The following is a 57671-nucleotide window of genomic DNA, read 5'->3' as shown; positions in this document are numbered from 1 at the left end:
CGGCAGGGCGCGAGGGCGATCGCCGATGTGATGACCGGTCCGACGGACCGCTTTCCGGTCGCCGGATACGGGACGACCGCCATGTTCGCCGAACGCAACCCCGAGATCGTGGCCGCCTTCCAGCGGGCGATCACCGCGGGCCAGCAGATCGCGGCGAGCGGCCGCGAGGTGATCACGAAGATCCTCCCCGTTTACACCAGGATCAGCCCCCAGGACGCCGAGCGGGTCACGCTGGGCGGCTATCCGGTGACGCTTGATCCTGCGAGGCTGGAGCGGGTCGCCGCACTGCTGCGGGAGTACGGCTACACCGACCGGCCGGTCGACATCGGGCCGATGCTCCGGCTGCTGCCGGCGGGGACGCCGAAAGCGACACCGGCCGGGCACCGGGCGGGAGTGACACCCACCGGACGCTGAGGCCGGGGGCGCTCCAGGGGAGGCGGACGTCCGCCGTCCCGGCCGCCCCGCCTTGTCTGGTCCTGTGCCATCTCGTTCCGCCGAGCCCGGTACCACCCCGCTCGTGCCGGCGCGGCGGTCGCCGGGCCCCCGCCCCGTGGGGGTGCTCGCGAGGTGCCCGCACGGGATCCGGGGCGGTGGACCCGGTTAGCGCGATGCTCGAATTGCTTTTTTGGAAATCCGAAGATGGGGCTTACCGGATGATAAGTGTGTATTGTCCGGGTTGGTGGTAAATGGCAAAGTTCACACGGTGTTTCCATAATCGACATTGCCTAAATTCGTACATGACCTACTATCTGTCAATCAAAGTTCCGGCGAAGTGCGCCGTTGAACGGGTTGTGGTCCGAGGCAATCCCTCCTTCTCTGTGTCCGTAAAGAACGGTGCTTACTGGGGGGTTGACTATTAGTTGCTTCCACATCGAAAATATGCTTCTTGGCGTGTTGATTCCGCCAGACACCTGTGATTACGTCTGATCATCGAGCGATGCGGGGGCAGATTGTCAAATTGTCTGTGCGTGTAGTAATTCCCAGATGCCTGAAGCCGCACTGGGCGCGTTGCCCTCGGGGTGCCCCGCCGACATCGGGGCCTTGGTGGGCAAATGACCTGGTCAGAGGCGATCCCCCGGGAAGGGGAGTGGCGCGATAGGGGACTGCGGGGGGTCGTTTTCGCGTGCCGCCGACCGCCGCCGCGGTTTCCGAATCCGCCATTGTCCTGGCCTTCGTGTGCCTGTTCGAGACTTCCTTAGATGGGGGCGTGGCATGGATATTTCATCCGGATATACACCGCAACGGCGGCGAGAATTAGCTGGCTTCACGTTCTCGGTACGTCCCTTCCTGTGCCGAATCGCGTATCCTATCCTGCTTGTTGCGGTCGTCTCGGTGGCCGTGGTGACATTGCGTTACCATTTGGACTTCGGGCAGGTCAGCTTCTTTTTTATGGTCGGTACGGTCACCTATCTGACGGTGCTCGAAAGGGTGATTCCCTATGAACGTAACTGGCATCCGGACCGTGGCGAATGGGGCTGGTATGGTGTTTACTTCCTGCTGACCATGGTCGCCAGCGGCCTGGCGCAACTGCCGGTGATGGCCGTCGTCGGCGCCCTGGCGCTGCCCACCCCGATGATCCCGATGTGGGCGGAGGTCCCGTCCGCCCTGCTGCTCGGCTCGCTGGCCAGCTATCTGGTGCACCGCCTGGGGCACACCAACCCCTGGTTGTGGCGCCTGCACGGCGTCCACCACGTGCCGGAGAAGGTCAACGTCGCCAACAACGGTGTCAACCACATCTTCGATGTCCTGCTCGCGCAGAGCGTCGTCCAGCTGAGCCTGGCGCTGATCGGTTTCTCACAGGGGTCCGTCTTCGCGGTCGGCCTCTTCATCATCGCCCAGGGCTACTTCGTCCACGCCAACATCGACGTCCGCATCGGCTGGCTCAACTACGTCTTCGCGAGCCCCGAGCAGCACCGCCTCCACCACAGCACCGACCTGTCCGAGGCCGGTCACTACAGCTCCGACCTGTCGATCTGGGACTGGATGTTCGGCAGTTTCACCTGGCGACCGGGGCGCAGGCCGGTCATGGTCGGGCTGCAGGATCCCGCGTCGTTCCCCAAGACCGGTGCCGTCGTGTCCACCTTCCTGCACCCCTGGCGCCGTGCGTCTCCGGCACGGTCGACGGGGGCCGGCGGACAGCCCGCCTGACCGGCGGACCGGCACCTCCAGCAGACACGCCGAGCACACGCGTTCCCGCGCGCCCGGCCGGCGTGTGCGACAACGCGTCCTCACAACGCGCCCATCACCCCCCACCTCTTTCCCCTCCCATGCTCGCGCGGCAGCGCCATGACACAAGGAATCAATGGTGACGGACTTAACTAACGCTACTCTCCGTGACAAGATAGCGATCATCGGTATCGGCTGCCGATTCCCCGGCGGCGCGTCCGACCACCGCGCGTTCTGGCAGAACCTGATCGACGGCAAGGACTGCATCACCCCGACGCCGGCCGACCGATACGACGTCACGACGCTCGGCAGCCGGGACAAGGCCAAGCCGGGCAGGCTGGTCGGGGGGCGCGGTGGCTACATCGACGGCTTCGACGAGTTCGACCCGGCCTTCTTCGGCATCAGCCCGCGCGAGGCCGACCACATGGACCCGCAGCAGCGCAAGCTGCTGGAGGTGGCGTGGGAGGCGCTCGAGGACGGCGGGCAGAAGCCCGCGGAGCTGGCGGGGCTCGACGTCGGCGTGTTCGTCGGCGCCTTCACACTGGACTACAAGATCCTCCAGTTCGCCGACCTCAGCTTCGAGACACTGGCCGCGCACACCGCGACCGGCACCATGATGACGATGGTCTCCAACCGCATCTCGTACTGCTTCGACTTCCGCGGTCCCAGCGTCTCGATCGACACCGCGTGCAGTTCGTCACTGGTGGCCGTGCACCTGGCATGCCAGAGTCTCGCCCGCGGCGAGAGCAGCCTCGCGCTCGCCGGAGGAACGCTGCTGCACATGACGCCGCAGTACACCATCGCCGAGACGAAGGGCGGTTTCCTGTCCTCCGAGGGGCGCTCCCGCACCTTCGACGCCTCGGCCAACGGCTACGTGCGCGCCGAAGGCGTCGGCGTGGTCGCGCTCAAGCGTCTGGAGGACGCCCTGCGCGACGGCGACCCGATCCACGCGGTGATCGTCGGCAGCGGGGTCAACCAGGACGGCCGTACCAACGGCATCACCGTGCCGAACCCGGACGCCCAGGTCAGCCTCATCGAGCGGGTGTGCGCCGAGGCGGGCGTCGAACCCGGCAGCCTGCAGTACATGGAGGCGCACGGCACCTCGACGCCGGTCGGCGACCCGATCGAGGCCAGGGCGCTCGGCCGCGCGCTGTCGATCGGCCGCAGGCCCGGCGCCAAGTGCTACGTCGGCTCGGTCAAGACGAACATCGGGCACACCGAGTCGGCGGCCGGCATCGCCGGTCTGATCAAGACCGCCCTGGCGCTCAAGCACCGGAAGATCCCGCCGCACATCAATCTCGAACAGATCAACCCCGACATCGACCTGGCGGCGATGCCGTACGAGATTCCGACGCGGCCGACCGACTGGCCCGAGCACGAGGGGCCCGCGCGCGCCGGAGTGAACTCCTTCGGCTTCGGCGGCACCAACGCGCACGTCGTGCTGGAGGAGGCGCCGCGGCACCAGAGCGCCGATCCGGCGGCGCCCGTGAAGTCCGGATACAACATCCTGCCGCTCACCGCGCGAGACCCGGAGGCGCTTCCCGAGCTGGTCAGGGGCATCAGGGAGGAGCTCGCCCGCGACAACGGCTCGACCGTCTCGCTGTCCGACATCGGCCACACGCTGGCCCGCCGCCGTCAGCACCTGGAGTCGCGTCTGTCGGTCGTGTACTCCTCCCGCGAGTCGCTCGACGAGCGCCTCGCCGAGTACCTCCGCGGCGAGGCCGGTCCCCACGTGCTGCAGGACCAGTGGCGCGACGAGCGGCACAGCCGCCTGGTCTGGGTCTTCACCGGCATGGGGCCGCAGTGGTGGGCCATGGGGCGTCAGCTGTTCGAGAACGAACCGGTCTACCGCGAGGCGGTCGAGGAGTGCGACCGGGAGATCCACAAGCTCACCGGCTGGTCGCTGATCGAGGAGATGAACGCCGACGAGGCCGACTCCGACATGGGCGAGACCTGGCTGGCGCAGCCGGCGAACTTCGCCGTGCAGGTCGGCCTGGCGGCGATGTGGCGCGCGCATGGGGTGCGCCCCGACGCCGTGGTCGGGCACAGCACCGGTGAGGTCGCGGCGTTCTACGAGGCCGGGGTCTACACCCTGCAGGACGCGGTCAAGGTCGTCGTGCACCGCAGCCGGCTGCAGCAGAAGCTGGTCGGCACCGGCACCATGCTCGCGGTGAGCCTGACCGAGGCCGAGGCGGTGCGCCGCGTGCTGCCCTACGGCGACCGCGTCTCGATCGCCGCCGTCAACAGCCCGACCGCGATCACCCTCGCCGGGGACGAGGACGCGCTCGCGCAGCTCGCCGACGAACTGCGGGCCGAGCAGATCTTCGCCAAGTTCCTCACCGTGCGCGTGCCCTACCACAGCGCGCGCATGGAAGAGATCAAGGACGAGCTGCTGTCCTCGCTGGCCGGGCTGGAGCCGCAGGCCGCGCGGGTGCCGCTCTACCTGACCGGTCAGGAGGGACTCGCGCACGGCACCGAGCTGGACGCGGACTACTGGTGGCGCAACGTCCGTGACAGCGTCCGTTTCCGCGCCGCGATCGACCGCATCGCCGACGACGGCTACGGCCTGTTCCTGGAGATCGGCCCGCACCCCGTGCTCGGCCACTCGATCCGCGAGTGCCTCGACGCCAGGGAGATCGAGGGGACGACGCTGCCCTCGATCCGCCGTCAGGAGGACGAGACGGCGCGCTTCACCATGTCCCTGGCCGCCCTGCACAACCTGGGCGTCGACATCGCCTGGGAGGTGCTGCACCCGGGCGGCGGGCCGGTGCCGCTGCCGCGCTACCCGTGGAAGCGCGACCGCTACTGGGCGGAGCCCGGACCCGTCGAGCAGGTCAGGCTCGGCCGGCGCGACCATCCGCTGCTGGGCCGCCGCATGTCCACCGCCGAGCCCACCTGGGAGGCCAGGCTCGACACCGAGTCGATGCCGTACCTCGACGACCACCGGATCCAGGGCAACGCGCTGTTCCCGGCGGCGGGCTACCTGGAGATGGCGACGCAGGCGGTGCGGGCGATGACCGGCGGGACCGAGGCGGCCCTGGCCGACATCGAGCTGCGCAAGGCGCTGTTCCTGCCCGAAGGGGAGGCCAAGACGGTACAGCTGTCGTTCTCATCGGAGGGCGCCGCCTTCACCGTCGCCACGCCGTCGGGCAACGCCCAGGACGGCGGTGCGCAGGACAGGGTCGTGCACGCCGGAGGCGTGGTGCGCGCGGGCCAGCAGCGCAGGCTCAATCCCCCCCTCGACGCCGAGGCGATCAAGGCGCGCGGCGAACGCCACCTCGACGGCGCCGCGTGCTACGCGGCGCTGGCGGACATGGGCTACCACTACGGTCCGGCCTTCCAGGGCATCGAGGAGGTGTGGATCGGCCCCGGCGAGGCGCTCGCCCGCATCCGGCCGCCCGAGGTCATCGGCGACGACGCCGCCCGCCACCACTTCCACCCGGTGCTGCTCGACTCCTGCTTCCAGTCGCTGCTGACGCCGCTGATCCTGCACAGGAGCACCGATTCGCGGGACTCCGGCATCCGCCTGCCGCTGTCGATCGAGGAGGTGCGCGTCGGACCCGTCGGCGACAGGCCGTTCTGGGTGCACGCGACCGTCGTACGGCGCGACGGCGACGAGCTGATCGGCGACATCGCCGTGTACGGCGACGACGGCGCATCGCTCGGCCGGATCAGCGGGTTCCGCGCGGCCGACGTCGAGAAGGCGTCGACGGCGGTCGGCCGGGGCACGATCGACGGCTGGCTGGCCGAGGTGACCTGGGTCGACAGGACCTTCGAGGCGCCCGACGCGGCGGAGGGCGAAGACTCGCGGGACACGGTCGCCACGGCTCCGGCCGCGGACGCCGCCGGAGACTGGCTGATCTTCGCCGACGCCCACGGGGTCGGCGACGAGCTCGCGGAGCTGGTCACCGCGCGGGGCGGGCGCTGCCACATCGTGCGTCCCGGCCGCGACTACCGCACCAGGCGCGAGGATAGAGAGTCGACGGTCGTGCCGGGCTCCGTCGAGGACCTCCGGCGGTTGTTCGCCGACCTGGGAGCGGACGGCGCCCCGGTCGGCACCGTCGTGCACCTGTGGAACCTCGACCTGCCGCGGATCGACGCGACGGACCGGAGCCGGATCGGCGAGCACAACAGCCTCGGCACCTACTCGCTGATCGCGCTCGCCCAGTCGCCGCTGGCCGAGCAGACCGGCGGCAGGCTGTACGTCGTCACGCGCGGAACGCAGGCCGTGGCCGCGGGCGACGCGGTCGAGCCGCTGGGCGCGCCCGCCTGGGGCCTCGGCCGGGTGCTGTGGTACCAGGAGCTGCTCGCCCACCGCGGCAAGCTGATCGACCTCGACCCGGCCGGCGGCGACGCCCCGGCACGCCGGGCCGAGGCCGAGGCGCTGCTGCGCGAAGTGCTGGTGGACGACGAGGACGAGATCGCCCTGCGCGGCGAGCGCCGCTACACCAGCAGGCTCGCCCAGGCCACCGACCTCACCCGCCCGCTGCCGCTGCGGCTGCGCGCCGACGGCAGCTACCTGGTGACCGGCGCGTTCGGCGCGCTCGGCAGGCTGCTGTGCCGTACCCTCGTCGCGCGGGGCGCGCGCAGGCTCATCCTCGTGGGCCGCAGCAGGCTGCCCGAACGCGACAAGTGGCGTGACAGCGACCCGGAGACCACGACCGGCCGCAACGTGCGCTTCGTCAAGGAGCTGGAGGCGCTCGGCGCCCAGACGATCCTGGCGCCGCTCGACATCACCGACGAGGCGGCCCTGACCGCGTGGCTCGAGGACTACCGGCGCAGCGACTCGCCGCCGATCCGCGGCGTCTTCCACCTCGCGGGCCATGTCCGCGACACGCTGGTCCCGGAGATGGACCGGCAGACCTTCGACGCCGTGCACGACCCCAAGGTCGTCGGCGCCTACCTGCTCCACCACCTCCTGCGCGACGAACCCCTCGACCACTTCGTGCTGTTCGCCTCGATCGCCGCGCTGCTGACGACCGCGGGCCAGACCAACTACGCGGCGGGCAACGCCTTCCTGGACGCGCTGGCACACCACCGGCGCGCCCGTGGCCTGCCCGCGCTGAGCATCGACTGGGGGCCGTGGGCGACGGGCATGATCGAGGAGCTCGGGCTGATCGACCACTACCGCAACAGCCGGGGGATGAGCTCGCTGCCTCCGGACGCGGGCATGGCCGTGCTCGAACGCGTCATCGGCCAGGACCGGGCCCAGCTGATGGTCGCGACGGTCGTCGACTGGCCGGTCTTCATGTCCTGGTACGCCTCCCCGCCGCCGCTGGTGACCGAACTGGCCGCCGCCGCGGACGGACCCGCCTCCGCCGAGGGCGGCGGGTTCCTCGACACCTTCCGCGCCGCCGACGAGGAGGGGCGCAGGCTGCTGGTGGCCGAGCGGTTCACCGCGCTGGTCGCCGCCGTGCTGCGCGTCAAGACGGAGCAGGTCGATCCGGAGGGCAGCCTCAACGTGCTGGGGCTCGACTCCCTGCTGGCGATGGAGCTGCGCGCCCGGGTCAACACCGAGCTCAGGGTCGCGCTGCCGGTGGTCGCCCTGCTGAGCGGTACCTCCGTCGGTGAGCTGATCGCCCAGCTGTACGACGGCCTGACCGTCCTGGTGGCGGCCGACACGGGCGAGGGCGCCGACACCGCGGCGGTCGAGGTGTTCGAGGACGAGCACGAGCATCCCCTGACCCAGAACCAGAAGGCGCTGTGGTTCCTCAAGCAGCTCAACCCCGACGGGTTCGCCTACAACATCGGTGGCGCGGTCGAGGTGCGGGTCGAGCTCGACCCCGAGCTGATGTTCGACGCCGTCCGCGCCCTGATCGAGCGCCATCCCAGCCTGCGGGCCAACTTCACGCTCCAGGACGGGCACGCCTTCCAGCGGATCTCACCCGAGCTCAAGGAGGACATCGCGCTGTTCGACGTCCAGGACGTGGAATGGGACGACGTCTACCAGATGATCATCCGTGAGTACCGCAAGCCCTACGACCTCGAGCGGGACCCGCTGGTCCGTTTCCGCCTGTTCAAGCGCGGCCGCGACCGCTGGGTGATCATGAAGGCCGTTCACCACATCATCTCCGACGCCATCTCGACGTTCACCTTCATCGAGGAACTGCTGGCGATCTACGAAGGGCTGCGCCAGGGCCACCGGGTCGACCTTCCGCCGATCGCCGCGACCTACCTGGACTTCCTCAACTGGCAGAACCGGTTCCTGGCCGGCCCCGACGCGCAGCGGATGCTCGGCTACTGGCAGGACCACCTGCCCGCCGAGGTGCCGGTGCTCAGCCTGCCCATCGACAAGCCCCGCCCGGTCGTGCAGACCCACAACGGCGCCTCCGAGTTCTTCGTGCTCGACACCGAGCTCAGCGCACGCGTCCACGCGCTGGCCCGCGAGCACAACGTCACCGTGTTCATGGTGCTGCTGAGCGCCTACTACCTCCTGCTGCACCGTTACTCGGGACAGGACGACATCATCGTCGGCAGCCCGGTGACGGGCCGTACCGAGAAGGAGTTCGCCTCCGTCTACGGCTACTTCGTCAACCCGCTGCCGCTGCACGTGAACCTGGCGGGCACCCCCTCGGTGGCCGAACTGCTGGCGCAGGTGCACACCACCGTGCTCAACGGCCTGGACAACCAGGAGTACCCGTTCGTGCTGCTGGTGGAGAAGCTGGGCCTGCAGCACGACCCGAGCCGCTCGGCGGTGTTCCAGGCGATGTTCATCCTGCTCGCCCACAAGGTCGCCACCGAGAAGTACGGCTACCGCCTGGAGTACATCGAGCTGCCCGAGGAGGAGGGGCAGTTCGACCTCACGCTGTCGGCCTACGAGGACGAGGCGGAGCAGCGCTTCCACTGCGTGTTCAAGTACAACACCGACCTGTTCCTGCCCGAGACGACGCGGCGGCTGGCCTCGCACTACGTCAACCTTCTCGAGGAGCTGACCCGCGCGGCCGCCGAGCAGCCGGTCACCCGCCTGGAGCTGCTCTCCTCCTCCGAGCGCGAGCACATCCTCGACACCTGGAGCGGGGCCGACCGGCGCGCCCCCCACGACCGGCCGGTGCACGAGCTGATCGTCGAGGCCGCGGCCGCCTACCCCGACGCGATCGCCGTGTCGGCGCCGTCGGAGACGGGGGAGACCAGGCGGCTGACCTACGCCGAGCTCGACAGCCGCTCCCACGCGCTGGCGCGCAGACTGCGCGGGCTGGGCGTCCGCGACGGCGCGGTGGTCGCGCTGTGCCTGGACAAGTCCCCCGAGCTGATCGTCACCCTGCTGGCGGTGCTCAGGGCGGGCGGCGCCTACCTGCCGCTCGACCCCGAATACCCCGCCGACCGCCTGGCCTACATGGTGAGCAATGCCGGGGCCGCGCTCGTCGTCGTCGACGAGTCCAGCCGCGAGCGCCTGGCCGGGCTGACGGACGGCGTGCTGACCCTGGAGGAGCTGCACCGCGCGGCCGACACGGAGGCCGACACGGAGAGGGACGGGGACGACCTCCCGGACCTGGCCGACCCGGACGCCCCCGCCTACGTCATCTACACCTCGGGCTCGACCGGAAGGCCCAAGGCCGTGCGGGTCAGCCACCGCAACCTCGCCTCGGTCTACGCCGCCTGGCGTCAGGAGTACCGCCTCGACCACGACGTCCGCGTGCACCTGCAGATGGCGAGCTTCTCCTTCGACGTCTTCACCGGCGACCTGGTCCGCGCGCTGTGCTCGGGCGGCACCCTGGTCCTGGTCCGCCGTGAGCTGCTGTTCGACACCGCGCGCCTGTACCGGACGATGCTCGCCGAACGCGTCGACTGCGGCGAGTTCGTGCCCGCGATCGTCCGCGGTCTGATGACCTACTGCGAGCGGGAGGGCGAGCGCCTGAACTTCATGCGCCTGCTGATCGTCGGCTCGGACGCCTGGAAGGTCGAGGAGTACCAGCGCCTGCGCGGCCTGTGCGGCCCGAAGACGCGCCTGGTCAACTCTTACGGCCTCAGCGAGGCCACCATCGACAGCACCTACTTCGAAGGCCCGGCGGACGGGCTGGAGCCGAGCCAGATGGTGCCGATCGGGCGGCCGTTCCCCAACAGCGCGCTCTACATCCTCGACGAGCACGGTGAGCCGGTGCCGCCGGGCGTGCCGGGCGAGCTGTGGGTCGGCGGCGACGGTGTCGCGGCGGGCTACGCCGGCGACCCCGAGCAGACCGCGCACCGCTTCGTCACCTCGACGCTCAGCCGCGAGCCCGGCGCCGAGCCGGTGCGCCTCTACCGCACCGGAGACCTCGCCCGCTGGGACGCCCACGGCGGCGTGCGGCTTCTCGGCCGTGTCGACGCGCAGATCAAGGTCCGCGGCCACCGCATCGAGATCGGCGAGATCGAGACCCAGCTGGCGGCCTGGCCGACGCTGGCGCAGGCGGTGGTCACGGTCGGCACGGACGCGCGCGGCGACACCGCGCTGTGCGCCTACTGCGTGCCCGCGGCGGGCGCGGTCCTGGACTGGCGCGAGCTACGCAGGCACCTGGCCGGCTACCTGCCGACCTTCATGATCCCGTCCTACTTCGTCGAGCTGCCCGAGCTGCCGCTGACGCCCAACGGCAAGGTGGACGTCGCCGCGCTGCCCGCGCCGGCGACCGCGGCGGCGGAGCAGGCCTACGAGCCCCCGGTGACGCTCTACGAGATGCGCATGGCCGAGCACTGGAAGTCTCTCCTCGGCCTGGAGCAGGTCGGACTGCAGCACGACTTCTTCGAGGTCGGCGGCAGCTCGATCAAGCTGATCGAGCTCATCTACCGGCTCCAGGGGGAGTTCAACATCACCATCCCCGTCAGCCACCTGTTCAAGGTCACGACCCTGCACGGCATGGCCAAGACGGTCGAGCACATCATCACCGGCCGGCTCGCGGGCGCGCAGCCGTACCTGTGGTTCAACTCCGACCAGGAGAAGACGATCTTCTGCTTCCCGCCCGCGGGCGGCCACGGTCTGGTCTACCGGCAGTTCGCCGTCCACCTTCCGGAGTACCGGTTCGCCGCGTTCAACTACGTGGCCGGTGACGACAAGGTGGCGCGCTACGCCGACCTGATCGAGTCCGTCCAGCCGGAGGGCCCCTGCGACCTGCTCGGCTACTCGCTCGGCGGCAACCTCGCCTTCGAGGTGGCCAAGGAGCTCCAGCGGCGCGGGCGCGAGGTGCCGAACGTGGTCATCATGGACTCCTACCGCATCTCCGAGTCCTTCCAGCTGGGAGAGGAGCACCTGAAGATCTTCGAACGCGAGCTGAGCGAGCACCTGCTCAGGCACACCGGCTCGGAGATCGTCGCCGAGGAGACGCTCGGCCAGGCCAGGGAGTACATCGACTTCTGCAGCCGCACGCCGAACCTCGGTGTGGTCGCCGCCACGGTCAGCGTGATCTCCGACGAGGAGAAGGTGGCCTTCTACGCCGAGGCCGCGAGCGGCGCCTGGCACGGCAGCTCGGCCGCGCGCACCCCGGTGTTCCGCGGCTTCGGCACGCACGCCGAGATGCTCGACCAGGACTACATCGCGCTCAACGCCAACCTGGTGCGCGACATCCTGGTGGGAGGCGGCGCGCATGTCGCGTGAGGTCGACCAGACCTGGAGCACCCGTGACCGTTCGCCCGGCGGCAAGCCCCGCGTGCTGATCGTCGGCGCGGGCGTCGCGGGGATGTCCACCGGCTGCTACGCGCAGATGAGCGGGATGGACACCCTCATCCTCGAACGGCACGTCCTGCCCGGAGGCTGCTGTACGGCCTGGGCACGCGAGGGCTACATCTTCGACTACTGCATCGAATGGCTGATCGGCACCGCCCCCGGCAACGACGCCAACCAGGTGTGGCGGGAACTCGGCGCGCTCGACGGCAAGACGATCATGAACTTCGAGATGTTCAACAAGGTCACCGACGACAGTGGCCGGTCGGTGACCTTCTACAACGACCCCGACCGGCTGGAGCGGCACCTGCTGCAGCTCTCACCGGCCGACGCCCCGCTGATCCGGTCGTTCTGCCGTGACCTGCGGCGGTTCGTCGACATCGACCTGTATCCGTTCCTGAAACCGGCGCCGCTGCAGTCGGCGAGGGAGAAGATCAAGACTCTGCGCACGGTCGTCCCGGCGTTCCGCCTGTTCTGGCGCACCGCGGCGACGCAGATGCACACCTTCGCCGACAGGTTCCAGGACCCGCTGCTGCGCAAGGCGTTCCGCAACATCTTCTTCCAGGATCCCGAGAACTTCCCGGTGCTGCCGTTCCTGTTCAACATGGCCAGCGCCCACAACGGCAACGCCGGGTTCCCGCAGGGCGGGTCGCTGGGGCTGTCGCGATCGATCGAGGAGCGCTACACCTCGCTGGGCGGGGAGATCGTCTACCGGGCGCGCGCCGACCGGATCCTGGTCGAGGACGACCGCGCGGTCGGGGTCGAGCTCAGAGACGGTAGGCGCTACTACGCCGATCACGTCGTGTCGGCCTGCGACGGTCACACCACGGTCTACGGGCTGCTGGACGGCAAGTACACCGGTCCAAGAATCGACAAACTCTACGACGACATGCTGAACCGGCCGGGCATCCTGTTCCCGGCCGTCGTGTCGGCCTTCGTCGGGATCGAGGGCGACTTCGACCCCGGCGACGCGCACAGCACGACCTACCTGCTGACGGAGGAGGAGGGCGCCGAGTTGCCGGGCGCGCTGCAGAACAGCCTGGTGGTGCAGCTGCGTTCCCGCTACTCCGACGGCTTCGCGCCGCCGGGCAAGTCGGTGATCCACTGCACCTACTTCAGCGATTTCGCCTACTGGAAGACGCTGCGCGCGACCGACCGCAAGGAGTACTGGGCGCAGAAGCGCAGGGTCGCCGACTTCGTGCGGGGTTTCCTCGCGCGACGTTATCCGGGCCTCGGCGAGCGCATCGACCTGGTCGACGTGGCCTCGCCGGCGACGACCAAGCGCTACACCGGCAACTTCAACGGCAGCATTCTCGCCTGGAAGGCCTTCTCCGACGCCGACGACCTGGCGACCGAGCTGATCAACAAGGACCGCATGCGGCTACCCGGCCTGCGCAACTTCTCCATGGCGGGTCAGTGGGTCGGCATGGGCGGCCTGATCCGGGCCGCGTCGACCGGCCGTTTCGTCGTCCAGTACCTGTGCCAGGAGCTGGGACTGGAGTTCAAGGCCTGGGAGAGCCGCAACCACGAAATCTGGCACCGCGACAAGTTGGGGCATATGCCGCAACTCGACAAGCGGCCCGTGCGGTAGGCGGCCACCAGGTGAACACCAAGGAGAACAACGACGTGTCACGGTCGGACCGGACCAGAGAAACGATGATCATCATCGGCGCCGGCCTCGGTGGCCTGTCCACCGGCTGCTACGCGCAGATGAACGGATACAAGACCCAGATCTTCGAGATGCACGAGATCCCCGGCGGCTGCTGCACGGCCTGGGAGCGGGGCGACTTCACGCTCGACTGCTGCATCAGCTGGCTGCTCGGCAACGGGCCGGGCAACGAGATGCACCAGATCTGGCTCGAACTCGGCGCGCTGCAGGGCAAGCAGATGCGGCACTTCGACGTGTTCAACATCGTGCGCGGGCGGGACGGCCGGGCCGTCTACTTCTACTCCGACCCGGACCGGCTCCAGGCGCACCTGACGGACATCTCACCCGCCGACGCCAAACTGATCCGGAGCTTCTGCGACGGCCTGCGCGCCTTCAGGAAGTGTCTGGCCGTCTATCCCTTCCTCAAGCCGGTCGGCCTGATGGGGCGGCTCGAGCGCTGGCGGATGCTGGCCTCCTTCGTCCCGCACTTCAACGTCATCCGCAAGTCGATGGCCGTACTGATGACCGAATACTCGGCGAGGTTCAAGGATCCGCTGCTGCGGGAGGCGTTCAACTTCATCCTCTACGAGAAGCACGCGGCGTTCCCGGTCCTGCCGTTCTACTTCCAGCTGGCCTCGCACGCGAACCTCTCCGCGGGGGTGCCCGAGGGCGGTTCGCTCGGCCTGTCCAAGTCCATCGAGCAGCGCTACCTGCGGCTCGGCGGGAAGGTGACCTACAACGCCAAGGTCGAGGAGGTGCTGGTCGAGAACGACCGCGCGGTGGGCGTACGGCTCACCGACGGCCGCGAGTTCCGCTCCGACATCGTGGTCTCGGCCGCCGACGGGCACACCACGATGACGAAGTTCCTCAAAGGCCGCTATCTCAACGAGGCGTACCAGCGCCTGTACACCGAGACCATCGAGGAACCGGGCATGGTCTTCCCCGGCTACTTCTGCCTCTTCCTCGGCCTGCGGCGCCCCTTCCCCGAGGGGGACCCCTGCACGACGTACCTGCTCACCGACGCCGAGGCGGCCGAGCTGACCGGCATCCGCCACCCGAGCATCAACGTGCAGTTCCGCAGCATGCACTACCCCGAGCTGTCGCCCCAGGGCAGCACGGTGGTCTACGCGACCTACTTCTGCGACATCGCCCCCTGGCGCGCCCTCGTCGAGGGGCCGGAGCAGGTCACCCGCAGGCACAAGGGGGAGGAGGTGCACACCATGCCGGTACGGCGGGGGCGCGAGTACTCCGCGGCCAAACGCCGGGCCCGGCTCGCGCTCATGGACTTCCTGGAACGGCGCTTTCCGGGAATCAAGGACGAGGTCGCCGTACGCGACGTGTCGACCCCGCTCACCCAGGTCCGCTACACCGGCAACTACGACGGGACCGTGCTCGGCTGGCAGCCGTTCGTGGAGAGCGGCGAGACCCTGGAGGAACTCGTCAAGAAGCACGGGCCGGGGCTGCCGGGGCTGGAGAACTTCTACCAGTCGGGCGTGTGGGCGACGACGGGCGGCCTGATCCGCGCCGCCGCGGCGGGCCGGCACGTCATGCAGTTCGTCTGCCATGACGACCGCAAGACGTTCACGGCCAGCATCGACGACACGGCGCCGCCGCCCACCCACCTCGTCATCCCGGTGGGGCCGTCGCCCCGGCGGGCCGACGTCGTGGAGCGGCCGCTGAGGCAGACCGTCCCCAGCGGGACGGGACGTTCCTGAAAGAAGCAGGCGGGACGCCGCCGGGGACCGGTCACACCCTCCCCGGCGGCGCCTCCAGGAGGGTGGCGGCGATCTCGCGGGCCCGCTCGGCGGGGCCGGGGGAGCGCTCGCGCAGCGCGGTGACGATGGCGCCGTCCATGAGCATGACGAACCGCGGGGCGAGCGCGGCGGGATCGCGGTGTCCCGCCGCGGACAGCAGCGACTCCACATAGCCGGTCACCCGGGCCTTGTGGCCGGCGGCGACCCGGTGGGCCGGGCTGCCGGGGTCGGCCGCCTCGATCATCGTGTTGATGAACGCGCAGCCGCGGAAGTCGGCGCGGGCGAACCGTTCCGCGAGCGCGTCGAAGACCGCCAGCGGCTCGCCGCCGTGCGCGGCGACCCGTTCGGCCAGCCACTCGCGCCACCGCAGGTCGCGGCGTTCGAGCACGGCCACCACCAGGTCGTCCTTGCTCGGGAAGTGCCGGTAGAACGAGGCGCGGCCGACCTTGGAGGCGGTCAGGATCTGCTCCACGCCGACGGCTCGGACGCCCTGGGCGTAGAAGAGCTCCTCGGCGGTGTCCATCAGGCGTTCACGGGCTCGGGTCGGCACGTGACCGATTCTATCCGTCGTTGACGTAAATGGAACCGATCGGTACCGTCTTAAAACGGAACCGATCGGTACTATTTTTTTTGGAGAGAGTCATGCCTCGGCTGCCACAGCTCACCGAAGATCCGGACGGCCTGCTGGAGGAGACGCGGCGCCAGCTCGGCCGGGTGCCCAACCTGTACGCCGCGCTGGCCAACGCCCCCGCCGCGCTGCGCGGCTACCTGGCGATGCGCGACGCGCTCACCCGCGGGGTGCTGCGGGCCAGGCTGCGTGAGCAGATCGCCCTGCTGGTCGCCCAGGAGAACCACTGCACCTACTGCGTCAGCGCGCACACGATGCGCGGAGCCCTGATGGGCCTCAGCCAGGAGGAGCTCGAACGGACCCGTGACGCGCACGACGCCGACCCGCACGCCGACGCCGTACTGCGGATCACCCGGGAGGTCGTCCGCACCGGCGGCAGGGTGGGCGACGAGGACCTGGCCCTGGCCAGGAAGGCCGGGGTGACCGACGCCGAGCTCGCCGAGATCGTCGCCCACGTGGCGCTCAACACCCTGTCCAACCACTTCAACCACCTGGCCCGGCCCGACCTGGACTTCCCCGAGGTGATCGCGTGAACCGCACCTGGCGCACCGCCTCCGTCGAACTCGTCCCCGGCTACCACCTGACCGGGGCCGACGGTGAGCCGACCGGCTCCGTGGCGGCGGCGCGGGTCGCGTTCGACGGCGGCTTCGCACACGTCGAGGTGCCGGGCACCGGCCACGTCGACGTGGTCTCCGCCCCGGCGGTCCGGCTGATCACCTACCGTTCCGAGAACGACGACTCCGGAGATGGGGCCGGACGGGGAAAGGACGGCCCCGAACCATTCGGGGAGAGGCCGGGCAACAGGCGCCTTCGGTGACTTCTATGCTGACGGCGGGCGGGTGACGGCACCCGCGCCTACAGATCACCGAGGTTTCGCATGACGACAGTTCCCTCCGTTCCCTTCGACCCCGAACTTGAGCGGATGCTCGCCGCGATGCGGGGTGACGCCCCGGCGCAGCCGCCGGTGAGTCTGGAGAACCTGCCCGCCACGCGCGCGGGCTTCGAGGCCATGGCGCGTCCGGTCGCCGAGATCATCGGCGACCGCCCCGTGGACTTCGAGGAGCGGATGATCCCGGGGCAGCCAGGAGCCCCCGAACTGGCCGTGACCATCCTGCGCCCGAAGGGGCGGGTACAGGGCGCGCCCGGCCTGTACAACATGCACGGCGGCGGCCTGGTCATGGGCACCCGGCACAACGACACTCCCCGGGTGGTCGACCTCGTCGCCGAGTTCGGGTTCGTGGCGGTCAACGTGGAGTACCGCCTGGCACCGGAGAACCCGGGCACCGGTCCGGCCGAGGACTGCTACGCCGGGCTGGTCTGGATGGCCGAGCACGCCGAGGAACTGGGCCTCGACCCCGATCGGATCATCGTCATGGGCGGCAGCGCGGGCGGATGCCTCAGCGCGGCGATGGCCCTGATGGCCCGCGACCGCAAGGGGCCGAAGCCGGCCGGGCAGCTCCTGCTGGTCCCCATGCTGGACGACCGCAACGAGACGGTCTCCAGCCACCAGTACGACGGCATCGGCGTCTGGGACCGGCACATCAACGTCTTCAGCTGGCAGATGGTCCTGGGGGACAAGGTCGGCGACCCCGACGTCTCCCCGTACGCCGTGCCGTCACGGGCGACCGACCTGTCCGGCCTGGCCCCCGCCTACATCGAACTGGGCTCGGCCGAACTCCTGCGTGACGAGGCGGTCGAGTACGCCGGCCGGATCTGGGCCGCCGGAGGCGAGGCCGAGCTCCACGTGTGGAGCGGCGGCTTCCACGGCTTCGAGGTGTTCTGCCCCGACAGCAGGCTGGCGGCGTACGCCCTTGAGACCCGCCGCAGCTGGATCCGCCGGGTACTCGGCCTGTAGACGGCGTATGTGAGTGGTCCGCTCCCGGACCGGACCACTCACGACGGCGTCACCACCGGGTGGTCTAGCGGGCCGATGGAGACGAGCCGTCTGCTGTGAACTTCCTGATGGGGGGCTGTTACACAGTCGCAGGACGACCGAGAAGTTTCCCTTCTAACGTCACTGACGTGCCGGGCGCGGGGGCGCGTCGACGCGGGTCCTCGTCGGGGCTCCGGTGTGCACGAAGAACGAAGGGGAACACATGCGAAGGATCATCGTGGCCGTCGTGGCCGCGCTGCTCGGGCTCATGTCGGCGGCCTGCGGGGCAGGGGGAGTTCAGGGGGCGTCCCCCGGGGAAAACCCGGTGGCTCACGAGGCGCAGCCGGAGGCGGAGCCGGTGACCCAGGAGGTGACACCGCGGGCCGAGCAGGTCTACGTGATCAATCTGCACGGCAACGAGGAAGGGGTGGCCGATCAGCGGCCGGCGAACCTGGTCGCGTCGGAGTTCAGCACGCTCAAGGGAGTCACCTGGAGGAGCTGGGGGCCGGAGCGGGCGGTCGGCAGCGGGAAACTGAGCGGGACGTGGTGCCTGCCCGGCTGCCAGACGAACCCGTACGACGCGACGATCACCCTCAGCAAGGTCAGGAAGGTGGGGGACAAGCGTTATTTCACGAGGTTCGGCATCACCGGTGACTTTCCCGGGCCCACCAGTCCCGCCGACACGCTGAACGGGGCTCTTCCTCTGCCTTATTCGACCCCCTGAACTGCGCGTTCCTGAGCGGAGGGGTCGGCGGGTCGCATACCCTCCACACGATGATGACCGGTGTGAGGAGAACGGTCCTGCTGGGTGTGGCCGTTCTGGCGATGACTGGGTGCGGGGCGGATGGCGGTGTGCGGGTCGAGGGGTCGGCGCCGCCGTCCAAGCCGCCCCGGGGGCCCGTGTACGTGGTCGCCTATCCGGGCGATCCGCTGCGCCGACCGAGCAGGCTCGCGTTGGACGAGTTCAACAGCGTCACGGGGATTCGCTGGGAGTCCTGGGGAGGGGAGAGCGCCGTGGGAACGGGCGACCTGAGCGGCATGTGGTGCCTGCCGGGCTGTCAGGAGAAGCCGTACCGGGGGACGATCACGCTCAGTGATCTCACCTGGCACGAGCGGGCCGGATACTACGGCCGTTTCACGGTGAGCGCCGACGGGCTGCCCCCGGACAAGGCCAAGGAGCTGACCGGCGGGAAGCTCTCGGTACCGGAGCCCTGAGAGATGACCGACGTGCTTCTTGTCGAGGACGATCCGGTGATCCGTGAGGCCACGGGCATGGCCCTGGAGCTGTACGGCATGCGGGTGCGGACCGCCTCCGACGGTCTGGGCGGTCTTGCGGAGTTCCGCACCCGGCCTCCGGACGTCGCGTTGCTGGATGTCATGCTTCCGCACCTGGACGGGGTCAGCCTGGCCAGGCGGATCAGGGAGGCGGGAGGAACCCCGATCATCATGATCTCCGCCAGATCGGACGCGATCGACGTGATCAACGCTCTGGAGGCCGGAGCCGACGACTACGTCACCAAGCCGTTCGACACGGCCGTGCTCCACGCCAGGATTCGCGCCGTGCTCCGCCGCGCCGCCGTACCCGAGCAGGCGAACGCCGTGCTCGCCTTCGGCGACCTCGCGATCGACACCGAGTCCATGGAGGTACGGCTGTGCGGCGAGCGGATCGCCCTGACGCCGACCGAGCTGAAGCTCCTGCTGGAGTTCGCCGCCGAGCCCGGGATCGTGCTGTCGAGAGACACCCTGCTCCAACGTGTCTGGGACTACGCGTGGGAGGGCGACACCCGGGTCGTGGACGTTCACGTCCAACGGCTCAGAACCAAGATCGGTAATGACCGCATCGAGACCGTACGCGGCTTCGGCTACAAGCTGCGGAGGTAGGGCGTGGGCTTGCGCGCGAAGCTCAGCCTGGTCATCGCGGGGATGTCGGTGCTCGTCGCCACGGTCCTCAGCCTTCTGGTCCACAACCGTACGGCCGTCGTCACGCTCGACGCCGCGCGGCGCGGTCTGGACGCCGAGCTGACGAGCACTCTGATCCGTCACCAGGAGGGGCAGGACAGCCCGCTGATCACGGGGCCCGTTCCCGAACCGCTGGCCGAGGCGGTCGGCGAGGGGACACGGGCCACCTACCTGCAGGACGGCACCGTCCTCTGGGCGGCCACCAAGGTCGACGGACAGACGCTCGCGCTGCACCGCCCCTACGACGCGGAGAACGCCGAGCTGGCCCAGCTCGACCGGATCCTCCTCGGTTCCGGTCTGGCGGCGGCGCTGCTGGCCTCCAGTGTGGGATTCGCGGTCGCGGGCGGGCTCAGCCGCAGGATCCGGGCGGTGGCCAGGACCGCCGCGCACATCACCGAGGGCGATCTGTCCGCCCGGGTCGAGGCCCGGGGCCGAGACGAGATCGCGGCGGTCGGGGCCGCGCTCGACCAGATGGCCGACGCGCTGCGGGCCAGACTGGAGGCGGAGCGGCGGGTCACCGCCGACATCGCCCACGAACTGCGCACCCCCGTCGCGGGCCTGGTCACGGCCGCCGGGCTGCTGCCGTCCGGACGTCCGGCCGAGCTGGTCAGGGACAGCGCGGCGACGCTGCGCCGCCTGGTCGAGGACATCCTGGAGGTGGCGCGACTGGACGCCTCGGCCGAGACCCCGGTCAGGGAGACGCGCCCGTCCGGGGTGCTGGCCAGGCGGGCGGTCGCGGCGGCGGGGGTACCGGGCGTTGAGATCGTCGTCTCCGACGAGACCGAGGTGGAGACCGACCCGCGCCGGGTCGAGCGGATCCTCGCCAACCTGGTCACCAATGCGGCCAGGCACGGCGCCCCGCCGGTGCTGGTCAGTGTGGCCGGAGCCGCCGTGACGGTCAGGGACCACGGCCCCGGCTTTCCCGACGCGATGCTGACCACGCTCCGCGAGCACGGCCCGCAGCGGTTCGGCACCGGCTCGGCCGCCCGCGAGGACGGCGTCGGCCTCGGCCTGACCATCGCCGCCGGGCAGGCCCGCGTCCTGGGGGCGAGCCTCACCTTCGCCAACGCCCCGGACGGCGGCGCGGTCGTACGGCTGGACCTCGATGGGCGGTGAGGGGACGGGACTCCGGGCAACGTTCGCCCTGGCGACGACCTGACCTGCTCAGGGCGGGCTCTCTCTCGATGATCGTCTTTCAGAGGTGTCCACCGGCGTTCTCGGAAGTCCGCCGCCCCTTCGTTTCCCGAAGAAGAACGATGTTCACCTCTGATTTTCCCGGATGTCGGGGGCGTGATCTCGTGCGTTGGTTGATTACCGGCACTCTCACCGTCGATATACGCATTGCCGATGAGGAGCACGTGTTATGCGCTTCAGTTCTCCGTACCACCTGGCCTCTGCGCTTGGGGCGGCCCTCGCCGTCACCGTCGGCGCCGGCGCAGCCCTGGCGCCGACCGCGCTCGCCGCACCCGGTGCGCCGGGCACCCGGCCGTCCTTCTGCAAGCACGACAACCGCAGCAAGCCGTTCGCGCAGTACCTGTGTGCCAAGCCCGGTGACCTGCTCGACGTCCGCATCGGCGACGTGCACCCGACCCAGCCGTCGCTCGGTTACGACGAGGTGTACTACAAGCTCGGCCGCTACACCCTCGGCAAGGACGCGGTCAACAAGAAGTTCGACGACTGGTGCGAGGCCGACGGCCGGGTGGCGGCGGCGTCCGTGTCGCCCGGCGCGCGCCTGAACAACCCGTCCTCGTTCACGTGCCAGCTCCCGGTCGGCGCGGAGACGCCGGACAGCATCGCCGCCATGAAGACCGTCGTCATCGGTCCCGGTGGCGAGCCGTTCCTCACCGACGGGCACCACACGCTCACCTCCTTCTTCGAGACCCCCGATGGTGGCGCCGGCCTGCACGTGCGACTGCGGGTGCAGGCCAACCTGAGCACCCTCCCCCGCCAGAAGTTCTGGAACGAGATGCGGGCGAACAAGTGGGTGTGGCTGCGCGGCCCCAACGGCAACCCGGTCACCGTGAACAAGCTGCCGACCAGCGTGGGCCTGGCCAACTTCACCGACGACAAGTACCGCAGCCTGCTCTACTTCGGCCGCGACATCGGCTACGCGCAGAACGGGCTGCCGTTCCAGGAGTTCTACTGGGGCAGCTGGGTCCGCGACGCCAAGCCGATCAACCTGGCCGACTGGAACCAGAACGACCACGGCAGCTACCTGGCCACCGTCAAGGCACTGACCGAGGCGATCACCGCGTTGCCCAAGAGCACCGTCGTCGACAACGGCTTCACCGCCGCCCAGCTGGGCGCGCTGGGCCAGTGGAACGACGGCAAGGCCGCCAACAAGGGCGAGTTCGACAAGCTGAGCAAGCCGTACTCCGACGCCAAGCCCGGCAAGCTGGCGTACACGCTGGAGTACAAGCGGGTGCACGGCCTGGGCTGAGGCCTCCGGGACGGTACGGCCGGGCCGTCGAGCGATCATGCTCGACGGCCCGTCCGGCGCGGGTCGGGCAACCGGACCTGGGCCGCCCAGCCCTGCGCGTCCACGCCCACGTGATCCGGGCGGCCGGGCGGCCGGGTCGAATGTCAGGCGGCTTGAGGTTCGACGGCCCTTCGAATCACTGTCCGCGTCGTTGTGCGGAGCCGGTCCAGCCGTCCAACCGCCGTTGCAGATGGCGGCGTTCGACGTCGTTGCGTGCGAGTCGCAGAGCCTGCCGCATCAGCGTACGTGCCTCATCCAGCCGACCGAGGTCGGCGTACAACTCGGCGCGCAGCGCCGGCAGGCGATGGCCGTCAGGGCTGGCGTGGAGAGCGTCGATCTCTGTCAGAGCGGCGATGGGGCCTCGGGCCAGGGCGATGGCGGCAGCCCGGTTGGCCAGAACCGCTGCGGAGGGGGTGCGTTCGACCAGCCGGTCGTACACCGCGACGATGGCGTCGTGATCAGGGAACGGCTGGATTTGCAGGGCGGCGATGGCGGCCCGCAACGCCCATGGGCCCGGGCGGTCACCGCCGCGGCGCAGTGCCAGGGTGGCGAGGTCGAGCCCACGGTCGATGTCGTCCCACCGCCAGCGGCCACGGTCCTGATCGGCCAGTAGCACCAGGTCGCCGTCGTCGTCCGTACGGGCGTCGCGACGGGCGTCGGTGAGCAGCAACAGCGCCGACAGACCCAGCACCTCGGCCTCGTCGGGCAGCAACCGCCGCAGCAACGCGGCCAGACGCAGCGCCTCGTCACACAGGGCGCCCCGCACCAGATCAGGGCCATGGGTGGCGGTATGCCCTTCGGTGAACAGCAGCCCGACCACGGCCAGCACGGCCTCCAGCCGATCGGGCCAGGCGGTACGGGGCGGGACCTCCAGCGCGATGGCAGCGTCACGGATCTTTCGCTTGGCCCGTACCAGGCGCTGGGCGACGGTGGCTTCGCTGGTCAGCATGAGCCGTGCGGTCTCGGCGGCGCTCAGACCGCACAGCAGGCGAAGGGCCAGCGCCACCTGCGCCGAAGGCGCCAGGGCAGGGTGACAGCAGGTGAACACCAGGCGCAGCAAGTCTTCAGCGGCCGTATCGGACCAGCGCACCGCGCCGAAGGGGTCATCGGGGTCGCTCACACTGTCGGTGCCCGGCTCGTCGCGCAGCTCACCGGCCAAGACGGCAAGCTTGGCCCTGCCGGTACGGTCGCGGCGCAGCCGGTCCAGGAGCTTGCGGCGTGCGGTGGTCTGCAGCCAGGCGCCCGGCCGGTCCGGGATGCCCTCACGCGGCCAGGTCTTCAAGGCGGCGGCGATGGCTTCGGCCGCCGCCTCCTCGGCCTGGTCGAGGTCGCCGCTCCACCGGGCCAGCGCGGCCACCAGCGCGGCCCATTCGGTCCGGTAGACCTGCGCGACGGCGTTCTCGACCGAGGCGGACATGTCCATCAATCCAGCTCGACCAGGGGACGGACCTCAACAGAGCCATACGCCGCGGCCGGGCAGTCGGCGGCGTACGCCAGAACCGTATCCAGGTCGGGGGCCTGCACGATCCAGAACCCGCCGAAGGATTCGGTCAGATCGGCATAAGGTCCGTCGGTGAGCAGGGTCTGCTCGTCACGGACTCGTACGGTGGTGGCGGTGTCGGCCGGCTGCAACTGCTCGGCGCCGCGCAGCACCCCCGACTCGGCCAACGCCCGGGTGAAGGATACGAACCGCTCCATCGTGGCCTGGCGCACATGCGGAGACATGGCTGCCAGTGCGGAGGTGTCGATGTTGGACATCAGCATATAACGCATGATCTTTGCCTTCCGTTGCGGCGGTGGTACCGCCTGCCACCCGCTCGACGCATCGGCGGATGAGATTTCGACAGCGTAGGTCTACTTATGAAAATTCGTCTCGGGCCACTGTTCCGGCGCAGAGAGTCGGACGTCAGGCGAACCGCGCCTGCAACGCTGCCAGCGTCTTGTCCAGCGCGGTGCCGGCCCGCTTGGGAATGCCGATGAGCCGTACCAGCCGACGCGCCCGCTTGGCGCTGTAGTCGAACGTCTCGGTTACCTCGGTACCGCCGGTCACGGCACGCAGATGCCAGCGCCACACGTGCCGGCCGCGGTGTCGCCAGGCGATGAGCGCGTCACGCTCGAACTCCACCACGGTGTTGGTGGTCGTGTAACCCTTCATCCGCATCCGGAACAGCGAGCCCAGCTCCAGGCGGTCGGGACCGTCGATCACCCCCTTGACCGACCCGGTCCCGTCCAGCGCCGCGTGCCGGCGGGGATCGGCGAGCAACGCGAAGATCGTCGCAGGGGAGGCGGAGACGACGACCTGGCGAACCACCCGCCCCTGCGCCAGGTCGGTCGTCACAGGCCAGGCTGTGAGGATGCTGCTCATGGGATCTCCTTCGATCTCTGCCGGACGGGCCGGTCGTCGCCCCGTTCACCTCCCTGACGAACAAGCGGCCCGTGTTTCGACAGGTCCCCTCAGAAACTTTTCCACCCTGAGTAGCAGCTGGCTTCGATCGGCGCCGGAGGTGATCTCCCGCACCTGCACCCTCTCGGCCATGCCGGACAAACCGTTCAACTTTCGGCCGGTCGCCGTGGTCGGGGGCGTCGATCGCGGCGACGGCGAAACCTCCCTCGACGGCGAATCGGTGCGCGCCGGCCAGGACGCCGGGGGCCTTCTTGTGCGGGCGCTCCCTAGGCCACGCGCGGGAGGGAGCCCCGACCTGTCGTCACTGCGTTGATCGGTCTCAGCTCCTCCAGTCGTACCGCTGCACGGAGCCGCCGAAGGTATCACACAGACCTCGCCGGGCGAACGTTGCCTGACGCGGCCCTGATGGGCCCCGCTTCACCGTCCGCCGTACCGGCGCTCGGAGTTGCAGGGGGAGGTGTCGAAGCCGTCGAGGGTGAATGTTCGATGAGGTCACCGGAGGACGACGGTGACGCCGTGGCGCTCCAGAAACTCCACGACCTCCTCGAAATAGGGGATCTGCTGTGTCAGATTGTCGAAGGTCATTGCCAGGGCATCGCGGGCGATGTCCGCGTCGTGCCAGACGAGGGTGAAGGGCGGCACCACGCCGAATCCCCCGTACAGGCAGTCTGTGAACGAGTTCCAATCCGCGCCGTAGTACCGGCCGGGGCCGAGGAGGGCCTCACTTAGGGCGCAGTGGAGTCCGGGGATGTCGGTGGCGAACCTTCCGTCGAGATGGTGGGTTCCACCCGACACGTCGTCCATGCTGTGACGTCCATAGGGGAGCCCGAGGCGGAGCCACTCGCGTCTGCCCTCGGTGGTGTACCGCGCCCACCGGTTGGTCGTCGCGGGAAGGCCCTCGTACCGGTCCTCCCAGATCGGGCGGGCCCACGGGGCGGGCGGGTCCCAGACACCGTCGGCGAGGGAGACGTCGATCAGCCCGTCCCCGAGTGCGGACGGCTGCGTCCCGGTGACGTCCGGCCAGAGGCGCCGGAATGCCATCGGGCGACCGGTGCGGTCCAGTGCCCACAGCTCGGTCCACCCCTGCCGCCGCCGGTCGAGCAGCGCGCGCAGCCGCTCGGTGGGTTCGCAGCCGATGAGCTTCATCGGGACCTCTTCCGGTCCCGGCCGTTCGATGAACAGGGCGTCGATCTCCCGGCAGGAGCCGACGAACGTGTCGTTTCCCTGGAACAGGTCGAACCGCGTCGGCACCGGAAACGCTTCGTGTCCCCAGTCCGGTTCCAGCACTCCGGCCTCGATGGTGACGTCGACCAGCGACGGATCGTCGGCGCATGGACCATGAGCCAGGACGGTCACGTCGACCAGCTCCCACACCTCCGGAGGCCCGTCTCTGGGGATCTCCGTCCACATGCCGCCCAACCGGCGTTCCTCGCCGTCACGCTGGTCAAGGGCGGTGAGCAGGGGGCCGGAGGGCGTGCAGCCGACGAGAACGAGACGCTCCCGGGGCGGCGCCACCGGATCGACGAACAACCCCTCCACTTCGGCGCATCCCGCCAGCAGACGCTCCTCGCCTTCGTCGTTCTCAGCGAGTAGGACGTACTTCAGGGGGAGGGGGAGGGGCCATTTCCACCGGCCGTCCTCGGTCAGCACACATCCTCCTGAACACGTGACGAGTGTGGCGGGCCGGGGAAGGCGCATGGGATCAGCGGCACTGTAGAGATCATGGCACGGTCTGACCCGTTTGATACGGCATATCGTGATCTGCGTCCGAGCCAGGCCGGTGGCCGCGCACCCTCAGCGTGTTCGTGACCGTCCCCGATCGGGGGCTCGTCGTGTCGGCCGGGATCGCCCCGGCCGTGTCTACGGAAGGTCCGTGCCGGGATCCCTGTCCGGTTCAAAGACGTCTCTCGGGGGTTCCCACCGCCATATGCCGTGCAGTACGGCCGCCATGCCCGGGACCACGCCAAAAGGGGGACGGGGCGAGGCGGGGGTTTCGGGGGTGGGGGAGCTGTCCGAGAAGGACTCGGGGACGGCGTTCGAGGGCACGGGATCTCCAGGCTGCTGGTCGGATGGAGTTTTCCCCGCTGCGGTGACGGCCTGGCCGTCGAGGGTGCGCAGGACGTCGGGGGTGAGGATTCCGTCGGGAACGGCGGCGACGCGGCGGGAGGCGGTCATGCGGGGTGGCGGAGGGTGGCCAGGCCGCCCAGGACGAAGCTGTTGGCGACGGGCCAGACGCCCTCGTCGGGACCCCAGGGATAGAGCTCGACCAGGCCCGGTTCGTCGAGGACGAAGCCGGTGAACAGGGCGCCGATGGCCGTACGGCCGCGCGGACGGAGCGGGGTCTGGGTGCGGGCGTGGACCTCGGTCAGCGCGGTGGCCTCGGCGGTGGTCAGCCGGTCGGCGCACAGGTGGGTCAGTGCCAGGCGGCTGCCGGGGGCCAGGCTCTTGCGCAGGCCGGTGAGTACGGCGGGCAGCTCGTGGTCGGCGACGAAGTCGAGCACCCCGGCCAGCAGTACGGCCACGGGCCGGCGCAGGTCGAGCATGCCTTCGTCGTGCAGGGCGGCCAGGAGCAGACGGGTGTCCCGCACGTCGGCGGTGACGACCTCGACGCCGGGCCCGGACAGGTGGGCCCAGGCGTGCTGCAACACGATCGGATCGTGGTCGACGTAGAGCACGCGGGCGGCAGGGTCGACGGCATGGACGACGTGATGGACGTCGTGCCCGGTGGGCAGGCCGCAGCCCAGGTCGAGGAACTGGTCGAGGCCCTCCTCCGCGAACCGGCGGGCGCAGCGGGTGACGAAGGCGCGCCGCGCCCTGACCATGTCGCGGATTCCGGGGACGGCTCTGACCAGGGTGTTTCCCGCCTGCCGGTCGAGGTCGTAGACGGCCTGGCCGCCGAGGAGGTGGTGGTCGATGCGGGGAGCGCTCGGCCGGGTGAACAGCAGGGCCTCGACGGCCCGGGCGTCGGCGTGTGACTGGTCGGTGAGGTGCGGTCGGTCGGTCGTCTGCCCGGTGTCGAGTGGGCTGCTCACAGGGACACTCCTTGAGGAATGGGAGGGGAGGAGGGCGGACCGGAAGCGCGAGAAGTTGTTCACTCTTCGTGATCGATCGGCTTCCGAATGCCATAGTGGAGGCAGGTTCGGGGAGCGGCCAGGAAGATCGTTTGGCCACCCCCTTTGGCTCAGAGGCCAGAAATCCAGGAGGTGTCCGTGGCCCGTCCGGCGGATCCGATCGATCCCTCACTGTCGCCGTCACATCTGTTCGGCGCGGTCCTGCGGCACTACCGGGAGGTGGCGGGGGCGTCGCTTCAGAAGGTGGGTGGCGAGGTCTTGGTGGACTACTCCTTGCTCGCCCGATGGGAGCGTGGTGTCCGCCAGGCGCCCGCCGATGCCGTACGGCGTCTCGACGTCTGCCTGAACGCCGGAGGCGTCCTGGTGGCGCTGCACGAGATTGTCACCAAGCAGGTTGACAAGTCTGTGGCGGAGACTCCGGGAATGGCGGATCCTGGCGACATGGACCACGCACGCCGTACCATCCTCGCGGGCCTGGCCGCGTTGGGCGCATCAGCGGTGGTGCCGCCCGTGGAGGGCTTTGAACAGCTCCGCGCCATCGTCGACCATCGTGTGGGTGCCCCCACCATCGCGGAGTGGGAGGAGCGGGCCTGGGAATACGGCCTGCAGATCCCCTCCCGTCCTCCCGTTGCGATGGCCGCAGACCTGTCTCTGGATCTGCTCGCCTTCCAGAAGGCCGTGGCCGTTGCCCCCGGCGCCGAACTGTGGCAGTGGGCGCAGGTCAACGCACGTCTGCTGTTGTTGCTGGCCATGGTTCTTGGACAGGCGGGGAAGCGCAGGGAGTCATGGTCCTGGTGGGCGACGGCGCGGCGCGCGGCGCAGCAGACCGGTGACAACAACGCCGTCGCCCTGACCGACGCGTACGAGGCTCTTCAGGGATTCTACGAGGACCGTCCGCTGGCCCTCCTGTCGTCTCGTGTGGACAGTGCGCTCGGGCTGACAGAGGGGCGTCCGAGCCGAGCGACCGTTTGCGCATTGGCCACCCGCGCCCAGGCGCTGGCGTTGGCAGGAGATCAGGTTGGCGCGCGGACCGCCTTGGACGAGCTTGCTCGCGTTTTCGAGGCTCTTCCAAGCCGCGTCACAACGGACGAGCTGTCGGTGGACGGTTGGACAGAGCGTAGGCTGCTGCACACCCGTTCCCTTGTCTGCGCTCTGTCCGCCCACCCAACCGCTGACCAGGCTCAGCGCGAGGCGCTCCAAGCTCACCCGGCCGGTAATCCTCGGGGGGAAGCGCAACTGAAGCTGCACGGCGCGATGTCAGCCGTACGGAATGGCGATATCGACGACGGTCTGGAGCAGGCCCGCCGCATTCTGGAGGGGCTCGGCTCCAACGTCGGTCAGTTTGTGCTGCGGACCGCATCGATGGTCGCCGATTCCGTACCCGCGCAGGAGCAGGCGCGTGCGACGGTACGGGACTACCGGGCTCAGCTCGCGCTTCCCGGAACCGCCTCATAGCCCTGCAGGACCTGTCCGAGCAGGACCGGCGAGCCCTCGCCGAGCCGATCAACCAGTTCGCGCAGGAGGAGTTCGCCGGGGCGCAGTCAGGTGGTCTCACCCAGCTGTTCGGCCAGCCGCTCCAGGCCGCCCCTGATGAGCCGCCCGTACCCGTCGTCGCCAAGCGCGCCGATCCCGGCCCGCGCCTGCTGGAGGTGCTCACGGGCGCGGTCGAAATCGCCCAGCTTGCGATAGCACTCACTCAAGTTCAGGTGCAACGACGGATACAAGCCGGCCACTGAAAGTGGCACCCCGGCTTGGGCCACCCGCTCATCGGTGACGAGATCGGCGGCGGCAAGCGCTCGCAGATCCCACATCAACTCCTGGTGCACGTCGTCCTGCACGTCGGCCATCGAGTGGGCGAGGACGCAGACATGCAGCGGATCGCCCTGCTCGCCGCCGATCTCGTCCCAGATCTGCGCGAACAAGTCGCGAGCGGCTTCACGCTGACCCTGGTGGTGATGCAACTCCACCCCCTGACCGATCCGGGTCATCGTCGGGTCGGTGGTCATGAGCGGCTCCTTCACCGTCGCGGGCGATCATGGTCAGCCTACTTGCCCGACGTATGTTAACGACCTTCAAGCTTCTGGCCGGCCGGTTCGCCTGACAACCCCGGATAACCATCGAGCCGGCCACCGCGCATCCCTGTCGGCAATCACGTGAACACGCCAAGCGAGTGGTCGAGTTTCCGGCTGCTGCTACTTCTCACCGACATTCCGGGCCCCGATCAGTCCCGAGTGCCGTTCGAGCCGACCGGCGAACGCCGCTGCCACTCACCGGCGAAATCAGTGGCGGGGGTGAAAGCGACGAGGGTGCCGGGATCGGTCGTCGTGCACCGATCCCGGCACCCTCGCCGTGTTTCCGGGGTCCGCCGTGGTTTTCCGTGAACGTGGTCTCAGGTTGTGGGGGTGGGCGTCGGCCGTGTCACCTGAGCGTCCACTTCACGGGACCGCGGACGGCCCACTTCCGTGGTGCCGCCTCGCGGAGTCGTTCACCTAGAGGCGGTTGTTGTTGCCGCACCACGAGACCCACGCGTGGGACGTGCCGTTGTCGTGGACCGACCGCCCCAGAGGACTGCGCTCGAAGTCGTCGGCACCGTCGTTGACCCAGGAGAAGACATAGTTGACGGCACGCAGGTCCCACCAGTCGCCGTTGCCGATGCAGGCGTAGGCGCCGTTCTGCCAGGGGTAGTCGTAGATGTTGACGCGATCTTGCCCGCCGGGGAAACCGTTGTTCCACAGCACGTCGACCTTGTTGTTCCACCCGTCCGGCCACAGCCACTGGTTGCCCGCGTACTGGAGGGCGTGGCCCGTGTCGTCGGACCAGACGTACAGATAGCCGTCGGCCGAGGCGGTCCTCGCCGGAAGCTTGTCGACCACCGCCGCCGCGCCGTCACGTGGCGCGGGCTTCTTCTCCTGGGCGGCGACGTTGTCCGGCACCGGGTTCTCGGCCTGGGTGGCGTGGGGTGCGGGCGCGGGCGTGGGGCCGGCGTACGCGTTCGCCGGGACCCCGACGATCGCGGCGGCGGCCAGGACGCCGAACACGGCGTTTCTGAGTTTCCTCATGGTGGTATTTCCTGCTTTCTGGGTGATTTAGGTGGTTTTCTGGGTGAACCCGATGGTTTTCGGGTGATCATGGGGGTGTGCCGACGAGGGCACGTGCCCTGGGAAGCGCCGCCGTCCGCAGGCGCTCGGCGGTGTCGAACTCCGACCGGTAACGCCTTCTGAGCGCGGCGCCGTTGGCGGCGTCGAGTTCATGTGCTGCTTTCGACAGTCCGGAACTCAGCGCGCACTTCGCCTCGGCCGTGGCGGCCTTCCTGTCGCGGGCCTCGGCGTCCGCTCCCCGGTAGGCGAGTTGCCTGCCGCGCAGCGCGACAGGAGCCGGGACGGAGAATCCCTCGGAGCGCATGCACTCCCGCCAGCGCTCCCGCGCGGCCACATACCGGGGGTTCTGCTGGGTCTGCGCGACGCGCATGCTGTCGAGGGTCTGGGTGACCCTGCTCACCCGATACCACTGGCGCATGTCGCCGTAGAGTTCCTGCCAAGCCTGGGCCGCGCATCCCTTGTCGCTGTGGCCGACCTTGCCTCCGGTGGGCATCTGCGCCTCCAGGCCTGGGCCGCGCTCTCCATGAAAGGCGATGAGCCAGGCACGCTGCCGCGCCGGAGGAAGGCCGCGGTAGTAGTTCGCGGCCGCCGTGGTGCTCTGCTCGGCCTTCCGCCGCGCCGCGCGGCCGTATCCGTTCGCCTGCGCCCATTCCAGGTCGTCGACGACGTAGGGAAAACGCTCCATGTCCGGTACCGGGGTCCTGGGGGTGGGCCGGTACGTCAACCCCTGCCGCGCCATGCAGTCGCGCACGAGAATCTGCTCGGCCTGGTAGAGCAGGTCCACGTCGGAGACGGCACCTCCACCGGAGAGGGCCGGTGAGGGCAGGGGAACGGAGAGGGGCGGCGGGGGCGCGGGAGGCGGGCCGCCGGCCGTGGCGCCCGCGCAACCGGACGCCAACGCCATCCCCAGCAGGACCGCGGCCACCGGCGGCACCGGCCTTTTCCGTCGTCCTTTCATGAAATGGCGTCCGGCGCGGTCGTCCGCGGCCGCCGTTCTCACCGTGCGTCCGTAAAAAACGCCGGCGTCCGCTGTTCCTCGTCGAGCGGCCGGACATCGGGGCGGTGCTCTCCGAGTCGTCGCACTTTTCTTCTCCTTTCACATCGCGCGGGCCCGGGGTGCCGGTCGTCATAAGGAGACGGCCGTGCCTTTATCTCGGAATCAGGGCGTGCGCAAGCATGGGAAATAGTCAATAACGGTGGGTTTCCGGCCATCGTGGCCGTGCGGCACGGTGGGCGGCGGCCTCGGCGTCGACCGTGGAACGGCCCGTGAGGTTCCCGCCGTCCGGAGGCCGTTCTCGGCGAGCCCCCGCGAACCGCCGTGGCGCAGGCCGGGTCACCCGGCCTTGTCCCCACCCGCCGATATGCCGACGAACAGGGGAAATTTCTCTTTTTTTCGGGACTCGGGACGGGCTCTCGCGGGCTCCGTGTCCGTCGGGGATGAGGGGGATCACGCCCTCGTGTCCGCCCTCCCGGTCGTCGCCGTCACGGGCGCGGCCGTGGCCGGAGGCGTGCCGATTGTTATTTCACTCGCATGGTCCGTCGCGGGGAATGCGTGCCCGCCGATCGAGGTTGGTTTCCTGATGAGCTCCTCTTCACGGAGATATGGGGGCCGGCGTGCACACGAAATGAAACCGGTTTGTGACGGGGAGTCTCATTCGGTGGTTGATTCAAGCGGGGCATCTTTGTCAAGGATTTTTCGGCCTTCGGTCGCTCGCGGACATTTCTAAGATGGCAGCGCCGTAACGGGCCTGCCATGGGCACAAGTGCGTATGGACTTCGGAGGGGGCCATGTCATATCTGCGGAGAGGTGACTATGAGAGGATGCTCGGCCTGGCCGTGGGGGTGCTGGAGGCCAGAGACACCGACCGCGTCTGGTGTCTGATCGCCCATGAGCTGATGCGCTCACTGGACGGCGCCGTCCTGGTCATGAAAGACGTGGAGTGGACCCCGGGCAGAGGTGTGGTCGAGGCCTGGCATCGGGACACCCTGCGGGCGTCCGTGCTGGAGGGGCTGGGGGCGGAGCACATCCGGCGTGGATATCCGTTCGCGGGCTACTACGGTTTCCGCACGGATCGCAGCCCGCTCACGGCCGCGCAGCTCGTCGGGGAACGCATGTGGCTGCACAGCGCGACGGCCAGCGCGACGCGCGAGTCGTTCGGCACCCGGCACATGCTCGGCGTACCGCTTCCCGACATCGACGGTCACGTCCGCGGGTTCGTCGTGCACCGCGCGGGAGAGGACTTCGGCGAGCGCGACCGCCTCTACGCCGAGCGCATCCAACCCCTGCTGGCCGGTGCCGCCGCCCAGCACGGGCTTCTGGCGCGCTGGCAGTCGCTCGTCGAGCGGCCCGGTCCACGCGAGGCCACCGACCGGCCCGGTCCACGCGAGGCCGCCGGGCGGGCCGAGCGGTACGGTCTGACCCCCCGCGAGATCACGGTGCTGCTGATGCTGTCCGAGGGGTTTTCCGCCGTCGGGATGGCCCGCCGCCTGGGCATCTCGGTGCGTACGGTTCACAAGCACCTGCAGAACCTCTACCGCAAGCTCGACACCGTCGACCGGCTCGGCACGGTGCTGCGCGCCCAGGAGGTGGGTCTGCTGCCCGCGGCCCCGGAGCGTCAGTGCTGCTGAATCCCAACACGGTGGGCGGCCTCACCGATCGGCGTTATCCGGACACTCACGGTGAGCGGGTACCCTCCTTCGTACGAGTATGGGCAGTGCGCGTACGGTGGCCGGTATTCGTTCTCCCAGACGATCGTGTGGAATGTTGTGGGGTTTCTCCATGCGTTGACCGGGAGGTTCTGGTGTGGGATCGACCCCATGACAGATGAAGGGAAGGCCTTGTCACAGCCAGAGGAAGCGGCGGGGTCCTCGCGGGGCCGTGGGTTCGCCACGGGGGATCTGGCCCGGGTCAGTGTGTTCGCCGCGTTGATCGCCGTGCTCGGCCTGCCGGGCGCGCTGAACGTTTTCGGCAACGCGGTGCCGATCACACTGCAGACGTTCGGTGTCATGCTCGCCGGTGCGATCCTGGGTGCCTGGCGGGGCGCCCTCGCCGTCGTGGTCCTGCTCGTGCTCGTCGCCGCGGGCCTGCCCCTGCTGGCCGGTGGCCGCGGTGGCCTGGGCGTCTTCGCGGCACCCTCGGTCGGGTTCCTGATCGGCTGGCTTCCCGGCGCGGCCGTGACCGGCTGGATCGTCGAGCGTGGTGGCCGCAACCCGGGAATCGTCCGGCTGCTGACCGCCTGCCTGGTCGGCGGCGTCGGGGTGATCTACCTCTTCGGCATCCCCCTGCAGGCGGCGATCACCGGGGTCTCCCTTGGCCACGCCGCGCTGCTCACCCTCGCCTTCCTGCCCGGCGACGTGATCAAGGCGGTGTTCGCCTCCCTGGTGGTGCGGGGCACGCAGCGGGCCTACCCCGACGCGGTTCCCGCCGTGCACCGTGAGCGGCTCAAGGCCGCCGGGAGGCGTTGACCCGCCCATGCCGGTGGCCGCGCAGGTGATGCGACACGCCTCGGAACGCCCGCACCGGCTCGCGGTGCGCGGGCCGCAGGGCGATCTGAGCTACGCCGGGCTCGCCGTGAGGGTCGGCGGCGCCGCCCGGCGCCTGTCGGCCCGGGGAACGGGCCGGGGCGCGCTGGTCGCGATCGGTCTGTCCGACCCGGTGGCCCTGCTCATCGCCGTGCTCGCCGCCGACCTGGTGGGGGCCACGCCGCTGGTCTGCGACCCGACCTGGGAGCGGGAGCGGCGAGAACAGATCATGGACGTGGTCCCGGTGGACGCGCGCGTCGATGACCCGTCGCCGGCCACCGGCGGCTCATCGGCGGAGGCCGGGAGCCCGGCGGCGGAGGGCCGGCCGGAGCCGCCGGTGGGATCACCGGCGGGGAACGGCGCCCGGTGGGACCGGCCGGTGGAGCCGGTGGGGACCGACCGGGCGTGGGCCTGCTTCAGCTCCGGCAGCACCGGCAGACCCCGCGCCGTGGTGCGCACCCGCGCCTCGTGGACGGAGTCGTTCCCGCACCTGAGCGCGCTCGCCGGGATCGGGCCGGACGACGTCGTGCTGATCCCCGGCCCGCTGTCCTCCTCCCTGTACGGCTTCGCGGCCGTGCACGCCCTGGCGACCGGCGCCACGGCCGTCGTGCCGGGCCGCCGGCCCTCCGCGGCGTCCCTGGCCGGTCACCTGCGAGGCTCCACCGTGGTCCACCTGGTGCCGCACCGCCTGCCCGCGGTGCTGGAGACCCTGCGCGAGACCGGAGGGCGGCTGCGGACGGCGGTGGTCGGCGGGGCGGCGCTGGACGCGGACGCGCGCGCCCTGGCGGCGGACGCCGGGGTGAAGGTGGTGTCCTACTACGGCGCCACCGAGCTGTCGTTCGTCGCCGTGGACGCCGACGGCTCCGGGCTGCGGCCGTTCCCCGGGGTGGAGATCCAGGTCAGGACGGCGCCGGGACAATCGCTGGGCGAGGTGTGGGCGCGCTCGCCCTGGCTGGCCGAGGGATACCTGGCCGGCGCGGCGGGGCCGCTGCGGGCCGACGGCGACGGCTGGATGACGGTCGGGGACGTGGCGGAGCCGTACCTTCCCGGCGAGGTCCTGCGGCTGCGCGGCCGGGGCGACGGCGCGATACAGACGGGCGGCGCCACCGTCGTGCCCGAGGACGTCGAGGAGGTCCTCAGGAGGACACCGGGAGTGGGCGACGTCGTGGTGGTCGGCTCGCCGCACCCCGAGCTGGGCGCCGTGGTCACGGCGATCGTCGAGATCGCCGGGGCGGAGGACGCGCCGCCGCCGTCGCGGGCCGAGCTGGAGGCGACGGCGCGCGGCGGCCTGGACGCGGCGCAGCGGCCCCGGCGCTGGTACGCCGTCCGGAACCTGCCCCGCACCCCGGCGGGCAAGCCGGCGCGCGGCCTGGTCGCCGCCCGCCTGGCCGCGGGCGACCCCGACATCCGGCGGCTCGTCTGACATGCGGCGGGAATCGACGGAGAGGGAACCGGTCGTCGTGGCGGCGCGCCGTACCCCCATCGGCACGGCCTCGCACGCGTTCAAGGCGCTGACGGTCGACCGGCTCGCCGCCCCCGTCATCGAGGCGGTCGCCCGGGACGTCGCGCACCTCGGCGTCCCGGTCGAGGACGTCGTGCTCGGCAACTGCACCGGCCCCGGGGGGAACATCGCGCGCGTCTCGGCGCTGGCCGCCGGGATGGGCCACGGCGTTCCGGGCGTCACGGTGGACAGGCAGTGCGGCAGCGGCCTGGCCGCGATCCTGCTGGCGGGGCAGGCGATCCGCGGCGGGGACATGGACCTCGTCATCGCCGGGGGAGCGGAGAGCGCCTCCACCGCGCCGATGCGAGCCCACCGCGGGCCCGCGGACGGGCAGAGCGTGCCCTACGACCGGGCGCCCTTCGTCCCCGCCGGACACCCGGACCCCGACATGGGCCCGGCCGCGGAGGCACTCGCCTCGGCGCGCGGCGTGACCCGCGAACGCCAGGACGCCTACGCCTGCCAGAGCCACGTCAAGGCCCTGGCCGCGCGGGAGGCGGGCCGGTTCGGGCAGGAGATCGTCGAGGTCGGCGGCAGGCGGGACGACCAGTGGCCGCGCGTCCTGCGCATGCGGTCGCTGGCCCGGCTGCCCGCCGCCTTCGTCCCGGGAGGCACCGTCACCGCGGGCAACTCCTCCCCGGTCAGCGACGGCGCGGCGGCCGTCGCCGTCGTGCCGGAACGGCTGCGCGCCGCGGCGGGCCTGCCCGGGCTGCGGCTGCGGGCGGGCGCCGTCGTCGGATGCGACCCCGGGCTTCCCGGGCTGGGCCCCGTGCTCGCCGTACGGCGGGTGCTGGAACGCGAGGGCGTGGACCTGGAGCGCGTGACGGCGGTGGAGATCGTGGAGGCGTTCGCGGCCCAGGTGCTCGCGGTGACCGACGCCCTCGGCCTCGACCCCCTCGGCCCGGACTCCGGCCGGGTCTGCGCGGACGGCGGCGCGCTCGCCCTCGGCCACCCGTGGGGCGCCACCGGCGCCGTGGTGGTCACCAGGCTGTTCGGCAGGCTCGTGCGGGCGGGCGCGCCGCCGGGAACGCTGGGACTGGCAACGGCCGCGGTCGGCGGCGGCCTCGGCGTCGCCGCGTTGTTCGAGGTGGTGTGAATGATCGAGATGGCCGACGTCCACGTCCGGTTCGGGCAGCGCGACGTGCTGCGGGGGATCACGCTCTCGCTGCCGGAGCGCCGGGTGGGCGTGATCGGCGCCAACGGGTCGGGCAAGAGCACGCTCGCCCGGCTGATCAACGGCCTGGCCCTGCCCTCCTCCGGAGGCGTCACCGTCCTCGGGCTGGACACCGGACGCCACGCCGCCCGGATCAGGCGCCGTGTCGGGTTCCTGTTCAGCGACCCCGACGCGCAGATCGTGATGCCGACGGTGGCCGAGGACGTGGCCTTCTCCCTCAGGCGCAAGGGCCTGTCCTCCGGGGAGATCGACCGGCGCGTGCGAGACGTCCTGACCCGGTACGGCCTGGCCGAGCACGCCGACCATCCCGCGCACCACCTGTCCGGAGGGCAGAAGCAGCTGCTCGCCCTCTGCTCGATCATGGTGCTGGAGCCCGACATCCTGGTGATGGACGAGCCGACGACGCTGCTGGACCTGCGCCACTCCCGCCAGGTCGCCGACGTCCTGCGGGAGCTGCCGCAGCAGGTGGTGGTGGTCAGCCACGACCTCGGGCTGCTGGCCGGCTTCGACCGGGTGCTGGTGCTGGACGAGGGGCGGATCGTCGCCGACGCCGAGCCGGGGGCGGCGATCGACCACTACCGGAAGATCATGTCGTGAACGGGCTCACCGGGGCCTACGTCCCGGGCGACTCGTACCTGCACCGCCTGCCCGCGGGTGCCAAGTTCCTCTGTCTCGCCGTCGCGTGCACGGCGCTCCTGCTGCTGCCGTCGCCCGCGGCTCTGGCGGGCGCGGTGGCCGTCGTGGCGCTGCTGTACGTCGTCTCCGGCGTGGGCGCGGCGGCGGCCTGGGCGCAGATCCGTCCCGTCCGCTGGTTCGCCGTCGCACTGTTCGGCATGCAGTTCCTGCTCGTCGACCTGTCCGGCGCGGTGTCCTCGACGCTGCGCGTCGTGCTCGCCGTCGCCCTGGCGGGGCTGGTCACCCTCACCACGCGCGCCGCCGCGATGATGGCCTTCCTGGAACGCTGCCTCGCCCCGGCCAGGTTCGTCGGCCTGGACCCCTTCCGCCTGTCGCTGCTGCTGTCCCTCACCCTGCGCAGCGTGCCGGTCGTCTCCGGGCTGGCCACCAGGGTCCGGGAGGCGCAGCGGGCCAGGGGGGCCGAGCGGAGCGTGCGGGCCTTCGCGGTCCCGCTGGTGGTGAGCACGCTGCGGCACGCGGACGCGCTGGGCGAGGCGCTCAGCGCCCGCGGCCTGGACGACTGACCACCGTTCCCTGTCTTCGAGTGCCCGGCTCCCGTGCGGCGCGTCCCACGATCGTGCGGCGCGTCCCACGATCCTTGGAGTCCAAGATATAACTTAATATCATTAGTTACAGTCGAACAACTCTAGGGGAAGGGTGGCGTGCGTATGGCGCGGGCCGGGTTGACGGCGGATCGGGTGACGCTCGCCGGTGCCGAACTGGCGGACGAGGTCGGGCTTGACCGCGTGACCATGTCGGCGGTGGCGAGACGGCTCGGGGTGAAGGACGCCAGCCTTTACGCGCACGTCCGCAACCTGGAGGACCTGCGCGGGCGGATCGCGCTGCTGGCGGCGGACGAGAAGACCATCCGAATCGCGGAGGCCACGGCCGGGCGGGCCGGAAAGGACGCGCTGGTGGCGTTCGCGAACGCCTGGCGGAAGTACGCCCACGACCACCCGGGCCGGTACACGGCGACGCAGATCCCGATGAAGATCGATCCCGAGCTCCTGGCCCAGGCGTCCGGGCCGCGCCGCGCGGTCGAACTGACCTACAGCATGCTGCGCGCCTACGCGCTGGACGAGCCCGACCTGACCGACGCGGTCCGGCTGATGCGCAGCACGCTCCACGGCTTCACCAACCTTGAGGCCGCGGGCGGGTTCGCGCACGCGCGGCCTGCGGAGGACTCCTGGATCCGCTGCCTCGACGCCCTGCACGTCCTCCTGGAGCACTGGCCCGCGCGCCGTGAAGAAGACCCGGCGTGACCGGCCGGGCCATCGGCCTCGCTGTACGAATATCGGTATATGCATGTGAAATCAGATAAAGCCGGAAATACTTGACCCTCCTGATTACCGAGGAGGGGCAGTGACGGCGGCAGAAACGACCACCGGGCGGTTTCCGGACGGGAGCTTTCTGGCCTACTGGTCGGCGGTCGGTGTCTCGCAGTTCGGAAGCGCGGTCAGCATGATGGCGATCCCGTTGATCGCCGCGGTGACCCTCCGGTTCAGCGCGGGCCAGATGGCCTGGCTGACGGCCTTCGAGATACTGCCCGCCCTGCTCGTCAGGGTCCCCGCCGCGGCCTGGTCCGACCGGCTGCGCGGGCGGCTGCTCCCGATGATCGGCTGCAACGTGGTCCAGGCCGCGATCATGGGGGCGATCCCGCTGCTGTGGTGGCAGGGACGGCTGAGCTTTCCGGCCCTGCTGTTCCTGGTCGCGGCCGCGTCCCTGGCGCTCGGTGTCAGCACCTCGCTGTCGCCCCCGCTCCTGGTGCGGATCGTGCCCAAGGAGCACCTCGTCGACGCCAACGGCAAGACGAGCGCGACCCGCAGCGTGGCGGACATCAGCGGTCCGGCGGCGGCCGGGGCGCTGATGGCGGTGCTCGCCGCCCCTCTCGTCGTCCTGGTCGACGCGGCGTCCTTCCTGCTGTCCGCGCTGCTTCTGCTGCGGGTCCGGGTGCCGCACGAGCCCGGAGGGGCCGGTGAAGGGCGGGCCCGCGGTACGGCGGGCGACATTCCGCGGCTGGCCCGCGACCTGGTCCGGCGCTCCGGCGTGCAGGCCATGGTCGCGCTCTCGTTCGTCCAGGGGGTGGTGCAGCCGATCCTCGTGCTGTTCATGGCGGACGAGCTGGAGCTGGGCAAGACCGCGATCGGCCTGCTGACCAGCCTGGGGGCGGTCGGCGGGGTCGGTGCGGGCCTGCTGGTCGGCAGGGTCCTGGGCCGTTACGGCCCCGGCCGGACGGTGGCGCTGGGCACCGTCGCCTCCGTGTGCTCCCTGGCCGTGCTGCCGTTCGCGGGCCCGGGGTTCTCCGGAGCCGCGAGCGTGGTCGTTTTCGAGCTCGCGAGCAGCTTCGGCGGCACGATCATGGCCGCCACGGTCTTCGGCACCCTCCAGGGCACGGCACCCGAGGGGAAGGTGGCCAGGGTGATGGCGCTGGCGGGCACCTCCCTCCAGATCGGCGCCCTCGCCGGCATCTCCGCCGGCGGCGCGCTGGCCGAGCTGGCCGGCCTGCGCACCGCCGTCGGGGTCGCCGCCCTCCTCATGCCCCTGGTTCTGCTTCCCCAGGTGGTCCGCCGGCGCCCGGCTCGCTGGGAGACCGTCTGATCTCGGTCGCGGTGACCGCCGCGACTCCCCGCCCGACGCGCTCGACGTCGCCCAGCACGACCGCCGCCGCCCGCCCCGGGCCCATGTAGGTCGCGGCGGCGCGGTGCACGTCCTCGACCGTCGCGGCGGCCAGCCGTTCGGCGTGCGCGGTCAGGTAGTCCAGCCGCAGCCCGAACCCGGCCAGCGTCCCGGCGTACCCGGCCAGCCCGGCCTGGGTGGCCGTCGCCAGCCGCAGGGAGCCGATGGCGTACCGCCGCGCCTGCTCGACCTCCTCGGGACCCGGCGGCAGCGCGGTGATCCTGCCCAGCTCGTAGAGCGTCTCGACGAGCGCGGGCGCGGTCACCTCGGTGGCCACGTTCACCGAGAGCATCAGGGCCGACCCGCCGAGCGAGTGGTCCAGCACCGAGTTGGGGCCGTAGGAGTATCCCTTGTCCTCGCGGATGTTTTCCGTCCAGCGGGAGCAGAAGTAGCCGCCGAAGATCAGATTGGCGAGCTGCAGGGGAGCGGTGTCCGGATGGCCGCGCCCGGAGGCGGGCAGGGCGAGCCGTATCGACGACTGCACCGTGCCCGGACGGTCGACCAGCAGCAGCGGGCCCGGCACCGGCGCCGGGGCGGCCGGCATCCGGACCTCGGCGCCGGCGTCGGAGAGGTCGCCGCCCCAGCCGCCGAGCCTGCGGCCGACGAGTTCGACCGCGTCGTCCGGGTCCAGGTCGCCGACCAGGACCAGCGAGGCGCCGCCGGGGCGCATCCTGCGCCCGTGCAGGGCGCGGACCTCCTCGGCCGTCACCGCCTCCACCCGCTCGGGGGCCGGGGTGTCGACCGCGTACGGATGGTCACCGTAGACCCGCCGCAGCAGCTCGGCCCTGGCCACGTTGGGCGGCTGGCTCAGGGCCACCCGCACCCGGTGGGCCAGGCGCTCCCGTTCGACGGAGACCTCGTAGCCGGGATGGACGGCCCCGCCGAGCACGTCCGCGAGCACCTCCAGCAGCCGGTCGAGCCCGGAGGCCAGGCAGTTCCCGCTGATCAGCCAGCGGTCGGGGTCGGCGGTGCCGCTGAGAGCGCCCCCGGCGGCCTGCAGCTCGACGGCGATCCCGGTCGCCGAGCGGGTGCCCGTACCGGACAGCAGCGTCTGCGCCAGCAGGGCGCCCTCGGCGATGTCCACCATCGCCATCGGCACCCACAGCCGCAGCTCGACCAGGGGAGCGCTGCGCCGGGCGATCGCCGTGACGCTCAGCCCGTTGGGCAGCACCGCCTCCGCCCGCGGGGGCAGGACGAGCGGCGAGTCGGGCCCCAGCTCGGGAAGAGGGCGCGCGGGCCCGGACGTGACGGCGTTCATCGTGCCCTCCCCGCCACGACCTCGATGGACGCCCGCCGGTGCGGGCGCAGGCGTCCGGCCGCCGCCCGGATCTCCTCGGCGGTCACCGAGGTGAGCAGCGCGGGCAGCTCGTTGAGCAGGGCGGGATCACCGCGCTGCAACTCCAGGACGGCCATCCGCACCCCTCTGCCGATCACCGCGTCGCCGTCGCGCAGCAGGAGGGCGACCATCCGCGCCTGGACCCGCGCCAGCTCCTCCGGCGGCAGCCCGTCGGCCGCCAGGCGCTCGATCTCCTCGTCGACGACCTCGAGCACCCGTTCCGCCGATCCCCCGGCGGGCAGGTTCAGCTGCAGCAGCAGCGCCGTGGGGTCGAGGACGTCGAAGGCGTCGCCCATGAAGCCGGTGTACCCGCTGACCCCGGTGGCCAGGCGGTCCTTCAGCACGAGCCGCTCGACCAGGCGGGAGGAGACGCCGTCGGTGAGCACCTCGGCCAGCACCACGTACGGCAGGTAGCCCGCGAGGTCGGCCACCGGGTCGGGCACCCGCCACGCGGCGGCGACCGCGGGTGTCGGCGCGGCCTCGTCCACGTAGGAGCTGTGACGCGCCGAGGTGAGGTCGGGCTCGGCCAGGTCGGGCCTGGGCGGCGCCGGCCTGGCGGGGATGTCGCCGAAGTGCCGCTCGACCAGCCGCCGAGCCTCCTCGGCGGTGAAACCGCCGGTGACGCTCAGCACCGCGTTCCCGCAGGCGTAGTGCTCGGCGAAGAACTCCTCGGCGTCGCCGACCCCGGCGGCCTCCAGGTCCTCGAAGGAGCCGTAGCCGTCGTGCGCGTTGGGGAAGGTGCCGAACATCACCGGCGGCAGCCGCAGCCAGGGGAAGCCGCCGTAGGGCCGGTTGAGGATGTTGACCCGGATCTCCTCCTTGACCACGTCGACCTGGTTGCGCAGGTTCTCCGCGGTGAGCCGGGGCTCCCGCATGCGGTCGGCCTCCAGGAACAGCACGCGTTCGAGCGCGTTGCCGGGCACCGTCTGGAAGTACTCGGTGTAGTCGAGGTGGGTCGAGCCGTTGAAGGTGCCCCCGGCGCCCTGCACGTGCCGGAAGTGCTCAAGCTTGTCCAGGTTCGCCGACCCCTGGAACATGAGGTGCTCGAAGAGGTGGGCGAAGCCGGTGCGGCCCTCGGGCTCCGACCGGATGCCCACGCCGTACACCACGGCGACCCCCACCACGGGCGAGCCGGGCTCGGGCGCCAGCACCACGCGCAGGCCGTTGCCGAGCGTGAGACGTTCGATGTGGTAGCCGGTGCGGGGGGCGGCGAGTTCCGGCGACGGCCCCCGGGTCATGCCCCGCGTCCGAGCGTTGCGCGGGCCCCCGCCGTACGGCCGTGCGGATCGGCCGGAGTTCCCGTTGACATGGCCTCTGACATGACGTCCTTTCGCGGCGCTGCGGTGGATGACCTGGTGCCTAGTTTTACCGGTCGGCTCATGCACGGGAAGTGGTGATTTCTACGGTTTTTGTCACTGTTCCGTGATCTACCCGGGCGGCGCCTTGTGCTTTTCCCGGGAAAGTAGATCTGTTTCCGGAAAAGAGCGATCGTGGATGCTGTGCCCGATACAGGCCTGGGTGGGGCGCTTGTCCCACTGGGAGGACGTGCGAGACTTCGAGGAGTGTGAATGACGCCGGCCGGTGACGGACTTCCGTAGCCGGGCGCCCGGCCGGCCGGATGGCGCGTGATGGAAAAGAGGCGGCGGGATGGCCAGGAAAGCTCCGAAAGAGGACGTCACCGAGGACGGTCTGGAGATCCACCCGCCCAAGGAGTGGGCGGCGGGCATCCCCGGGGTGACCAGATCGCTGCTGACGTCCTACGCCCAGATGGGCGCGGGCCGTACGTTCCTGACCCTGGTCAGGGTCAACCAGAAGAGCGGCTTCGACTGCCCGGGGTGCGCGTGGCCGGAGGGCGAGCACCGCAGCCCGGCGGAGTTCTGCGAGAACGGCGCGAAGGCGGTGGCCGAGGAGGCCACGACCCGCCGGGTCACCCGAGACTTCTTCGCCCGGCACTCCGTGGGCGAGCTGGCCGGGCGCACCGACTACTGGCTGGGGCAGCAGGGGCGGCTCACCGAGCCGATGCACAAGCCCGAGGGCGCCGACCACTACGTGCCGGTGACGTGGGAGAAGGCGTTCGACATCGTCGCGCGGGAGCTGCGCGCGCTCGACGGCCCCGACGAGGCGGTCTTCTACACCTCGGGCCGCACCTCGAACGAGGCCGCGTTCGCCTACCAGCTCCTCATCCGGCGCTTCGGCACGAACAACCTTCCCGACTGCTCCAACATGTGCCACGAGTCCAGCGGGTCGGCGCTCACCCAGACCCTGGGGATCGGCAAGGGCACGGTCTCGCTGGAGGACCTGCACCGGGCCGACCTCGTCTTCGTGGTCGGGCAGAACCCCGGGACCAACCACCCGCGCATGCTGTCGGCGCTGGAACGGGCCAAGCGGAACGGGGCGCGGATCGTCGCGGTCAACCCGCTGCCCGAGGCGGGACTGCTGCGCTTCAAGAACCCGCAGCGGCCCTCCGGGCTGGTCGGGTCCGGCACGACGCTGGCCGACAGGTTCCTGCAGATCCGGCTCAACGGCGACCTGGCCCTGTTCAAGGGCATGTCGCGGCTGCTGCTGGAGGCGGAGGACAAGGCGCCGGGAACGGTGGTCGACCGCGAGTTCGTCGAGGCCCACGCCCACGGCTTCGAGGAGTGGGCGGCGGACGCGCGCGCCCTGGACTGGGCGGACGTCGAGGAGGCGACGGGCCTGACCCGCCAGGCCGTCGAGGAGACCGTGGGCGACGTGCTCGCGGCTCGGTCGGTGATCGTGTGCTGGGCGATGGGCCTGACCCAGCACAAGAACTCCGTCGCCACCATCAGGGAGGTCGTCAACTTCCTGCTGCTGCGCGGGAACGTGGGACGGCCGGGCGCCGGGGTCTGCCCGGTGCGCGGGCACTCCAACGTCCAGGGCGACCGGACGATGGGCATCTACGAGAAGCCGTCGGAGGCCTTCCTCGACGCGCTCCGCGACGAGTTCGGGTTCGAACCGCCCCGCCACCACGGCCTGGACACCGTGGAGGCGATCAGGGCCCTGCGCGACGGCGAGGCGAAGGTGTTCTTCGCGATGGGCGGCAACTTCGTGGCCGCGACGCCGGACACGGAGGTGACGGAGGCGGCGATGCGGCGCGCCCGGCTGACGGTGCAGGTGTCGACCAAGCTGAACCGCTCCCACGCGGTCTGCGGCCGGGAGGCGCTCATCCTGCCGACGCTGGGACGCACCGAACGCGACGGCGACCGGTTCGTCACGGTCGAGGACTCCATGGGCCTGGTCCACGCCTCCCGGGGCAGGCTCGCCCCCGCGTCCGCCGACCTGCTCCCCGAGGTGGCGATCGTCTGCAGGCTGGCGCGCGAGCTGTTCGGGGACGACCCCCACGTGCCCTGGCGGGAGTTCGAGACCGACTACGACGCCATCAGGGACCGCGTGGCGCGGGTGGTGCCCGGGTTCGGCGACTTCAACGCCCGCGTTCGCGCCCCCGGCGGCTTCGCGCTGCCCAACGCGCCCCGCGACGAGCGGCGCTTCCCCACCGCGACGGGCAGGGCCAACTTCACCGTCAATCCCCTTGAGGTACTGCGCGTCCCCGAGGGGCGGCTGCTGCTGCAGACGGTCCGCAGCCACGACCAGTACAACACCACGATCTACGGCATGGACGACCGCTACCGGGGCGTGAGCAACGGCCGCAGGGTCGTCTTCGTCAACCCGGACGACCTGGCCGAGCGCGGCCTGGCCGACGGCGACATGGTGGACCTGATCGGCGAGTGGCCGGACGGCGAGCGCAGGGCCGAGATGTTCCGCGTCGTCGCCTACCCGACCGCGCGGGGATGCTGCGCGGCGTACTTCCCCGAGACCAACGTGCTGGTGCCGCTCGACTCGGTCGCGGAGACCTCCAACACTCCCACCTCGAAGAGCGTGGTGGTCAGGCTCGTCCAGCGTGCCGGAGACACCGGGTGATCCGTTGTGGAGGGTGGCGTTTTCTCATGGGCAGTGAGAATAAGTGCCTTAGTAGATAGTTTTAGAGGGGTTATTCCAACTTTAAGTTGACGAAGTGGATATGTATGACTTCGTCATTGTTGGTGGTGGATCAGCCGGAAGCGCTCTCGCGAACCGGCTGTCCGCCGACCCCTCCAACCGGGTGCTGGTGCTGGAGGCGGGACGCCCCGACTCCCGCTGGGACGTCCTCATTCACATGCCGGCCGCGCTGGCCTTCCCCATCGGCAACCGCTTCTACGACTGGGGATACCGGTCGGAACCGGAACCGTACCTGCGCGGCCGCCGGATCCACCACGCCCGGGGCAAGGTGCTGGGCGGCTCCAGCAGCATCAACGGAATGATCTTCCAGCGGGGCAACCCCATGGACTACGAGCGATGGGCGGCCGATCCCGGCATGGAGGCCTGGGACTTCGCCCACTGCCTGCCGTACTTCAGGCGGATGGAGGACTGCCTCGCGGCCGGTCCCGACGATCCGCTGCGCGGGCACGACGGGCCCCTCGTGCTGGAGCGCGGTCCCGCGAGCAACCCGCTGTTCACCGCCTTCCTCGAGGCGGTGCAGCAGGCCGGACACCCGCTGACCGACGACGTCAACGGATACCGCCAGGAGGGCTTCGCCCCCTTCGACCGCACCATCCGCCGGGGCCGCAGGCTGTCGGCCGCCCGCGCCTACCTGCACCCCGCCCGGCGGCGCCCCAACCTGGAGGTCAGGACACGGGCGTTCGTCACCCGGGTCCTCTTCCACGGGCGGCGGGCCGTCGGCGTCGAGTACGGCGGCGGCCGGAGGGTCCGCGCGGGAGAGGTCGTCCTGTGCGGCGGCGCGGTCAACTCCCCGCAGCTGCTCCAGCTCTCCGGCGTGGGCGACGCCGCCGAGCTGGAATCCCTCGGCGTCGAGATCGTGCACGACCTGCCGGGGGTCGGGGAGAACCTCCAGGACCACCTGGAGGTCTACGTCCAGTACGGCTGCGCGCGCCCCGTGTCGATGCAGCCCGCGCTGAAGTGGCGCAACCGCCCGTGGATCGGCGCCCGGTGGCTGCTGCTGCGCAGCGGTCCCGGAGCGACCAACCACTTCGAGGCCGGGGGGTTCGTGCGCGGCAACGACGACGTCGGCTACCCCAACCTGATGTTCCACTTCCTGCCCGTCGCCGTGCGCTACGACGGCTCCGCGCCCGCGGGCGGCCACGGCTACCAGGTGCACGTCGGGCCGATGTACTCCGACTCCCGCGGCTCGGTGAAGATCACGAGCACCGACCCCCGGGTCCATCCGGCGCTGCGGTTCAACTACCTGTCGACCGACCGGGACCGGCGGGAGTGGGTCGAGGCCGTCCGGATCGCCCGCGACATCCTCAACCAGCCCGCGATGGACGCATACAACGCCGGAGAGCTGTCACCGGGCCCCTCGGTGCGCACCGACGAGGAGATCCTCGACTGGGTCGCGGGGGACGCCGAGACCGCCCTGCATCCCTCGTGCACGGCCCGGATGGGGGTGGACGACCTGGCGGTGGTCGATCCGCGCTCCATGAGGGTGCACGATCTCGAGGGGCTCAGGGTCGTCGACGCCTCGGTCATGCCGTACGTGACGAACGGCAACATCTACGCCCCGGTCATGATGGTGGCGGAGAAGGCCGCGGACCTGATCCTGGGCAACACCCCTCTCGCGGCGGACCGCACCGGTTTCTACCGGCACCCCGGAGGACGGAGCCGCTGACCGTGGGGCCCGCGTCCGTCCCCGCCTTCCGGCCCCGCGGGGGAGCGGGGGCGGGCGGTCGGTGAACAGCCGGCCGTCGGACCCCGGCATGCCCGGCGTGGTGCCGCCGTGGAAAAGGCGCGAAGGATCACCCCCTCACCGATGGGCGGCCGCCAGCCGGTCTCGCAGGTACTCCCTGAGGACCACGGCGTTGTTGTGCTCGGTGTCCTTCGCCGCGTAGAGCAGGGTGACCGGTCCCCGGCGAGCGGCCTCCAGCAACGGCCGTACGGCCTCCGGGTTGGCCTCCAGTTCCTGGAGATAGCGGGTGCGGAACTCGTCGAAACGCTCCGGACGGTGTCCGAACCAGCGGCGCAGATCCGATGACGGCGCGACGTCACGTGTCCACCCGTCGAGTTTGAGATCTTCCTTGCGGACGCCCCGGGGCCACATCCCGTCGACGAGGAAGACCGCCCCCTTGACCGGCTCCGTGTCGTAGACCCTGCTGACAGTGATATCCCCCATTCCCGCTGCCTACCCGGAGGCGGCGGTGCGAAGCGACCGTCCTCTGTCACGAACCCTCTGTCACGAACCCTCTGTCACGAGCCGTTCTCCCGGAGGCCGGCCGGGGAGTTTCCGCTGACAGGTGTTATGAGGGATTTGTGAGAGATATGCAAGGGGGTGTTCCTAGATTCGTTCTCGCCTCACAAGAAACAGGAAGACGAGGACGAATGGAGATGACCATGCGTGCTGTCACATGGGGGCCGGTGATCACGGCGGAGTCGTGCACCGGTGACGCGAACGCCTGCGGGGCGGGGACGTGGATCGAGCGGGGAAGGGGCGCCGCGAACGTCCCCGCCGTTCGCGACAGCGTCCGGATCACCTGAGCCGGGCCGGGGAGGGGTGATCAGGGGGCGCGTGCCGCCCCTCCCCGGGACCGCCGGTGTGGTCCGGGCCACGGGAACGTGCCGTTCGTCCTCGGCAGGGGGCCGGACGGGCGGCACGTTCCCTCTCGGCCCTCAGATCCGGTGGAGGTCGGCGGTCAGGGGGCCGGTCTCCACCGGGCGTCGCCGTACGGCGGCCGCCCGGTCGTCGTCCAGCTCGGCGAAGACCTCGGCCGCCTCCCGCCGCCGGGCCCGCGCGGCGCCGTGGTCGCCCGAGCCGTGCAGGGCCTCGCCCAGCAGGCTCAGGACCTCGGCCTCGCCCCGGCGGTCGTCGAACTCCCGCATCAGCTCCAGCGCGTCGAGGAAGAGCGCGACGGCCTCGCCGTACCGGCCGAGCCCGGCGTTCGCGGCGCCCAGGGTGCGCAGCGCCTCGCCGCGGCGGTACCGGTCGCCGAGCTCGGTGTAGATGCCGAGCGCCGTGTCCGCGCCGGACAGCGCCTCGTGGTGGCGGCCCCGTTCGTTGTCGTTGTGGGCCAGATCGTTGAGCGCCTCGGCCTCGAGGCGCCGGTCGCCGCTGTCCCTGGCGATCTCCAGCGCCTGGCCGTAGCACGCCGCCGACTCGGCGAACCTGCCGAGCTTGAAGAGCGTGACGCCCAGATTGACCAGCACGTCTCCCTCCAGGTCCCGGTCTCCGATCCGCCGGGCGAGCGCCAGCGCCTCGTCGTAGTGCGCGACGGCCTCGCCGAGGCGGCCGAGCCGGGTGTTGGCCCAGGCCAGGTGGTTGAGGGCGGAGCCCTCCTCGAAGGACTCCCGGGCGAGCCTGCTCGCCTCGACGGCGACGCGGTAGACGGCGACCCACGCCGTTCCCGGCACGTGGAAGTCGAGGAACGACGCCAGCGCCCGGGGAATCCGCCAGGCGGCCCCGTGCCATCCCCGTGACGCCGCGTAGTGGGTCGCGGCCATGAGGTTGGCCAGCTCCTCCTCGTACCAGCCGACGGCCTCCTCGGGGCCGTCGAACCTCGGCAGGCTGAGGCCGGCGGGAACGGGCCCGGCCGCGAGGGCCCGGCCGACGGGCGGCAGGTGCTCGGCGGCCCCGCGGGCGGAGTGCAGGTACCACTCCAGCATCCGGCCGAGCGCGGCCTCCCGCTCCTTGAGGTCCTCTCCCTCCTGTGCCCGCTCGGCGGCGTAGCTGCGCAGCAGGTCGTGGAAGTCGTACCGGCCGGGGAAACGGGACCTGAGCAGGTGGTCGGCGGTGAGCCGGTCGAGCAGCCGCGTGACCCCGGCGATGTCCTCGCCCATCAGGGCGGCGGCCGCCCCCGTGCTCACCTCCGGTCCCGGATGCAGGCCGAGGAGCCGGAACAGCCGTGCGGCGTCGGGGTCCAGGGCGCCGTAGGTCCAGGAGAACACCGTGCGCAGATCGGTGTGGCCGCCGTCCCCGGCGTCGAGCGCCGACAGCCGGGTGCCCTCGTCCCGCAGGTCCGCCACGAGCTTGCCGAGCGGGACGCCGGGGAAGCGCGCCGCGCGCTCGGCGAAGATGCGCAGGGCCAGCGGAAGGCGGGCGCACCGCTCCACGATCTCCGCGACCGCCTCCGGCGCCGAGGCCACCCGCTCCTGGCCGAGCACCTCGGCCAGCAGTTCGCCCGCCTCCTGCGGGGGCATCTGGTCGAGGACGACGCGCAGCGCGCCGTATTCGACGACGAGGCCGCGCAGCTGGTTGCGACTGGTGACGATGACCACGCCGCCGGAGCCGGGGATGAGCGGGCGGACCTGCTCGCTGCTGCCCGCGTTGTCGAGCAGCAGGAGCGTCCGTTTACCGGTCAGGAGCGTCCTGAACAGGGCGGAGCGTTCGTCGAGACCGGCGGGGATCCGGCCGGGCGGGGTGCCCAGGGCCCGCAGCAGCGTCTCCAGGGCCGCCGCCGGATCGACGGGCGGTTCCGGGCCGTACCCGTGCAGGTCGAGGTAGAGCTGCCCGTCGGGGAAGCGGCCGGAGATCCGGTGCGCCCAGTGGACGGCCAGCGCCGTCTTGCCGGATCCCGCGGTGCCCTGCAGCGACACGATCCTGGGCCCTCCCGCCGATCCCGGGGACGCCGGCGCGCCGTCGTCCAGCGTCCGGTCGAGGGAGGCCAGCTCGGCCCGGCGTCCGGCGAACGCCGGCATGTCGGGGCGCAGCTGCCGGGGGACCGGGGGAGAGGCCTCCTGCCGCGTGGCGGACGCCTGCGGCGGGCGGGCGGACGGGTCGTCGGTCAGGATCGCCTGATAGGTGGCGCGCAGCGAGGGACCGGGATCGACGCCGAGCTCCTCGGCCAGCAGCCCGCTCAGCGAGTGGTAGGCCTGGAGCGCCTCCGCGTGGCGTCCGCCGCGGTGCAGCGCGAGCATCAGGAACTCCCAGAACGGCTCCCGCAGCGGATGCGAGCGGGTCAGCTCCCGCAGTGTGGCGACCAGTTCGGCGTGCCTGCCGGTCCGCAGGCCGACGTCCAGCCACTGCTCCTGCAGGCGCAGCCACTCCTCGGTCAGCGGCCCCACCTCCTGCTCGTGGAGCGCGGCCGAGTCCACGTTGGACAGCGCGGGCCCCCGCCACAGCTCGATCGCCTCGGACAGCACGTGCGCGGCCGACCGCAGGTCCCCGGCGGCGGTCGCCCGCCGTCCCGCGCTCGCCAGGTCGCGCAGGCGCAGCAGGTCCAGCGAACCGGCGTCGACCTCGGCCCGGTAGCCGTCCGGGAAGGTGCGGATCACCTCCCGCGCCCCGAGCCGCTGCCGCAGCCGGTTGACGTAGCTGTGCACGGTCGCCCTGGCCCGATCGGGGTCGTCCGCGCCGTCCTCCCACAACCACGAGACCAGCCGGGAGACCGGGACGGTCTCGCCGGGACGCAGCAGCAGACCGCCCAGTACCACGCGCAGCTTGTTGCCGCCGATCGGCACCTCCCGGCCTTCGGAGAGCACGGTCAGCGGACCGAGTACACGAAATCTCACACCATCACCTGTGACGCAGAGCCGACGAGCATCGCCGCTCGCGGTGAAAACGGCGGAAACGGCGGGCCACACGCTACCGCCGCCGGCCCCTCACCGCGCGCCGCGGGCGTCCCGGTCCCGTCACCGGGTCCCGTCACCGGGCCCCATGCCGGTTCCGTCCGCGGGTCCCGTCGGCGGGTCCGGCACACGGCCGCCGCCGGGTCCCCGGTCGCGTCTCAGGCGTCGCGCGCGAGCAGCTCCTTGAGCGCGTCGTCGATGAACTCGGTGTCCACCGGGTTGAGGCCTCCTCCGGCGAAGTGCCCCCACGTCCCCGGGATGACCCGCAGCTCCGCGTTCGGCATGTGGGTGACCTCCCACTCGTTGTCCTCGGGGGTGAAGTAGAGGTCCTGTCTGCCGGGCATGATGATCGCGGGCATCCCGATCGAGGCGAGCGCCTCCTCGACGCCGCCGAACCCGGGAGTCCTGCCGATGTCGGCGTTCTGCCAGGTCCAGAGCATGGCGAGCAGGTTGTTCGCGTCGCGCTTGATGAACAGTCCCTCCCAGAAGCCGACGAGGAAGTCCTCCAGGGAGCCGTAGCCGAGCGGGTCCCGCTCGAAGGTCCTCTCCCGGTAGAACTGCTGGGAGAAGCCCCAGCCCGCGTAGACGCGGGACAGGGCCCGCAGGCCGGTTCCGGGCTGCTCGCCGTACCAGCCGTTGTTCCAGGCGGCGTCGGCGGTGAGCGCGGCCTTGACCCCCTCAAGGAAGACGATGTTGTGCAGGCTGGTCTTCGCCGCGCCGCAGAACGGCAGGATCCGCCGGACCGTCTCGGGGTGGCTGACCGCCCACTGGTAGGTCTGACCGGCCCCCATCGACCAGCCGGTGACGAGCGCGAGACGCTCCAGGCCGAACCGCTCGGTGACCAGCCGGTGCTGCATCTCGACGTTGTCGTACATCGTCACGTGCGGAAAGCGCGGCCTGTCGTGCGGTGGCGGGGTGTTGCTCGGCGACGACGACAGGCCGTTGCCGAACATGTTCGGGATGATGATGAAGTATCTCGACGGATCGAGGGCCATGCCCTCGCCGATGAGCCACTCGTTGTCGTAATGCTGGCCCGAGTACCACGTGGGGTAGACGATCGCGTTGCCCCCGTCAGCGTCGAGCTCGCCGTAGGTCTTGTAGGCGAGCTTGGCGTCGGGCAGCGTCGCCCCGCTCTGCAGCCGGACATCTCCCAGGTCGAACACGTCGTAGTCCATCGTGGCCTCCTTGCCGACCACCGGTCCAGACCGCCCGATCTCACGTCCATGCTAATCCGCGGCCGTACGGGCGGCCGGAGCCGGGGCGGATCCCGCGGGATCTCCCGGACCTGCGCGCCTCTCCTTCCGGCCCGCGAACGCGTGCACGATGTCGCGCGGCCGTCAAAGATCCCGCGGACCTGGCGCCGGGTCGGCGCCCGTCCTCCAGGCCGGAGGGCGGAGCCCGTCGAAGACGATGGCGAGGGTGCGGCGCTGGAGGTCGCGGTCCCAGCCCGCGCTCAGCGCCCCCTGACAGGCGGCGGTGAGCAGGGCCAGGACCTCGTCGGGGCGGACGTCCTCGCGGACGGCTCCGGCCCGCTGGGAGCGGGCCAGCAGCCCCTCGACCCCCTGGCGAAGGAGCTGCACGGAGTCGGCGAGCTGGAGCCCGGCGCCCGATTCGGCCAGCAGTCCGACGACCGTTCTCTTCCGCGCAGCCTGCTCGACCGTCCCGGAGACGAAGTCGAACAGCGCCGTCGCCGGGTCGCCGTCTCCCGCCAGGGTGTCCACCTCCTGGGTGAGGCGTGCCAGCAGGTCCTTCATGATGGCCCGCAGCAGGTCCTGCTTGGTGGGGAAGTGCTTGAAGACCGTGCCGATCGCCACTCCCGCGCGGGCGGCGACCTCCTCGGTCGACGCCGACGGTCCCTTCTCCGCGAAGACCTCCTCGGCGGCCGCGAGGATCCGGGCCCGGTTGCGGCGGGCGTCGGCGCGCATCCTTTGGGGCGGGCCGTCGGTGGCGGGGGTCGAGGGGGTGGTCATCCGATCGGATCCCTTCGGGCGTTGACAAGGTGAGTCGCGACTCACCATATTGAAGGTGAGTAACGACTCATCTTATTCGCTCCTCGTGGAAGGGACCCACCATGCCCGGACCCAGCGACGTTCCCGGACCCCGCGAGCTGTTCGAGCGCATGCGGCGGTACTGGCTCGACGACGTCGCCATCACGGAGGGAGGCCTCCTCGCCGAGGACGTCGTCGTCGAGATGCCCTTCGCCCCGCCGGGCAGACCCCGGCGCGTCGAGGGGCGGGAGAGGTTCGCCGCCTTCGCCGCCCAGGGCCGGGCCGCCCTCCCGGTACGGTTCGACGAGATCCGGGAGCTGGCCGTCCACGAGACGGCCGACCCGGAGGTGATCGTCGTCGAGTACGAGATCACCGGAACGGTCACCACCACCGGCCGCCGTGCGACCGCCCCCTTCGTCGGTGTCCTCAGGGCGCGGGACGGCAAGGTGACGCACTGGCGCGAATATCAGGACGCCATGGCCATCGCGGAGGCTCTCGGGCGGCCCGCCGGATCCCCGCCCGCCGGTTCTCCGGCGGGCGCCGGCGGGTGAGAGAGGCCGGGTCCCTGCGGGACGGCCCGGGAAACGCGGGGGCATCGCGGGAGCGGCGCGGGAACGCGCCGCAGGAGCACCGGGAGCACCGGGAGCACCGGGAGCACCGGGAGCACCGCGGAGGCGCCGGGGGAGGGCCCGGCGCGTCAGCACATCCGGCTCAGCGCGGGTAGCACGTGCACCTCGGCACCCGGCGGCAGGGCGCAGTCGAGGCCGCCGAGACCTCTGGCGTTCTCACCGCAGACGAACATGCTGATGTGGCGGCGGACACGCCCGTGGTCGTCGCGGATCCGCCGCTCGAGCGACGGATGCCTGCGGCAGAGCGTGTCGAGCGCGGCGCCCAGCGTGGGAAGGGCGCCGTGACGCTCGGCGACCGCGAAGACGCGGATCTCCACCATGTCGCCCGCCCAGTGCCCCAGGGCAGAGGGAAGCACGAATGTCACAAGGGTGACGGGCCTGGTCATCGCCCTCCCTCCGGATGCGGGCTCATGCTGCCATGTCGCGACCTGTCCCGTCACGGGCTCTGTGAATCGCGTCATGAATTGAGTGGTTGGTCGTGAATATCGGTCAGCATTCTCCGGGGACGAGGTCCCGGTGGATATCGGCGGACGGCACGCCGTTCCGCCGGAGTGCGCGGACGGTCTCGTCGACCATGGCGGCGGGGCCGCAGACGTAGACCTCGTGGCCCGCCCAGGAGCGGAACCGTTCCAGTATCTCGGACACCTTCCCCCGCGTGCCACCGTAGCCGGGGTCGCCGGAGACCACGGGCAGCACCTTCAGCCGGGGAGAGCGCGACTGCATCCTGATCAGGTCGGGCAGGTCGTAGAGCTCGCGCGAGGTGCGCGCGCCGTACAGCACGCAGACACTCGAAGGCGCGTCCGACTCGATCGCGTGCTCCACGATGGCCTTCAGCGGCGCCAGCCCGGTGCCGCCCGCGACGCACAGGATGTCGCGTCCCGAGCCGGTGGGGGTCATCGTGCCGACCGGGGCGCCGAGCATCAGCGTGTCCCCGATCCCGGTGTGCTCGACCAGCGCGGTGGAGACCCAGCCCCCGGGGACCGCCCGGACGTGCAGGCGGACGGTGTTGTCCTCCTTCGGCGCGTTCGCGATGGAGAACGGGCGCCACACCCGTGGCCAGCGCGCCGTCTGCACGTTGACGTACTGGCCCGGCAGGTACGGCAGCCGCTCGCCGGGCCGCAGCGTGATCACCGCGATGTCCGGGGTACGGAGCTCGTGGTCGATCACCTCGGCCAGCCACCAGGGCGGGAACGTTCCCGCGTCGGACTCGGCGGAACTGATCATGATGTCGGTGGCGACGGTGTAGGCGGCCAGCCACGCCGCCTCCATGGCGGGGCTCCACACCTCGGCGGCGAAGCACCTTACCGTGGCCAGCAGCGCGTTGCCGAGGGTGGTGTAGTGCTCGGGGCGCACGCCGTACTTGCGGTGGTCGCGGCCGAGCCGGCCGAGGAACGACGACAGGCTGTCCGGGCTGTCGAGACTCCAGACGACCCTGGTCAGCGCGCCGAACAGGCGGTCGCGCTGGGGCCCCATCGCCGGGGGGAACATCGCCCGCAGGTGCGGGCTCTCGGCGAACAGGCGCCCGTAGAAGTACGCCGCGGCCTTGTCCGCGACGGGTTCGATGACGGCGAAGCTTTCCTTCACGAGACGGGGATTCAAAGACATGGACGGAACCCACCCTAATTGACCGGATCAAAAATCCGATCACGCAGATCTACCTCCTGACGGTTCCGGGTGATGAGCGTCCGGCGGCCCCGGCGCACCGGGGCGCTCGAATTTGAGTCTTCCATCACCTTGTGGGTGTCACAACGTGTTCCCGGCATATGGTGGGAATTCAAACTATCCGTAATTGTGTCGCTATTTTGAGTGACCATGCCGACCGGAGGGTGGAGGGTAAAGCGAATAAGAATCACATTTACCCGAAGGTGGGGATTTACCCGTTCTGAGGATTTTTGTCATGTTCATCGGCCGGGGTGGCCGGCGCCGCCCGCCGCCCCCTCCCGGGCGCCGGGCGGTACCGGACGAGACGACACCGATACCTTCAGATGCGTGACAAAACCGAAATAGTGTGCGCAATGATAGGGGGGCTTCTGGAGGCTGGATGGGTGCCGTCCGAAACGAGGGCGCCGTCTTCCACATGGCCCTGTTGGAGAACTCATGCCCCGACCCCTGATCGGCGTCACCGCTTACCTTGAGGCAGCCCGCTGGGGCAGCTGGGTCCGCGAGGCCGTCCTGTCGCCACCCGCGTACGCCCGTGCCGTCGAGAAGGCGGGCGGGGCCCCCGTACTGCTCCCGCCCATGACCCCGGGTGCCGCCGGCGACTACGTGCGGGGCCTGTCCGGGCTGATCCTCGCCGGTGGCTGTGAGCTCGACCCCGCCCTGTACGGCGCGGCCCGCGAGGAGCGGGCCGAAGAGCCCCAGGCCCACCGCGACCGCTTCGAACTGGCCCTGGTCCGCGCCGCCGTCCAGGCGGGGCTGCCGCTGCTCGCCGTCGCCCGGGGCATGCACGTCCTCAACGTCGCCCAGGGCGGCTCCCTGATCCCGTGGCTCGCGGACGAGGTCGGCCACGACCGTCACTCCGAGGCGGGCCGTACGCATCTCATCCAGATCAGCGTGTCGAGCAACCTGGGCAAGGCGCTCGGCGACCGGGCCGAGGTGACCGCGCCGCATCACCAGGCCGTCAAGCGGCTGGGCACCGGCCTGCTCGCCGTCGCCTGGGCCGACGACCAGATCGTCGAGGGCATCGAGCTTCAGGGGCACCCCTTCGCCGTCGGCGTGCAGTGGCACCCCGAGCGCGGCGGCGACAACCGGCTGGTCGAGGCGCTGGTCGAGGCCGCGGGGCGCTGAACGGGCGCCGGACGGACGCTCAGAGGCCCGGACGGGCGCTCAAGAGGCCCGGACGGGCGCCGGGCGGGCGGAACGTGGGCGCGCGGCGGCGGCGCGGAGACGGGGAAGGCGGGTATGGTGCCGTCATGCCGTTGCACCCCCAGGCCGAGGCCTACCTGAAGCGGTTCCCCACCGACCTCGGGGTCCCGATCTCCTCGCTCACGCCCGGGGAGATCGTCCGGATGCGGGGCGACGACGCCTTCGCCGTGCAGCGGGGCCCCAGGACGCCGCTGCCGGTCGTCAGGGACGACGTCGCCGCCGGAGTGCCGGTCCGGGTCTACCGCCCCGAGGAGGGCGGCCGCCCGCTCCCCGCGATCGTCTACTTCCACGGTGGCGGCTGGGTGTTCGGCAGCGTCGAGCGCAACGACGCCCTCGGCCGTGACCTGTCAGCGCGCAACGGGGCCGTCGTGGTCTCGGTGGACTACCGGCTCGCGCCCGAGCACCCCTTCCCGGCCGCCGCCGACGACGCCTGGGCCGCCGTCGAGGACGTCTTCGCCCGCCCCGAGGCCTACGGGGCGGATCCCGCGAGGATCGCCGTCTGCGGCGACAGCGCCGGGGGCAACCTCGCCGCGGTCGCGGCCTGGCGGGCCAGGGACGCGGGGCTCCGCCTGGTCCACCAGATGCTGATCTATCCGGTGCTCGACGTGGCGATGGACACTCCGAGCTACCGGGCCTGCGCCACGGGCTTCGGGCTGGGCGCCGACGAGATGGCGTGGTTCGCCGAGCAGTACGGCGGAGACCCGGCCGACCCCGCGCTGGTGCCGCTCCGCCTCGCCGACAAGGCGGGCCTGCCCCCGGCCACGGTGATCACCGCCGAGTACGACCCGCTCCGCGACGAGGCCGAGACCTACGCCGCCCGGCTGGCCTCGGCCGGTGTCCCCGTCGAGCTCAGGCGCTACGACGGCGCCGTCCACGGCTTCTTCGGGCTGCCGGGCTTCTTCGACCAGGCGGCCGAGGCGCGAGGGTACGCCGCATCGAGGTTCGGGGAGGCCTTCCGCTGAGGTCCGCCGAGGTCCGGAGTGGGCCGCCGCTCAGGCTCCCACGGAACCGGACTCGAAGGAGCGCGGCCTGC

The 57671-nt window shown here is 70.8% G+C and carries 47 protein-coding genes (2 of these 47 only partly in view); 28 read left to right on the top strand and 19 right to left on the bottom strand.

Going from position 1 to position 57671, the window contains the following annotated elements; translation table 11 throughout:
• The 5 genes from AB0N02_RS30830 to AB0N02_RS30810 form a co-directional block, all read left to right on the top strand.
• A protein-coding gene (locus AB0N02_RS30830; protein ID WP_363953590.1) for an ABC transporter substrate-binding protein crosses the window boundary here: on the top strand, positions 1–414 show its 3' portion. It extends 654 nt beyond the left edge of the window; only the last 414 of its 1068 coding nucleotides appear in the window; its start codon lies off the left edge, out of view; its stop codon occupies positions 412–414.
• A 927-nt stretch (positions 415–1341) separates the two neighbouring features.
• Positions 1342–2148, top strand: a complete 807-nt coding sequence (locus AB0N02_RS30825) for a sterol desaturase family protein (protein WP_363953556.1) — start codon at positions 1342–1344, stop codon at positions 2146–2148.
• 154 nt (positions 2149–2302) lie between these two features.
• Positions 2303–11728, top strand: a complete 9426-nt coding sequence (locus tag AB0N02_RS30820) for an amino acid adenylation domain-containing protein (protein ID WP_363953554.1) — start codon at positions 2303–2305, stop codon at positions 11726–11728.
• Complete coding sequence (locus AB0N02_RS30815) at positions 11718–13385, top strand: NAD(P)/FAD-dependent oxidoreductase (RefSeq protein WP_363953552.1); 1668 nt, start codon at positions 11718–11720, stop codon at positions 13383–13385. The genes AB0N02_RS30820 and AB0N02_RS30815 overlap by 11 nt, the downstream gene beginning before the upstream one ends.
• Before the next feature lie 11 nt (positions 13386–13396).
• A complete protein-coding gene (locus tag AB0N02_RS30810; RefSeq protein ID WP_363953550.1) occupies positions 13397–15157 on the top strand; it encodes an NAD(P)/FAD-dependent oxidoreductase in 1761 nt (586 codons plus the stop codon).
• 31 nt (positions 15158–15188) lie between these two features.
• On the opposite strand, the gene AB0N02_RS30805 is transcribed toward AB0N02_RS30810, so the two are convergent.
• Entirely contained in the window at positions 15189–15746 is a 558-nt protein-coding gene (locus AB0N02_RS30805; RefSeq protein WP_363953548.1) for a TetR/AcrR family transcriptional regulator, read from the bottom strand.
• A 92-nt stretch (positions 15747–15838) separates the two neighbouring features.
• Between AB0N02_RS30805 and AB0N02_RS30800 the strand changes: the two genes are divergently transcribed.
• The 8 genes from AB0N02_RS30800 (at position 15839) to AB0N02_RS30765 (ending at position 22096) form a co-directional block, all read left to right on the top strand.
• Positions 15839–16357, top strand: a complete 519-nt coding sequence (locus AB0N02_RS30800) for a carboxymuconolactone decarboxylase family protein (RefSeq protein ID WP_363953546.1) — start codon at positions 15839–15841, stop codon at positions 16355–16357.
• Complete coding sequence (locus tag AB0N02_RS30795; protein ID WP_363953544.1) at positions 16354–16641, top strand: hypothetical protein; 288 nt, start codon at positions 16354–16356, stop codon at positions 16639–16641. Before AB0N02_RS30800 ends, AB0N02_RS30795 begins: the two co-directional genes overlap by 4 nt.
• Before the next feature lie 60 nt (positions 16642–16701).
• Positions 16702–17679: an alpha/beta hydrolase gene (locus AB0N02_RS30790; protein ID WP_363953542.1), complete on the top strand. Its 978-nt coding sequence runs from the start codon at positions 16702–16704 to the stop codon at positions 17677–17679.
• Positions 17680–17920: 241 nt separating this feature from the next.
• Positions 17921–18421: a hypothetical protein gene (locus AB0N02_RS30785; protein ID WP_363953540.1), complete on the top strand. Its 501-nt coding sequence runs from the start codon at positions 17921–17923 to the stop codon at positions 18419–18421.
• A gap of 50 nt (positions 18422–18471) precedes the next feature.
• The gene (locus AB0N02_RS30780) at positions 18472–18912 is read left to right on the top strand and encodes a hypothetical protein (protein WP_363953538.1); all 441 of its coding nucleotides are present in this window, start codon (positions 18472–18474) and stop codon (positions 18910–18912) included.
• 3 nt (positions 18913–18915) lie between these two features.
• Positions 18916–19578 carry a two-component system response regulator CseB gene (gene cseB, locus AB0N02_RS30775; RefSeq protein ID WP_363953536.1) on the top strand — a complete coding sequence of 221 codons (663 nt, stop codon included), beginning with the start codon at positions 18916–18918 and terminating at the stop codon, positions 19576–19578.
• A 3-nt stretch (positions 19579–19581) separates the two neighbouring features.
• Positions 19582–20772, top strand: coding sequence for a HAMP domain-containing sensor histidine kinase (locus tag AB0N02_RS30770; protein WP_363953534.1), 1191 nt, complete (start codon positions 19582–19584; stop codon positions 20770–20772).
• 247 nt (positions 20773–21019) lie between these two features.
• Positions 21020–22096 (top strand): ParB/Srx family N-terminal domain-containing protein, encoded by a 1077-nt coding sequence (locus AB0N02_RS30765; protein ID WP_363953532.1) that lies wholly within the window; start codon positions 21020–21022, stop codon positions 22094–22096.
• A 175-nt stretch (positions 22097–22271) separates the two neighbouring features.
• Here the strand turns inward: AB0N02_RS30765 and AB0N02_RS30760 are convergent, their stop codons facing one another.
• The 6 genes from AB0N02_RS30760 to AB0N02_RS30735 form a co-directional block, all read right to left on the bottom strand.
• Positions 22272–23552, bottom strand: a complete 1281-nt coding sequence (locus AB0N02_RS30760) for a DUF6596 domain-containing protein (RefSeq protein ID WP_363953530.1) — start codon at positions 23550–23552, stop codon at positions 22272–22274.
• A gap of 5 nt (positions 23553–23557) precedes the next feature.
• On the bottom strand, positions 23558–23899 hold the full coding sequence (locus tag AB0N02_RS30755; protein WP_363953528.1) for a YciI family protein: 342 nt from the start codon (positions 23897–23899) through the stop codon (positions 23558–23560).
• A 142-nt stretch (positions 23900–24041) separates the two neighbouring features.
• Positions 24042–24500: an SRPBCC family protein gene (locus AB0N02_RS30750; protein WP_363953525.1), complete on the bottom strand. Its 459-nt coding sequence runs from the start codon at positions 24498–24500 to the stop codon at positions 24042–24044.
• 531 nt (positions 24501–25031) lie between these two features.
• Positions 25032–26189: a barstar family protein gene (locus AB0N02_RS30745; protein ID WP_363953523.1), complete on the bottom strand. Its 1158-nt coding sequence runs from the start codon at positions 26187–26189 to the stop codon at positions 25032–25034.
• Positions 26190–26399: 210 nt separating this feature from the next.
• Positions 26400–26714, bottom strand: coding sequence for a hypothetical protein (locus AB0N02_RS30740; RefSeq protein WP_363953522.1), 315 nt, complete (start codon positions 26712–26714; stop codon positions 26400–26402).
• Complete coding sequence (locus tag AB0N02_RS30735; RefSeq protein ID WP_363953520.1) at positions 26711–27571, bottom strand: SAM-dependent methyltransferase; 861 nt, start codon at positions 27569–27571, stop codon at positions 26711–26713. The genes AB0N02_RS30740 and AB0N02_RS30735 overlap by 4 nt, the downstream gene beginning before the upstream one ends.
• 177 nt (positions 27572–27748) lie before the next feature.
• On the opposite strand from AB0N02_RS30735, the gene AB0N02_RS30730 reads away from it, so the two are divergent.
• Positions 27749–29065, top strand: coding sequence for a helix-turn-helix transcriptional regulator (locus AB0N02_RS30730; protein WP_363953517.1), 1317 nt, complete (start codon positions 27749–27751; stop codon positions 29063–29065).
• An 86-nt stretch (positions 29066–29151) separates the two neighbouring features.
• Here AB0N02_RS30730 and AB0N02_RS30725 read toward each other — a convergent pair whose 3' ends face one another.
• From AB0N02_RS30725 to AB0N02_RS30715, 3 genes are all read right to left on the bottom strand, one after another.
• The gene (locus AB0N02_RS30725; RefSeq protein ID WP_363953515.1) at positions 29152–29616 is read right to left on the bottom strand and encodes a tetratricopeptide repeat protein; all 465 of its coding nucleotides are present in this window, start codon (positions 29614–29616) and stop codon (positions 29152–29154) included.
• 483 nt (positions 29617–30099) lie between these two features.
• Entirely contained in the window at positions 30100–30669 is a 570-nt protein-coding gene (locus AB0N02_RS30720) for a hypothetical protein (protein WP_363953513.1), read from the bottom strand.
• Between the two features lie 67 nt (positions 30670–30736).
• Entirely contained in the window at positions 30737–31642 is a 906-nt protein-coding gene (locus AB0N02_RS30715; protein ID WP_363953511.1) for a hypothetical protein, read from the bottom strand.
• 854 nt (positions 31643–32496) lie between these two features.
• Here AB0N02_RS30715 and AB0N02_RS30710 point away from each other — a divergent pair.
• The 8 genes from AB0N02_RS30710 to AB0N02_RS30675 all read left to right on the top strand — a co-directional run bounded on the left by AB0N02_RS30710 (position 32497) and on the right by AB0N02_RS30675 (position 40175).
• Entirely contained in the window at positions 32497–33336 is an 840-nt protein-coding gene (locus tag AB0N02_RS30710) for a helix-turn-helix transcriptional regulator (protein WP_363953509.1), read from the top strand.
• Positions 33337–33546: 210 nt separating this feature from the next.
• Positions 33547–34173, top strand: coding sequence for a biotin transporter BioY (locus AB0N02_RS30705; protein ID WP_363953507.1), 627 nt, complete (start codon positions 33547–33549; stop codon positions 34171–34173).
• A 28-nt stretch (positions 34174–34201) separates the two neighbouring features.
• Positions 34202–35653 (top strand): AMP-binding protein, encoded by a 1452-nt coding sequence (locus AB0N02_RS30700; protein ID WP_363953505.1) that lies wholly within the window; start codon positions 34202–34204, stop codon positions 35651–35653.
• 37 nt (positions 35654–35690) lie between these two features.
• Positions 35691–36824, top strand: coding sequence for a thiolase family protein (locus AB0N02_RS30695; RefSeq protein WP_363953503.1), 1134 nt, complete (start codon positions 35691–35693; stop codon positions 36822–36824).
• On the top strand, positions 36825–37499 hold the full coding sequence (locus AB0N02_RS30690) for an ABC transporter ATP-binding protein (RefSeq protein WP_363953501.1): 675 nt from the start codon (positions 36825–36827) through the stop codon (positions 37497–37499).
• Positions 37496–38101, top strand: coding sequence for an energy-coupling factor transporter transmembrane protein EcfT (locus tag AB0N02_RS30685; protein ID WP_363953499.1), 606 nt, complete (start codon positions 37496–37498; stop codon positions 38099–38101). The genes AB0N02_RS30690 and AB0N02_RS30685 overlap by 4 nt, the downstream gene beginning before the upstream one ends.
• Before the next feature lie 144 nt (positions 38102–38245).
• Entirely contained in the window at positions 38246–38839 is a 594-nt protein-coding gene (locus tag AB0N02_RS30680; protein ID WP_363953588.1) for a TetR/AcrR family transcriptional regulator, read from the top strand.
• A gap of 100 nt (positions 38840–38939) precedes the next feature.
• Positions 38940–40175, top strand: coding sequence for an MFS transporter (locus AB0N02_RS30675; protein ID WP_363953497.1), 1236 nt, complete (start codon positions 38940–38942; stop codon positions 40173–40175).
• On the opposite strand, the gene AB0N02_RS30670 is transcribed toward AB0N02_RS30675, so the two are convergent.
• Together AB0N02_RS30670 and AB0N02_RS30665 are read right to left on the bottom strand one after the other, a co-directional pair.
• Positions 40111–41511, bottom strand: coding sequence for a pitrilysin family protein (locus tag AB0N02_RS30670; protein WP_363953495.1), 1401 nt, complete (start codon positions 41509–41511; stop codon positions 40111–40113). The genes AB0N02_RS30675 and AB0N02_RS30670 overlap by 65 nt on opposite strands.
• Positions 41508–42827 carry a pitrilysin family protein gene (locus AB0N02_RS30665; RefSeq protein ID WP_363953493.1) on the bottom strand — a complete coding sequence of 440 codons (1320 nt, stop codon included), beginning with the start codon at positions 42825–42827 and terminating at the stop codon, positions 41508–41510. The genes AB0N02_RS30670 and AB0N02_RS30665 overlap by 4 nt, the downstream gene beginning before the upstream one ends.
• A 409-nt stretch (positions 42828–43236) precedes the next feature.
• On the opposite strand from AB0N02_RS30665, the gene AB0N02_RS30660 reads away from it, so the two are divergent.
• Entirely contained in the window at positions 43237–45525 is a 2289-nt protein-coding gene (locus AB0N02_RS30660; protein WP_363953491.1) for an FdhF/YdeP family oxidoreductase, read from the top strand.
• 100 nt (positions 45526–45625) lie between these two features.
• Positions 45626–47269 (top strand): choline dehydrogenase, encoded by a 1644-nt coding sequence (betA, locus tag AB0N02_RS30655; RefSeq protein ID WP_363953586.1) that lies wholly within the window; start codon positions 45626–45628, stop codon positions 47267–47269.
• A gap of 135 nt (positions 47270–47404) precedes the next feature.
• Here betA and AB0N02_RS30650 read toward each other — a convergent pair whose 3' ends face one another.
• Positions 47405–47770, bottom strand: a complete 366-nt coding sequence (locus AB0N02_RS30650; protein ID WP_363953489.1) for a DUF488 family protein — start codon at positions 47768–47770, stop codon at positions 47405–47407.
• A 218-nt stretch (positions 47771–47988) separates the two neighbouring features.
• Here AB0N02_RS30650 and AB0N02_RS30645 point away from each other — a divergent pair, with 218 nt between their 5' ends.
• Positions 47989–48132 carry a hypothetical protein gene (locus AB0N02_RS30645; RefSeq protein WP_363953487.1) on the top strand — a complete coding sequence of 48 codons (144 nt, stop codon included), beginning with the start codon at positions 47989–47991 and terminating at the stop codon, positions 48130–48132.
• 132 nt (positions 48133–48264) lie between these two features.
• Here AB0N02_RS30645 and AB0N02_RS30640 read toward each other — a convergent pair whose 3' ends face one another.
• From AB0N02_RS30640 to AB0N02_RS30630, 3 genes are all read right to left on the bottom strand, one after another.
• Positions 48265–51099: a BTAD domain-containing putative transcriptional regulator gene (locus AB0N02_RS30640; protein ID WP_363953485.1), complete on the bottom strand. Its 2835-nt coding sequence runs from the start codon at positions 51097–51099 to the stop codon at positions 48265–48267.
• 215 nt (positions 51100–51314) lie between these two features.
• Complete coding sequence (locus AB0N02_RS30635; RefSeq protein ID WP_363953483.1) at positions 51315–52331, bottom strand: alpha/beta fold hydrolase; 1017 nt, start codon at positions 52329–52331, stop codon at positions 51315–51317.
• 162 nt (positions 52332–52493) lie between these two features.
• Positions 52494–53126, bottom strand: a complete 633-nt coding sequence (locus tag AB0N02_RS30630) for a TetR/AcrR family transcriptional regulator (protein WP_363953481.1) — start codon at positions 53124–53126, stop codon at positions 52494–52496.
• 101 nt (positions 53127–53227) lie between these two features.
• On the opposite strand from AB0N02_RS30630, the gene AB0N02_RS30625 reads away from it, so the two are divergent.
• Positions 53228–53695 (top strand): nuclear transport factor 2 family protein, encoded by a 468-nt coding sequence (locus AB0N02_RS30625; protein ID WP_363953479.1) that lies wholly within the window; start codon positions 53228–53230, stop codon positions 53693–53695.
• Between the two features lie 146 nt (positions 53696–53841).
• Here AB0N02_RS30625 and AB0N02_RS30620 read toward each other — a convergent pair whose 3' ends face one another.
• Entirely contained in the window at positions 53842–54159 is a 318-nt protein-coding gene (locus AB0N02_RS30620) for a molybdopterin synthase sulfur carrier subunit (protein ID WP_363953477.1), read from the bottom strand.
• 103 nt (positions 54160–54262) lie between these two features.
• Entirely contained in the window at positions 54263–55357 is a 1095-nt protein-coding gene (locus AB0N02_RS30615; RefSeq protein WP_363953475.1) for a globin domain-containing protein, read from the bottom strand.
• Between the two features lie 513 nt (positions 55358–55870).
• Here AB0N02_RS30615 and AB0N02_RS30610 point away from each other — a divergent pair.
• Both AB0N02_RS30610 and AB0N02_RS30605 read left to right on the top strand, forming a co-directional pair.
• A complete protein-coding gene (locus AB0N02_RS30610; RefSeq protein WP_363953470.1) occupies positions 55871–56560 on the top strand; it encodes a gamma-glutamyl-gamma-aminobutyrate hydrolase family protein in 690 nt (229 codons plus the stop codon).
• A 125-nt stretch (positions 56561–56685) separates the two neighbouring features.
• Positions 56686–57600 carry an alpha/beta hydrolase gene (locus tag AB0N02_RS30605; protein ID WP_363953468.1) on the top strand — a complete coding sequence of 305 codons (915 nt, stop codon included), beginning with the start codon at positions 56686–56688 and terminating at the stop codon, positions 57598–57600.
• A gap of 30 nt (positions 57601–57630) precedes the next feature.
• On the opposite strand, the gene AB0N02_RS30600 is transcribed toward AB0N02_RS30605, so the two are convergent.
• Positions 57631–57671 carry the end of an SAM-dependent methyltransferase gene (locus AB0N02_RS30600; protein WP_363953466.1) on the bottom strand. The gene runs 574 nt beyond the window's last position, so the window shows 41 of its 615 coding nt (coding positions 575–615); its start codon lies off the right edge, out of view; the stop codon is at positions 57631–57633.

It is taken from the genome of Streptosporangium sp. NPDC051022, from assembly GCF_040683035.1.
Lineage (GTDB): Bacteria > Actinomycetota > Actinomycetes > Streptosporangiales > Streptosporangiaceae > Streptosporangium.
The sequence above is the reverse complement of the archived record's forward strand: the minus strand, read 5'-3'. Positions and strand labels throughout refer to the sequence as shown.

Bases quoted from the DNA above. Each gene is read 5' to 3' on its own strand.
- AB0N02_RS30660 (WP_363953491.1), top strand. From the start codon at position 43,237: ATGGCCAGGAAAGCTCCGAAAGAGGACGTCACCGAGGACGGTCTGGAG.
- AB0N02_RS30710 (WP_363953509.1), top strand. From the start codon at position 32,497: ATGTCATATCTGCGGAGAGGTGACTATGAGAGGATGCTCGGCCTGGCC.
- AB0N02_RS30690 (WP_363953501.1), top strand. From the start codon at position 36,825: ATGATCGAGATGGCCGACGTCCACGTCCGGTTCGGGCAGCGCGACGTG.
- cseB (WP_363953536.1), top strand. From the start codon at position 18,916: ATGACCGACGTGCTTCTTGTCGAGGACGATCCGGTGATCCGTGAGGCC.
- AB0N02_RS30625 (WP_363953479.1), top strand. From the start codon at position 53,228: ATGCCCGGACCCAGCGACGTTCCCGGACCCCGCGAGCTGTTCGAGCGC.
- AB0N02_RS30740 (WP_363953522.1), bottom strand. From the start codon at position 26,714: ATGACCGCCTCCCGCCGCGTCGCCGCCGTTCCCGACGGAATCCTCACC.
- AB0N02_RS30815 (WP_363953552.1), top strand. From the start codon at position 11,718: ATGTCGCGTGAGGTCGACCAGACCTGGAGCACCCGTGACCGTTCGCCC.
- AB0N02_RS30800 (WP_363953546.1), top strand. From the start codon at position 15,839: ATGCCTCGGCTGCCACAGCTCACCGAAGATCCGGACGGCCTGCTGGAG.
- AB0N02_RS30720 (WP_363953513.1), bottom strand. From the start codon at position 30,669: ATGAGGAAACTCAGAAACGCCGTGTTCGGCGTCCTGGCCGCCGCCGCG.
- betA (WP_363953586.1), top strand. From the start codon at position 45,626: ATGTATGACTTCGTCATTGTTGGTGGTGGATCAGCCGGAAGCGCTCTC.
- AB0N02_RS30725 (WP_363953515.1), bottom strand. From the start codon at position 29,616: ATGACCACCGACCCGACGATGACCCGGATCGGTCAGGGGGTGGAGTTG.
- AB0N02_RS30645 (WP_363953487.1), top strand. From the start codon at position 47,989: ATGCGTGCTGTCACATGGGGGCCGGTGATCACGGCGGAGTCGTGCACC.
- AB0N02_RS30605 (WP_363953468.1), top strand. From the start codon at position 56,686: ATGCCGTTGCACCCCCAGGCCGAGGCCTACCTGAAGCGGTTCCCCACC.
- AB0N02_RS30620 (WP_363953477.1), bottom strand. From the start codon at position 54,159: ATGACCAGGCCCGTCACCCTTGTGACATTCGTGCTTCCCTCTGCCCTG.
- AB0N02_RS30670 (WP_363953495.1), bottom strand. From the start codon at position 41,511: ATGAACGCCGTCACGTCCGGGCCCGCGCGCCCTCTTCCCGAGCTGGGG.
- AB0N02_RS30790 (WP_363953542.1), top strand. From the start codon at position 16,702: ATGACGACAGTTCCCTCCGTTCCCTTCGACCCCGAACTTGAGCGGATG.
- AB0N02_RS30785 (WP_363953540.1), top strand. From the start codon at position 17,921: ATGCGAAGGATCATCGTGGCCGTCGTGGCCGCGCTGCTCGGGCTCATG.
- AB0N02_RS30760 (WP_363953530.1), bottom strand. From the start codon at position 23,552: ATGTCCGCCTCGGTCGAGAACGCCGTCGCGCAGGTCTACCGGACCGAA.
- AB0N02_RS30700 (WP_363953505.1), top strand. From the start codon at position 34,202: ATGCGACACGCCTCGGAACGCCCGCACCGGCTCGCGGTGCGCGGGCCG.
- AB0N02_RS30755 (WP_363953528.1), bottom strand. From the start codon at position 23,899: ATGCTGATGTCCAACATCGACACCTCCGCACTGGCAGCCATGTCTCCG.
- AB0N02_RS30610 (WP_363953470.1), top strand. From the start codon at position 55,871: ATGCCCCGACCCCTGATCGGCGTCACCGCTTACCTTGAGGCAGCCCGC.
- AB0N02_RS30665 (WP_363953493.1), bottom strand. From the start codon at position 42,827: ATGACCCGGGGGCCGTCGCCGGAACTCGCCGCCCCCCGCACCGGCTAC.
- AB0N02_RS30765 (WP_363953532.1), top strand. From the start codon at position 21,020: ATGCGCTTCAGTTCTCCGTACCACCTGGCCTCTGCGCTTGGGGCGGCC.
- AB0N02_RS30635 (WP_363953483.1), bottom strand. From the start codon at position 52,331: ATGGACTACGACGTGTTCGACCTGGGAGATGTCCGGCTGCAGAGCGGG.
- AB0N02_RS30820 (WP_363953554.1), top strand. From the start codon at position 2,303: ATGGTGACGGACTTAACTAACGCTACTCTCCGTGACAAGATAGCGATC.
- AB0N02_RS30630 (WP_363953481.1), bottom strand. From the start codon at position 53,126: ATGACCACCCCCTCGACCCCCGCCACCGACGGCCCGCCCCAAAGGATG.
- AB0N02_RS30680 (WP_363953588.1), top strand. From the start codon at position 38,246: ATGGCGCGGGCCGGGTTGACGGCGGATCGGGTGACGCTCGCCGGTGCC.
- AB0N02_RS30780 (WP_363953538.1), top strand. From the start codon at position 18,472: ATGATGACCGGTGTGAGGAGAACGGTCCTGCTGGGTGTGGCCGTTCTG.
- AB0N02_RS30650 (WP_363953489.1), bottom strand. From the start codon at position 47,770: ATGGGGGATATCACTGTCAGCAGGGTCTACGACACGGAGCCGGTCAAG.
- AB0N02_RS30750 (WP_363953525.1), bottom strand. From the start codon at position 24,500: ATGAGCAGCATCCTCACAGCCTGGCCTGTGACGACCGACCTGGCGCAG.